Below are 54,890 nucleotides of genomic sequence, written 5' to 3'. Positions count from 1 at the left end.
GTGACCTCGGTGCTGCCGCTGCAGACCAGGAGGCCGGGGGTGCCGTCGGAGCGGAGTTCGTCCACGACTGCGTAGGCGGGGAGGTCGCCGAGGTCGTCGCCGGCGTAGAGGACGGTCTCGGCGCCGGTGGCGCGGACGTGGTCGCGGAAGGCGACGCCCTTGTCCATGCCCGGCGGCCGGAGTTCGAGGACCAGCCGGCCGGGTTCGACGATCAGTCCGTGCCGGGCGGCCAGGCCGGCGAGAGGCTCGCGCAGGGCCTCGAAGGCGGCCTGGGGGTCGTCGGCGCGGCGGGTGTGGACGGCGACGGCGCGGCCCTTCTCCTCGATCCAGGTGCCGTGCAAGGCGCCGACGCGGTCCAGGAGGCCGGGCAGCTCGGCGCGGACCGCGGCCACGCCGGGGTGCGGCGGGGGTGCGGTGACCGTGCCGGTCACGGCGTCCCAGCGCTCGGCGCCGTAGTGGCCGAGTACGACCAGGTGCTCCAGGCCGGACACGCCCGCGAAGCCGCCGTAGCGCACCGCGACCTCGGCGGGCCTGCCGGTGATGACGGCGACGGAGGCCACCTTGGGGGCGAGCGCGGCGAGTGCGGGTACGGCGTCGGGGTGGGCGCGGGCCTGCTCGGGGTCGGCGACGATCGGGGCGAGCGTGCCGTCGAAGTCGAGGCCGATCACCGCGGTGTGCGGCTTCGCGAGCAGCGCCTGGAGTCCGTCCCGCCCTGCCTGGGTCGCCGGGGTCGGCAGAAGGTCCATACACCGACAGTATCCAGCGTGGGTCGCTGTCACTCCTGGGCCCGGGAACGTCTCAGCGCTCGGCCCGGCGCGCCTCCCGCACCCGCCTCAGCCGGTTCACCGTCACCGGATCCAGCGCCAGCGCCCTCTGGTCGTCCAGCAGGGCGTTGAGGAGCTGGTAGTAGCGCACCGGGGCCAGGCCCAGTTCCTCGCGTATCGCCCGCTCCTTCGCGCCGGGGCCGGGAAAACCCCGGCGCTCCAGCGCGAGGATGGCTTTCTCACGGCTGCCCAGTTCCATGCAGGCAACCGTATCGCCGGGCACCGACAACCGGCTCAGTGCACGTCGCTGCTGTCCGCCGCCGTCGCCGTCGCCTGGAGGCGGGTCAGGACGCCGGCGGGGCTGCCGCCGGGGGTGACCGCCTGGCCTATGTCCTTCTTCACGGCCGCGCTGACCGCCGCCCATGAGGTCTTGCCGACGGGATACAGCTCGGAGATCGGCAGCTGGTCGAGGAAGGGGTGCAGGTCCTTGTCCGAGGCCGCGTCCGACTCGGTCATGGTGTTGGACGCGGAGCTGGTGACCGGCAGCAGCCCGTACTCACGGGAGAAGGCGAGGACGTTCTTCTCGTTGTAGGCGAAGTCGAGGAAGTCGCCGATCTGCCGGGCGTGCCCGCTCTGCTTGAAGCCCATCATCCAGTCGGCGACGCCCATCGCGGCCTTGGCCTTGCCGGAGCGGCCCGGCATCGGGACCGTGCCGAACTTCACGCCCTTCTCGGCGGCCTGCTGGATCAGCGTGGGATGCCCGTTGAGCATGCCGACCTGGCCGTCGGCGAAGGCGGCGAAGGCGTCCGCGCGGTTGAGCTTGCCGGGCTCCACGGGTCCGGTCAGCCCCTTGCCGACCAGCTCGTCCTTGAGCCAGGTGAAGGTCTGGACGTTCTGCGCCGAGTCGATCGTGTAGGTGCCGAGGTCGTCGGTGTAGCTGTTTCCGCCGCTCAGCAGCCACTGCATGGTCTCGGCCTGGGCCTCCTCCGGGCCGAGCGGCAGCGCGTAGGGGTACTTCACGCCCTTGGCCTTGAGTGCCTTCGCGTCGGCGGCCAGCTCGCTCCAGGTGGTGGGCGGGGTGATGCCGGCCTGGCTGAAGAGGGCCTTGTTGTAGAAGAGCACCCGGGTGGAGGCGGCGAACGGGATGCCGTACTGCACGTGCTTCCACTGGCCCGCGTCGGAGAGCTGGGAGAGGAAGTCGGCCTGCGTGCGTATGGAGAGCAGGTCGGAGGCCTGGTAGAGCTTGCCCGCGGCCGCGTAGTCGGCGTAGGCGCCGATCTGGGCCATGTCGGGGGCGTGTCCGGCGTCGACCATCTCCTTGACCTTGCGGTCGACGTCGTTCCAGGAGTAGACGCTGACCTCGATCTTCACGCCGGAGTGCTTGGCCTCGTACGCCTTGACCAGCTCGTCCCAGTACTTCTTGGAGCTGTTCTTCGCGGAGTCGCCGTAGTCGGCCGCGACGAGTCTGAGGGTCACGTCGGAGGAGCCCGTACTCCCGCAGCCGCCGAGGACCGCCGTCATGCCCAGTGCGGACACCACCGCGATCGTTCCTGCCGTACGCCGACGCACCGTCAAAGCCCCAACCCTGCTGTCTGACCGTTCAATATGTGGACACATAAGGTCTACACCACGCGAGTGGACTAGACCTCTTGTGGGTCTGCGGGCCACACTGTTCCCGTGAGACATGTCATCGCCCTGGACGTGGGCGGTACCGGGATGAAGGCGGCCCTCGTCGGCGACGACGGCTCGCTGCTGCACCGCGCCCGCCGCGCGACCGGCCGCGAGCGCGGGCCCGAGGCGGTGGTCGGGAGCATCCTCGACTTCGCCACGGACCTGCACGCGTACGGCAGGGAGCACTACGGCGAACCGGCCGCCGCGGCCGGCCTCGCGGTCCCCGGCATCGTCGACGAGGAGCAGGGCATCGCCGTCTACGCGGCCAACCTCGGCTGGCGGGACGTACCCCTGCGCGACCTGCTCGCCGAGCGGCTCGGCGTGCCCGTGGCGCTCGGCCACGACGTGCGCACCGGCGGGCTCGCCGAGGGCCGCATCGGCGCGGGCAAGGGCGCCGACCGGTTCCTGTTCGTGCCGCTGGGCACCGGCATCGCCGGGGCCATCGGCGTGGACGGCCGGGTGGAGGCGGGCGCGCACGGCTTCGCGGGCGAGATCGGCCACATCGTCGTACGACCGTCCGGCACCCCCTGCCCCTGCGGGCAGCGCGGCTGCCTGGAGCGGTACGCCTCCGCGTCCGCCGTCAGCGAGGCGTGGGCGGCGGCCTGCGGGGACCCGGACGCGGACGCGGCCGACTGCGCGAAGGCCGTCGCGTCCGGTGACCCGAACGCCGTCCGGGTGTGGCAGGAGGCGGTGGACGCGCTCGCCGACGGGCTGGTCACCGCGCTCACCCTGCTGGACCCGCGCACGCTGATCATCGGTGGCGGCCTGGCGGAGGCGGGGGAAGTGTTGTTCTCACCGCTGCGGGACGCCGTCCGGCGGCGGGTCACCTTCCAGAAGCTGCCGTCCATCGTCCCCGCCGCCCTCGGCGACACCGCCGGCTGCCTGGGCGCGGGACTTCTCGCCCGGGATCTCCTCGACTCCACCGACCCCACGGAGGTAACCGCCTGATGGCTCCCAGCTTGGTACTCGCAGGTGCTCGGGTGGTGCTGCCCACCGGCGTGGTGGACGACGGGCGGGTGGTCGTGGAGGGCACGAGGATCGCGGCGACCGCACCAGCGGACGCCGAGGTCATCGACGTACGCGACCACTGGCTGGTCCCCGGCTTCGTGGACATCCACAACCACGGCGGCGGCGGAGCCTCCTTCTCCGGCACGGCCGAGGACGTCCTGACCGCCATCCGCACCCACCGCCTGCACGGCACGACCACGCTGGTCGCCTCCACCGTCACCGACGAGATGGACCTGCTGGTGCGGCAGGCCGGGCTGCTGAGCGAGCTGGCCGAGCAGGGCGACATCGCCGGCATCCACTTCGAGGGGCCGTTCATCTCCCCGTGCCGCAAGGGCGCGCACTCCGAGGAGCTGCTGCGCGACCCGGAGCCGGCCGAGGTGCGCAAGCTGATCGACGCGGGGCGCGGCCGGGCGAAGATGGTCACCCTCGCCACCGAGCTGCCGGGCGGCATCGACTCCGTACGACTGCTCGCGGAGCACGGCGTGATCGCCGCCATCGGCCACACGGACGCCACCTACGAGCAGACGGTCGAGGCCATCGACGCGGGCGCCACGGTCGCCACCCACCTCTTCAACGCCATGCCCACCCTCGGCCACCGCTCCCCCGGCCCGATCGCCGCCCTGCTGGAGGACGAGCGGGTGACGGTGGAGCTGATCAACGACGGCACGCATCTGCACCCGGCCGCCCTGGAGCTGGCCTTCCACCACGCGGGAGCGCGCCGGGTCGCATTCATCACCGACGCGATGGACGCGGCCGGCATCGGCGACGGCCGCTACATGCTCGGCCCGCTGGAGGTCGAGGTCAGCGCGGGCGTGGCCCGGCTGGTGCAGGGCGGCTCGATCGCGGGCTCCACGCTGACCCAGGACCGGGCGTTCAAGCGGGCGGTGACCGTCGATCAGCTGCCGGTGGAGGACGCCGTAGCGGCTCTTTCCGCCAACCCGGCCCGCCTCCTGGGCCTCTCCGATCGCATCGGCTCCCTGGAACCCGGCAAGGACGCGGACCTGGTCCTGCTGGACGCGAACTTCGACGTGAAGGGCGTGATGCGCCAGGGCGAATGGGTGGTAGCGCCCCAACTGCCCTGATCCGTCCCCCTCTTCGCCAGCCGGCGGCCGATCCTCGCACTGGGCCGGCCGCCGTCTCTTTGGCATGATCGGGTCCCCGGAAACGATGGCGCGCGTAGGGACTTCGAGGGAGGTCGGCCCCGGTGATCCTCACGGTCACACTGAACACCGCTCTCGACATCACCTATCGCGTACGGTCCCTGCGCCCGCACACCTCGCACCGCGTCTCGGACGTCATGGAACGCCCGGGCGGCAAGGGCGTGAACGTCGCCCGGGTCCTGGCCGCCCTCGGCCACGAGGTGACGGTCACCGGTTTCGCGGGCGGCGCGACCGGGCGCGCGATACGCGACCGGCTCGCGGACACGCCCGGCGTGACGGACGCGCTGGTGCCGGTCGCCGGGGCGACCCGTCGCACGATCGCGGTCGTGGACGAACTATCCGGCGACACGACCCAGTTGAACGAACCGGGCCCGCAGGTCTCGCCGGCCGAGTGGGCCGCCTTCCTGGGCGCATACAGCGAACTCCTGGACGGGGCCTCGGCGGTGGCCCTGTGCGGCAGCCTGCCGCCGGGGGTACCGGTCGGCGCGTACGCGGGCCTGGTCCGCACCGCACGCACTCTCGGCGTCCCGATCCTCCTGGACACCAGCGGCGAGCCCCTGCGGCGCGGAGTCGCCGCCCGCCCCGACATCATCAAGCCCAACGCCGACGAACTGGCCGAACTCACCGGATCCCACGAGCCGTTGCGCGCGACCCAGGACGCGCGGCGGCGCGGGGCCCAGGCGGTGGTGGCCTCGCTGGGCGCGGAAGGCCTGCTCGCCGTGACCCCGGAGGGCCACTGGCACGCCACCCCACCCACCCGCGTCCACGGCAACCCGACCGGTGCGGGGGACTCGGCGGTCGCGGGCCTGCTGTCGGGGCTCGTGGAGCGGCTCCCCTGGCCGGACCGCCTGGCCCGCGCGGTCGCCCTGTCGGCGGCGACGGTGGTGGCTCCGGCGGCCGGTGAGTTCGACCAGTCGGTGTACGAGGAGCTACTGGGGCGGATTTCGGTGACCGGGAAAGCCAGCGCCGCGTGATCTCTTCTTGAGGGTCTTACGATGCGCCAGGACCAACGCGATCAAAGAGTTCACCCGTGAGAGTGCCGAGGAGCCCCTCTTCCACTTCCTCTTCGTCATCGGGAGCCTTCTTGGCCTCACCGTGCGCACTGTCAGGGGCAGGCTCAGGGCGCGCGATTGCTCCCTCGACCGATCCCTCGGTGGTGGACTTTTGCGAAGTAACCGCGGTTGCGCCAGTCATACCGATCGCGGCGAGCAGAACAGGGGTGGCGATCGCAATGGCCAAGGTTCTGAGTGCACGCATGGTTTCCGCCTCCTCTAGAACAACGTCACCGCGAAGCTACCTCGACAATCATTCCGAAAAACTGCTCAACGAACTAACCACTCGTACGGCCGAGCATCTGACGGCGGAACATAGAGAAGTGCCGGCTCCAGAACTGTGCTAGCCCTCTGCAAGACCTCCGTCTTGTGGCGCCTATGACTGGGGAGTGCGACCGGAGGGCGTACGAGGAGCCGTTGGGGCGGGTGGCAGTGACGGGGGAAGTCAGCGCGGCCCAACTCTGAGCCAGCTGCGCCCCGATGCGATGAACGGGCAAGGATGCTCCAGGTAGTGGACGGTGCACAGAAGAAAGGTTTCAGCCAACCTCTGAGGTCCCCCTTCTTCAGGGATATGAAGCGGCTAGCCTGCCAAGGCGCCATCCAGACAGCACACCCAGGAGCGAACGTGAACAAAACGGCGGGACTTGCAATTTCCGGCGCGGCAGCAATTCTTCTCAGTGCCTTCACAACTAGTCCAGCACAGGCTGACGACCCTGCGTTTGCCGGGTGCTCAACCACCGGGGCGTCGGGGGGAGTGAAGATTACCAATTGGTACCAGCCCACCGCGACAGTCGGGTTGGTTTTCAACCTTTACGACACCAGCCCTGATGGTGATCATGTCCGGATACGGCTGGTCAGCAAGCAGTACAACGGTCACGTGGTCTCTTGGCCTTGGCGGAAGAACCTGGATGGATCAGGTACATCCAAGATCTGGAGTAGCTCCGCGTCAGACGATAAAGGGCTCTTCGAAATCGGTGTGCAGGTCGCCAGATTTAAGGGCGACACTCTTCTCAATTCCTGTACCGACTGGGCCTGAAAGCCAGGGCCTGGCACCAGGAGGGGAACCCCGTCGTCTCCACATGGGACGACGGGGCCTGTTTCTCAGCTCGTCAGCTTCCGACTTTGCCTTCCTTCAGCCACAACTGGTCCAGCAGGACGTTGCACTTGTCGCCGTCCTCGCAGGAGATCGAGATCGTGTTGGTCCCCTTGCTAAGGGTCGGCCGCTGCGGGGGCGGGTGGCGGTGGTCAGTGCGGCTTAGCTGTCCCGCGTGACCTTGCCCTTCTTCAGCCAGAGCTGGTCCAGCAGGACATTGCACTTGTCGCCGGGCTGACAGGAGAGCGAAACGGTGTTCGACCCCTTGTTCAGCGTCGGCCAGGCGTAAGTCTCCATCCAGGCCGTAGCCGGGTCGGACTGATGGGCGAAATTGCCGAGGTTGAACTTGCGGCCGAACGGCTTGCCGTTGAAGGTGAGGGTCATCGACTGATCCTCACCAGGGTTGTTGAACCGCGCGAAGAGCGTGTACGCGCCGTCCTCGGGGAGGTTGAACGTCCAGGTCACCGATGCCCCGACCGTGTTCAGACCGCCCACGTAGGTGCCACCCGCTCCCTGGGCGCCCTTGACGTCCGAGACCCTAGCGGCACCACCCGACAGCTGTACGGAGCTGTCCGCGGCGTCGACCTTCGGCAGTTCCCCTGACGCCTCCGAGCTGCTCCCCGAAGGGCTCGGCTCGCTGGTCTGGGACTGGGTCGGGGACCCGCCCGCCTGGTTGCCGGTCTTGTCGTCGTCCGAGTTGCCGTTGATGATCGCGACGCTGATGCCTATGACGACCGCGGCGACCACCGCTATCGCGCCGATCAGCAGACCCTTGGTGTTGGGGCCTCGGCCGCCGCGGCCGGTGGCGGGGGGCATGGGCTGCCGGCTGGTCGGGGCGCCGCCGGGGAGGGTCTCGGGGGCCTGGTAGTGGGCGTTCGGCTGGCCGTGGGCACCCGGCTGCTGCGGGATGCTGGGCTGCTGGCCGTAGCCACCCTGCGGCTGGCCGTACGGGGCCTGCTGGCCGTACTGGCGCTCGCCGACCGTCCGCACCCTGCTGACCGAGTTCGGGTAGCCGTAACCGCCGGACGGCGGCTGGGCTCCTCTGGCCTGGCCGTCGGCGTACAGGTAGCCGAACGGGTCGTCGTCCTCGGGCGTGCTCGGGCCGTTTTCGCCGGGCGTCATCCCTTGGTCTCCTCAGCGGGTGCGGGTGGATGCGATACAGGGGTTTGAAGGGCGAGCCTACCCGCTCTGGCTGGTCCAAACGGGTGACTCGGACCGCATCAGCTCACTGACCTGCGGATCATCCGGCGCGCCGGTGCTGTTTGGGACGAGATCGTTTCTCTACGTACATACGCTCGTCGGCTGACTTCAACACTTCGTCCGCAGTCATGCCGCAGTGTGCCCACCCGATGCCGAAGCTGGCGCCCACCCGGACGGCCCGGCCCTCGGCCCGGATCGGCTGGATGATCTCGTTGCGCAGCCGTACGGCGAGGTCCTGGGCGTCGGCCTTGCCGAGGCCATCGGCGAGGATGACGAACTCGTCGCCGCCGAGGCGGGCCACGGTGTCACCGTCGCGGACGCCCCGGGAGAGCCGGCGGGCGACCTCGATCAGGACCGCGTCGCCCGCGTTGTGGCCGAAGCGGTCGTTGATCGACTTGAAGCCGTCCAGGTCGCAGAAGAGGACCGCGAGGCCCTTGGTGCCGTCGTCGTGGCCGTCCTCGGGGGCGACGGTGTGGACGTGGTGGTCGTAGCCGTCGAGCGCCTCCGCGCCCGGCGCGAAGTCGAAGCCGTGGCCGGTGGGGGTGTCGAACGCGGGGTGGCCGTAGGCCGCGTCCAGGGATTCCAGGGCGCCGGGGTGGGCCTGGCGCTGGCACAGGCGGGCCGACAGGCGCGAGCGCAGCTCGGCGGAGTTCGGCAGGCCGGTGAGGGAGTCGTGGGAGGCGCGATGGGCGAGCTGCAGCTCGCGGCGCTTGCGCTCCTCGATGTCCTCGACGTGGGTGAGCAGGAAGCGGGGGCCGTCGGCCGCGTCGGCGACGACCGAGTTGCGCAGGGACACCCAGACGTAGGTGCCGTCGCGGCGGCCCAGGCGCAGCTCGGCGCGGCCACCCTCCGCGGAGGTCCGCAGCAGCGTGCCGATGTCCTCGGGGTGGACGAGGTCGGAGAAGGAGTAGCGGCGCATCGCGGAGGCGGGGCGGCCCAGCAGACGGCACAGGGCGTCGTTGGTGCGCAGGATCCGGCCGTGCTGGTCGCCGCCCATCTCGGCTATCGCCATGCCGGAGGGGGCGTACTCGAAGGCCTGCCTGAAGCTTTCCTCGCTGGCCCTGAGGGCCTGCTGCTCGCGCTCCAGGCGGACCAGGGCGCGCTGCATGTTCGCACGTAGACGCGCGTTGCTGATCGCGATGGCGGCCTGGAAGGCGTACATCTGGAGGGCCTCGCGGCCCCAGGCGCCGGGGCGGCGGCCGTTGCGCGGCCGGTCGACGGATATGACGCCGAGCAGCTCGCCGGAGGAGCCGCCCTGCACACCGGGCGTGTACATCGGCGCGAAGAGCCGGTCGGAGGGGTGCCACTCGTCCTCGAAGCGCGGCGCGGGCCCGTCGGTGTACCACTGCGGGACGTCGTCGTCGTCCAGCACCCAGCCCTCGGTGTGCGGTATGAACACCAGGTCGCCCCACTGCTCGCCCATGTTCAGCCGTCGCAGCCAGGAGTCACGGGAGCCGACCCGGCCGGTGATCAGGGCCTCGGCCGCGGAGTTGCCGGACAACGCGGCGACCACCAGGTCACCGTCGGGGCGTACGAGGTTGACGCACGCCATCTCGAACCCGAGGGCGTTCACCGCGCCGTCGGCGACGGTCTGCAGTGTGTCGGCCAGGCTGCGTGCCGTGTTCATGTCGGCCATGACCTGGTGCAGCTGCCGCAGGGACGCAAGGCGGACATACGGCTCCGACTCGGTCTCCATGCTCACCCTCCCCCCGAGACCTCGCAGCGAATCAAGGGTGCTCTTACAGCTTCCCCGCCACTGAATCACAGCGCGCTGCCCACTCGGTACACAGGGTCAACAATTCCTGCCTCTTGTGACTCAAGTCACAGAGGAACGTGAACAATTGAGTGGAGTTTCTGCGTTTTCCCCGTGCATTTAACGAACCGGCATTGCGAGTGCGTCCTTCCGTGGTCCTAGGACCCGGTTCGGCCCAGGGCCCGATGCGGTGCGCGCGGAGCGGAGATTAGCGTCTGCGGCGTGCTGAACACTCCCTCACCCACCGCCACAGCAGCTTCCGGGCATGCTGAGGGGGTGAGCAACGACGAGTTCCGGGCCGCGATGTCCAGGCTGGCCGACGGCGTGGTCCTGGTGACCGCGCAGGAACCGCCGCTGGACCCGGACGACCCGACCGCGCCGGGCGGCGAGGACGTCGGCATGACCGCCACCGCCTTCATGTCCGTCTCGCTGGACCCGCCGCTGGTGCTGGTCAGCCTGCGCGCGGGCGCCCGCATGGACGACCTGCTCGACGAGCAGCCGCTGTGGGCCGTCTCGGTCCTCTCCGAGAGTCAGCGCCACATCGCCGGCCGCTTCGCCATGAAGGGCCGCATCAGCGACCGTCTGCTCTTCGAGGATCTCGCCTACGTCCGCGGGGAGGCCACCGGCGCCCCGCTGATGGGCGGCGCGCTCGCCACCCTGGAGTGCCGCACCGAGCAGCGGGTGACGGCCGGCGACCACACCCTCGTCATCGGCCGGGTGCTGACCGCGCGGGTACCGAGCGCGGAGGGCGGACCGCTGCTCTATTTCCGCGGCCGGTACCGGCAGTTGGGGTGATCGGGCGCCCCCGGAATTCCATGGCGGGGCCGTGAACGCCCGGCCTAATGTGCACGGGTGACTGCTCATCTGGAAGAGATATCTCCCCGGAATCTCAAAGCCGCGCTCGCCATTCGCATCCGCCCCGACCAGGAACACGCGGTCGCGCCGGTCGCCCATTCCCTCGCCGAGGCATACGTCCACCGCCCCGGCGTCGCCTGGCCCCGGCTGATCGTGGACGGCGACCGCGCGGTCGGCTTCCTGATGGCCTTCCTCGACATCGACTGGCACGAGGACGGCAGCACGATCCGCTCCGGCCTGTGGCGGCTGAACATCGCCGCCGGGGAACAGGGCAAGGGGTACGGCCGCTTCGCCGTCGACTCCGTCGCCGCGGAACTCCGCCGCCGGGGCGCCAAGGAGATGTACGTCTCCTGGCACCCTGGCCCGGACGGCCCCGAGGAGTTCTACCTCCGGCTCGGCTTCCGCAAGAACGGGGAGACGAGCGGAGACCAGACGGTCGGCGTGCTCGACCTGGCTTAGACGGTCTCGACCGTGAGCGTGGCCAGCCGCGCCGGATCGGACACCACCTCGATGACGGCGATCCGGTCGCGCACGAAGGCGAAGGTCAGGACGCGTTCGGGGCGGCCGTCGGCGCCCTTGGCCAGCAGGCCGGGCACACCGTCGATCAGCGCCGGGTGCGCGACCGGGCCGAAGCGGGCGTAGCTGGTCGCCCCGGCGGCGACCGCCGCCGCGCCGGCGGTCACACCGGCCTCGCTGCGGGCCACGACATCCGGGTCGAGCACGGCCAGCAGCCCCTCGAAGTCGCCGTCCCGCGCGGCGGCCAGGAAGGCGTCCACGACCTCCCGCTGCCGGGCGAGCCGGGCGTCCGGGACCTCGGCGCCCCGCACCCGCCGCCGGGCCCGGCTGGCGAGCTGCCGGGCGGCCTCGGGGCTGCGGCCGAGGATGCCGGCGACCGTCTCGAACGGCACCGCGAACAGGTCGTGCAGCACGAACGCGAGCCGCTCGGCGGGCGTGAGGGTGTCGAGGACGACGAGCAGGGCGACCCCGACCGAGTCGGCGAGCAGGGCGTCCTGCGCGGGATCCGGTTCGGCGGACGGCGCCGGGTGCCAGGTGTCCAGCGGCTGTTCGGCACGCGAGCGGCGGGAGCGGAGCAGGTCCAGGCAGACCCGGCCGACGACCGTGGTCAGCCAGCCCCCGAGGTTCGCCACCTGCCGCTCGTCGGTCCGGCTGAGCCGGACCCACGTCTCCTGCACGGCGTCCTCGGCCTCGGCGGCGGACCCGAGCATGCGGTAGGCGACGGCACGGAGACGGTCCCGGTGCGTCTCGAAGCGCTCGGCAAGGAAGTCGTTGTCACTCGTGGGGTCACTCGTGGGGTCATTCACGGGGTCACTCATGGGGTCACTCATGGGCGGGCCGCCCTCTCCGTCCCGTTCCGTCTGCGGTCAGTGGGGTGACGGATCGGGGGGCGGGGATGTGACATCCGAGCGCGAGCCATGTGCCGCCGACAACAGGTAGGACGGGGCCCGCCGTCGGACAAACGTGCGAGGATCCCCGGGTGAACGATCTCCGCCTCCGCCCGGCCACCGAGGCCGATCTGGCTGTCCTAGTCCGCCTCCGCGACGACGCGGCACGCTGGATGCTGACCCGCGGCATCACCGGGCAGTGGCGGCCGGGGGAGCTGGACGAGGACCACTTCCGCGGGGTCATGGCGCATGGCGAGGTCTGGCTCGCGGAGACCGGCGGGCGTATCGCCGGCGCCTGGGAGCTGTGGTGGGAGGACGAGGCCGCCTGGGGTCCGCAGCCGCCCGTGGCCGGATACGTGCACCGGCTCATGGTGGACCGGAGCACCGCCGCGCCCGGGACGGGACGGCTGCTGCTGAGGGCTGCGGAGCGCCGAGTGGCTGCGGTGGGACGGGCATGTGTGCGCCTGGACTGCTTGGCCGGCAATGCGCAGCTCAACGCCTACTACCGGGGCGCCGGTTACCGCGTCGTGGGCCACAAGGAAGGCAAGCCGCAGCCGGGCGGGGCGCCCAAGTCGTTCACGCTGCTGGAGAAGGATCTACGGCAGGCAGGGGAGAGCGGAGACCAGGGAGTCCCTACCCCCAGTCCCGCCCCGAGCGGCCCCGCTTCGTCTCCGAGCGGGCCTTCTTCTCCCGCAGTCGGCGCTCGTTGATCCCGCGGGGGATGCGGGTCGGTCTGCGGGGCTTGGGCGGGGGTGCGGTGGCCTCGGCGAGGAGGGCGGTGAGGCGTACGGCGGCGGTCTCGCGGTTGCGCCACTGGGAGCGGTGCTCGGAGGACCGTACGACGACGACGCCGTCCACGAGCCGCCCGGCCAGCCGCTGCAGCGCACGCTCCTTCCACACCTGGGGAAGCGCCTCGGTGGCCGCGAGGTCGAAGCGCAGCTCCACCTGCGAGTCGCTGGTGTTCACGTGCTGCCCGCCGGGCCCGGACGACCTGGAGAAACGCCACGTCAGCTCGGCCTCGGGAAGCGAGACCGAGCCACGGATGATGTAAGGCCCGGACATGCGTCCCATGGTCCCGGCTCGGCCCGCCTCACGTCACCCGGTTTTCGCCATGGGTAAAAAAGGTAAAGGCCTCCGGAACCATCGGGACCCCCCTCGACGTTCTTCGGGGTGACGGTAGCTTCGTCGGCACAGAAACCTAAGGGGAAGGACTCCCAATCATGGCTGTAAGCCTGTCCAAGGGTGGCAACGTCTCGCTCACCAAGGAGGCTCCGGGCCTGACCGCCGTCACCGTGGGCCTCGGCTGGGACGTCCGCACCACCACCGGCACGGACTTCGACCTGGACGCCTCGGCGATCGCGGTCAACGGACAGGGCAAGGTCTACTCGGACGGCCACTTCGTCTTCTTCAACAACAAGCAGACCCCGGACAACTCCATCGTCCACACGGGTGACAACCGCACGGGCGAGGGCGCCGGCGACGACGAGGCGATCAACGTCAACCTGGCCGCGCTCCCGGCCGACATCGACAAGGTCGTCTTCCCGGTCTCCATCTACGACGCCGAGAACCGCGGCCAGAACTTCGGCCAGGTCCGCAACGCCTACATCCGCATCGTCAACCAGGCCGGCGGCGCCGAGATCGCCCGCTACGACCTCTCCGAGGACGCCGCCACCGAGACGGCCATGATCTTCGGCGAGCTGTACCGCAACGGCGCGGAGTGGAAGTTCCGCGCGGTCGGCCAGGGCTACGCCTCGGGCCTGGTGGGCATCGCTCAGGACTTCGGCGTGAACGTCTGACGGACGCTGCGCCGTGCGGGAACCCCGGCTTCGGCCGGGGTTCCGGTGTTCGTGGCCGCGGTAGGTTGCCCCGCGTGATCCTCGAACGCCTGCCCGCCGGCCCCGACATCCCGGCCCCGCTGCTCACCGAGCTGACCGCGCTGTACGTCTCCAACCGCGAGTTCCACGCGCTCAGCGGGGACTTCCCCGACCCGGACGACGTACGCCCCGAGCAGGTGGCGGCCGCGCTGGCCGACGAACTGGTCCACCCGGACGCCGAGGTGCTGCTGGCCCGTGCCGCGGGGCGGCTGGTCGCGATCGTGATCACGCTGGCCCACCACCCCGACCCGGCCGATCCGGATCCGTGGATCGGGCTGCTGATGGTCGACGCGGGGGTGCACGGGCAGGGGTACGGGCGGCGGCTCGCGGAACTCGTCGAGGACCGCTTCCGCACGCAGGGTCGTACCGCCGTACGGCTCGCCGTCCTCGACAACAACCCCAAGGGCCTGGCCTTCTGGACCGCCCTGGGCTACGAGGTCGTCGCCCGCCGCCCCGACCGCGCCCTCGGCCGCCCCTGCACCGTGCTGCGCAAGGTGCTGCGCAGACCGCGGCAGGCGGCCCGGGTCGCCGTCGTGGACCCCGCGGGCGCGGTGTTCCTCTTCCGGTACGACAACGACGAGGTCGGCGCCCACTGGGCCCTGCCCGGCGGCGGCCTGGAGCCGGGCGAGAGTCCGCGCGAGGGCGCCCTGCGGGAGCTGGCCGAGGAGACCGGCTGGACCGATCTGGAGCCGGGCCCCCTGCTGTGCACCTGGGAACACGACTTCACGCGCATGGACATCCCCGTCCGCCAGCACGAGCACATCTACGTGACCCACGGCCCGCGCCGCGCACCGACAGGCCCCGGCCTGACCGCCTCGCACGCCGCCGAGGGCATCCTCGCCTGGCGCTGGTGGAGCAGACAGGAGCTGGCCGAGGAAGCAGAGCCGGTGTGGCCGCCGGACCTCGCGCGGCTGCTGGACGAGCGGGAGGGCTGAGCGGGACGCGGCCGCACGGGAGGAGTTCTGTGCATCCAGGGCATCAAGTGCACGCGCCGGAAGGAGAGTTGATGGCAGGTGCCGCGTCCGGATAACGGATTTCGCGACACGTCTTTCGGATACGAACACGTAAAGTCTTGTCACCACCCTGTCAAACAGGCCATGGCTGATGTCACTCTCTCCTCGCCGCCGCAACTCTGTGCATTCCCTGTGTCCTGCCTGTGTCTCCGACCCCACGGAGACCGGCCAGAAGGAGACCGAGTGAGTCAGCAGCCCCACACCTCCCGCAAGACCGCAGTGCGCGCCGCCGCCCTGGTCGGCTCGGCCGCCATGGTCGTCCTCGCGCTGCAGAACGGCGCCGCCACCGCCGCCCCCACGCACACCCCCGGCGCGACGGCCCTCCCGCTCAGCACCACGGCCCGCGCCGCAGCTCTTGCGTCCGCCCAGCACAACGCCGGTGCGGCAGCCCGCGAGCTCGGCCTCGGCGCCCAGGAGAAGCTGGTCGTCCGGGACGTGGTCAAGGACCGCGACGGCACCGTTCACACCCGGTACGAGCGCACGTACGCGGGTCTGCCCGTCCTCGGCGGCGACCTGGTCACGCACGTGGCGAAGAGCGGTGCGCTCAAGGGCGTCAGCAAGGCGGCCAAGGCCCGGATATCCGTGCCGACCACCGCCGCGGCCGTCTCCCCCGCGAGCGCGAAGAAGGCCGCCCTCAAGGCCGCCGACACCGCCAAGGCCACGGCCGCCACCTCCCGCAAGGTCGTCTGGGCCGCCGGCGCCAAGCCGGTCCTCGCCTACGAGTCCGTCGTCAAGGGCCTCCAGCACGACGGCACCCCGAGCGAGCTGCACGTCATCACCGATGCCCAGACCGGCAAGAAGATCTACTCCTACGAGGCGGTCGACACCGGTACGGGCACCAGCCGGTACAGCGGCACGGTCACGCTCGGCACGACCCCCTCGGCCTCCGGCGGCTTCGACCTGATCGACGGCGGCCGCGGCGGCCACAAGACGTACGACCTCAACGGCGGTACGTCCGGCACCGGCACCCTCTTCCACGACGCCGACGACGCCTGGGGCGACGGCACCGTGACCAACCGCCAGACCGCCGCCGTCGACGCCGCCTACGGCGCCGCCGTCACCTGGGACTTCTACAAGTCCGCGTTCAACCGCAACGGCATCGCGGGCGACGGCAAGGCCGCCTACTCCCGCGTCCACTACGGCAACGCCTACGTCAACGCCTTCTGGGACGACAGCTGCTTCTGCATGACGTACGGCGACGGCGCGAACAACGCCGACCCGCTCACCTCGCTCGACGTGGCCGGCCACGAGATGAGCCACGGGCTGACCGCGGCCACGGCGAAGCTCAACTACAGCCGTGAGTCCGGCGGTCTGAACGAGGCCACCTCGGACATCTTCGGCACCTCGGTGGAGTTCTTCGCGAACAACTCCTCCGACGTCGGTGACTACCTCATCGGCGAGAAGATCGACATCAACGGCAACGGCACCCCGCTGCGCTACATGGACAAGCCCAGCAAGGACGGCAGCTCGGCCGACTACTGGTCGAAGACGGTCGGCCGCCTCAACGTGCACTACTCGTCGGGCGTCGCCAACCACTTCTTCTACCTGCTGAGCGAGGGCAGCGGCGCGAAGACGATCAACGGGGTCTCCTACGACTCCCCGACCATCGACGGCTCCACGGTCACCGGGATCGGCCGGGCCAAGGCCGACCAGATCTGGTACAAGGCCCTGACCACGTACTTCACGTCGACGACCACCTACGCGGGCGCCCGCACCGGCACCCTGCAGGCCGCGGCCGACCTGTACGGCTCGGGCAGCGCGGAGTACAACGCGGTGGCGGCGGCCTGGAAGGCGGTCAACGTCAAGTAGCCGCGGGCATACGGCAGTACGGCGGCCGGGCCACTCGGATCACGGGCGGTCCGGCCTGCCGTCCCCGTACAGCCAGTCCTTCCAGATCCCGGAGAAGTCCTTGTCCGGGGCCTTCTTCTCGACGTACGCGGTGAAGTCGGCGGTGCTCGCGTTGCCGTGGCGGCGGGCTGCGGCCCAGCCCTGGATGATGTCGTAGAAGGTGTCGTCGCCGACCTTCTGGCGGATCTTCTGCAGGACCATCGCGCCGCGCTCGTAGACGGGACTGTCGGAGACGTGCGCGGCGCTGGAGGGCTTCGCCGGCGGGAAGGCCCACACGGCCTCGTCGTCGTCCTCGTACAGCTCGTCGAAGGTCTCCTGGGCGCTCTTGCCGCCGTGGTCCTCCGCGTACAGCCACTCCGCGTACTCCGCGAAGCCCTCGTTGAGCCACATGTCCTGCCAGCTCTTCGGGGTGACCGAGTTGCCGTACCACTGGTGGGCGAGTTCGTGCACGAGGGTGCTGGTGTCGGTGGCGCCGGGGAAGACGGGCCGGGTCTGGGTCTCCAGGGCGTAGTCGAAGTCGTCGGGCCCGGCGATGATCGCGCCGGCGGAGGAGAACGGGTAGGGGCCGAAGTTGGTCTCCTCCCAGTCGAGGATCTCGGGGATCTTCGCGAGCACCTTGGCGCTCGCCTTGACCTGGCCGGGTATGACGGCCGTGAGGACGGGCAGGCCGTGCGGGCCCGTGGTGCGGGTGATCGTGTAGTGGCCGATGGCGACGGTGGCCAGGTAGCTCGCCATGGGCTGGGCGGTGTGCCAGGCGAAGGTGGTGCGGCCGCCCTTGGTGCTCTGGCCGGTCGACTCGCCGTTGGAGACGGCCTGGAGGCCCTTCGGGACGGTGACCGTGATGTCGTACGTCGCCTTGTCCGAGGGGTGGTGGTTGCCGGGGAACCAGGCCATGGAGCCGATCGGCTCGCCGAGCGCGAGCGCGCCGTCGTCCGTGCTCAGCCAGCCCTCCTCGGAGCCGTCGGGGTCGGTGACGGTCTTCGGGGTGCCCGAGTAGCGGACGGTGGTGGTGAACGTCTCGCCCTTGCCGAGGTCGTCGTGGGGGCGGACGGTGAGTTCCTGGCCGGTGCGGTTCCAGCGGGCACGCCTGCCCTCGACGGTGACCGACTCGACGTCCAGTCCGGTGAGGTCGAGGTCGAAGGCGGACAGCCCCTTGGTGGCGCGGGCGGTGATGACCGCCTTGCCGGTGAGGTACTCGGAGTCCGGGGCGTAGTCGAGGGTCAGGGCGTAGTGGGTGACGTCGTAGCCGCCGTTGCCCGCCTTCGGGAAGTACGGGTCGCGCACGCCGGAGCCGCCCGGGGTGCCGTGGACGCCTCCGTCGCACGCGGTGCCGGTGAGGGCGAGGGCGAGGACGGCTGCGGCGGACGGGACAAGACGTGCGGATCTGGACATGTCAGTGATCCTATGCGGGCGGGGCGCACCGGGGCAGGGCCGGGGTGGCGGGCGTGACACCATCTCCTGCGTGCTCGACATCGGCTACGCCCTCTCCAACCGCTTCCCGGACCCGCCGCAGACCGACTACCGGCGTGCGGACGTCCACGCGCTGCGGCACGACCTGTTCTGCGGGGACGTCTACCTCGCGGACACCGAGACGGACCGGGAGCTGTCCACAGCCTGGGGATGGGTGCCGGTGCTGGACTTCGCGTGGGCGCTGTGCGACATCGCGGAGCAGCTGGACCGGGACCCCATGGGCTCCCGCGCCTCCCGGCCGCAGCACGCGGAGCTGGACTTCACCGAGTCCACCGACCGGATGCTGTTCGAGCGCCGCTTCGGCTGGGTGGACGTCGAGGCCGACTGGATGCCGGCCGAGGAGGCACCGCTCACCTTCTCCCACACCGCACTGCGCCGCGAGGCCCGCGACTTCCTGCACGACCTGATCGCCGACCTGACCGACCTCCACGAGGACCTGGCGGAGAACCCCGCGATCTGGACCCTTCAGGCCCGGTTTCCCCGGGTGCCGTGAGCAAGCGGCTCGGCCGCGCATCCCGGCGGGGGTCTTCAGGGCGGTAGAAACTGTTCCTCGCCGCGCACGGCGTGAGGGATTTCGAGAACCGCACGCACACCCTGCTGGCCTGCATCGACGGGCTGGTCTTAGAACGGCTGGTGAGCGGCGGCGACGTGCCGCGCGAGGCCCTCGAAGGCCTGGTCGCCGCCGCCCTGCGTCCGGACCCGGCCGTCCACGTCCCGGACTGGACGACGTGTGCCCGGCCATGAGAAACGATCAATAAAACTATCGACGAGCCGACGCGGCGGGATGTCACATCACCCGAATCCCCAACTCCCCCGCCAGCGCAGGCGCCAGATCCAGCAGTTGCCCCGTACTGATCACCGCCCCCGACAGCCGGTCCAGCCCCCGCACGATCTCCAGCGGACCGGCCCCGCGCAGGTCCACGTCCTTCAGGGTCGCGCTGCTGAAGTCGGCCTCCTTCAGGGCGCAGTCGACGAACTCGACCCGCTCCAGGTGGGCGCCGGCGAAGTCCGGTTCGAGCAGGACGCAGGAGTCGAAGACGACGTCCTTGAGGCGGGCCTCGCGCAGGTTCAGAAAGTCGATCTTGCCGCCTCGGACCACGACCCGTTCCAGGACCGCGCCGTGGAGCTGGGTGCCGCCGAGGCGGGGGTCGCGCAGTTCGACGTCGCGGAACGTGGACTCGGCGAGATACGTGCCGACACCCCGCAGGCCGGTGAGGACCGAGTCCAGGAACCGGGCCCGCCCCAGTGCCGCGTCGTCCACCGCGCAGTCCGTCAGCGCACAGTCCATGAAGCGGGCGCCCGCCCCGTCCTGCCGGGCCAGGTCCGCCTCCCGGAACTCCAGCCCGTCATAGTCGCCGTCCGGCGCCAACTCCCCGTCCGTCCAGGGCTCCAAGGCCGGCAGCCGCACCTCCGGCCGCCGTGCGCCCTTGACCCCTGCCCGCTGCGTGCCCGTCGCTCTCCTCGCCATACCCCCATGCTGCACCCCGCCACTGACAATCCGTCCGACCTGCGGAAACCGGATCCGCGGCCGGCTGATGTCACATTTCCGGGGCCTGTGCGGTCGTACTCATGGACAAGGTGAACCGATCCGAGGGGGACCGCATCCCATGCACCGCATCACCGTCGTCGGCGGCGGCTTCGCCGGACTCACCGCCGCCATCACCGCCGCCGAGGCAGGCGCCGAGGTCACCGTGTACGAGGCCCACCACACCCTGGGCGGCCGGGCCCGCACCGCCGAGGGACCGTACCGGACGAACGAGGGCCCGCACGCCCTCTACAACGGCGGCCCGCACTGGACCTGGCTCAAGCAGCGCGACCTGATCGGACCGCTCGCCCCGCTCCCCCTGGAGGCGGCCCGGCTGCGGCTGCGTCACCACGGCGTCCTGCGCCGCACCCCGCCCTTCGCCATGCTCAAGCTGCTGCGCCCCGGCGTCCGCCAGGCCCCCGTCGACACCGACTTCCTCAGCTGGGCGACCGACATCGCCGGCGAGGAGGGCGCCCGCGCGGCCGCCCACTACGCGGCCGTCGCCCTCTTCCACCACGACCCGGGCGCCCTGTCCGCCGCCTTCGTGCAGGAGCGCCTGCGCCGGGCCACCAAGCTGCCCCCGGAGGCGCACTACCCGCGCGGCGGCTGGGCGAGCGTCATCGACCGGATGGCCGCACGGGCCTGGAACCTCGGCGTGCGGATCGAGACGCTGTCGCGGGTCGACGCCCTGCCGACCGACACCCCCGTGGTCGTCGCCACCTCCCTCCCCGCCGCCCGGCGGCTGCTCCGCGACGACTCCCTGACCTGGCCCAGCGGCCGTACCGTCCTGCTCGACCTCGCCCTGCGAACCCGGCGCGGGGACCCCTTCATCGTCTCCGACCTGGACGCGCCCGGGTGGCTCGAGCGGTTCACGGTGCCGGACCGCGCCCTCGCCCCGGCCGGCGAGCAGCTGATCCAGGGTCAGTTCCCGATCCGGCCGGGCGAGGGGCGCGCCGACGGTCTGGCGCGGGCCGAGGAGCTGCTCGACCTCGCCTACGAGGGGTGGCGGGAGCGGGTCACCTGGCGGCGGGAGGCCGTGGCGCAGGGCCGTACGGGGGCCGTGGACCTGCCGGGCAGCAGCTGGCGGGACCGGCCCGCCGTGGACCGTGGCGACGGCGTCTACCTCGCCGGCGACCAGGTGGCGGCGCCGGGCGTGCTGGCGGAGGTGTCCTTCAACAGCGCTGTCACCGCGGTCGCGCTGATCATCGGCCGGCCCGCCCTTGACCTCAAGCATGCTTGAGGTTGAAGAGTGGGCCTCCGGAGACAGAGACACGATCACTGGGGGTCCCATGCACGCCGTGCGCCTGTACGCCTTCGGGCCGGCCGAGAACCTCACCTATGAGAAGGCCGCGGACCCGGTCCCGGGGCCGGGCGAGGTGCGGATCGCCGTGGCGGCGGCCGGGGTGCATCTGCTCGACACGGCCCTGCGCGAAGGACACCAGGGGCCTCTGCCCGAGCCGCCCGCCCTGCCGACCGTCCCCGGCCGCGAGGTCGCGGGGGTCGTGGACGCCCTGGGCGAGGGGGTGGACGGGGCGTGGCTCGGCAGGCGGGTGGTCGCCCACCTGGGGTTCGCACTGGGGGTCCCCCCAGGCTCTTCAAGCACTGGGGGAGGCTACGCCGAACTCGCCGTCACCGGTGTCGAACGCCTCCACGTGATCCCGGAGGGACTGGGCTTCGCCGAGGCCGTCGCCATGATCGGCACGGGGCGTACGGCCCTGGGGATCGCGCAGTTCGCCGAGCCGGGGCCGGACGACGTGGTCGTCGTACCGGCGGCCGCGGGCGGCATCGGCACGCTGCTCGTGCAGTACGCGAAGAACGCCGGAGCCATGGTCATCGGCCTGGCGGGCGGACCGGAGAAGACCGCCCGGGTGGACGCGGCCGGCGCCGACCTCGCCGTCGATTACACCGACTCCACCTGGCCCGCCAAGGTCCGCGCCCACCTCGGGCACGGAGAAGGGCACGGTGAACGGCACGCCACGATCGTCTACGACGGCGTCGGCGGCGAAGTCGCCAGGCAGGCCGTGGCCCTGCTCGGGCCCGGCGGCCGGCATCTCGTCTTCGGCTGGTCGGCGGAGGGGATCGGCGAAGGCGCGAAGGGCTACTTCGCCGAGGGCGTCTCGGAGTCGGTCCTCGGCCCGGCGATGCTCCAGAAGGCGGGCGGCCTGCGCGCCCTCGAACTGCGCGCCCTCACCGAAGCGGCCGAGGGTCGGCTGCGCCCGGCCGTCACCCACTTCCCGCTCGCCGAGGCGGCCGCAGCACACCGGGCGCTCGAGACGCGCGGCACGATCGGGAAGGTGGTGCTGGAGCCATGACCTCTTGAACCGGGGGCACGTGCGCGGTGCCGGCATTCCGCGAGCCGGCGGGTGACGCGGCCGACGCCGTGGCCGCGCGCAGGTAACGTCAACGCCCGTTCGGCAGCTGGTCAGTTCGGGCCGGTCAGCTTGATGGAGGCCTCCAAGACATGAACACATCCGGGATGACCTCGAATCCGAGTCCTTCGTACAGTCCCTGTCCTTCGGAGGAGGCGCGCAGGGTGACGTGTGAGACGTCGTGCGCGGTGAGCCAGGCCAGGACGGCGGCGGTACAGGCGCGGGCGTAGCCGTTGCGGCGGTGGTCGGGGTCGGTGACGACGGAGACGATTTCCCCGAAGTTGGCCGCTGCCGTGGGGTGCTGGGCAGGAGACGGGGGTCACGCATCCGATGGCGGCTGAGAGGAGTCGGCCGGTGCCGTTGTCGATGAGGTAGGCGGCGATGGACGCTTCGACCTCCAGGAGTTGGGCGATGTCGTCGGCGCAGCGCTCGGTCCATGCGGGGTCCGGGGCGGGGCCGAGCGCGTTGAACATGACGCCGCGCAGGCGCGCGAGTTCGGGCGCGTCGGCGGCGGTGGCGCGGCGGGGCTTCACCCTGTCACTTCCCGGGCGAGTTCGGCCGCGGTCGGCCGGTCGGCGGGGTCCGCGGACAGGCACGCGGTGATGAGCCGTTCAAGGCCGGGGAAGGGCCAGGGCATCGTCCCGCCGATCGACGCGGGGGTCTTGGTGGCGATAATGCGCAGTTTCTCGGACCGGTCGGCATCGTCCGCATAGGTGAAGGGGCGGCGTCCGGTCCAGCACCACAACAGGGTCGCGCCGAGCGCCCACACGTCAGCCTGGGGGTGGCCTGAATGTGGGTGGTCTCATCGGTTCCGAGGAGCGCGGCGGCGATCTCGGGGGCGGTGGTGTGGGTCAGCGCACCGCGGTAGGGGGTGCGGCCCTTCTCCCCCTCGGGGCCGCAGGCCAGGGCATAGTCGATCAGGTACCCGGTGCCGTCGGCCGGGTCTACGAGGATGTTGGTGGGCTGCACGTCGGCGTGCGCCCAGCCGTGCGCGTGCATGGCGGCCAGACGGACGGCCAGATTGCGGGCCGCAGTGAGCATCCACGGCCGCACCGAGGGCCGGTCGCCTTCGGGGCCGCGGGCGAGTGCCCAAGTGCGCCACAGGGGGCGGCCGGTGAGCCACTGGACAGCAAAAATCCGCGCCGTGGAGGCTAGAGGTGTTCGGGTATGAGCGAGATCGCCCCGGGGTCAACGCCCCTGATGCCGACGTGCATCGAAGCGGAGCAGCACCCGCGCCACACGCCACGCCGCAGCAAAGACAGCTAGCACGACCCCCACCACGAGCAGGCCTTTCCCTGCAGGCTTGGAGACGCCCGCGACCAGCGCTGGGACCAATAGCACGCCGAACACGGCTGCGGCTAGGACAGCAGCCGTCACCAGGGCGAACATGATCTCCACCGTCATCGCGTCCTTCTCCGACCGCGACTCCCGCCCCATATCCATGCTGCAAGTTTCACACGGACCGTCAGGCCCTCGTAGCCGAAATCCCGCGCGGTTCATTCCTCGCCGGTCTCGTCCTCGTCCAGCTCGGGCGCGTCCCGGGTCGCGCAGCGGGCGCAAGGCGCCGGCGGCCGGGGTGGAAGCAGTGAAGCTGTAGCGGCCGAGCACGTTGAGGTTGCGGTGCTTGAGCGGGGAGAGCCGGGCGACGTCCTCGTCGTGGATCTCATGGCCCTCGGCCCGGAGTCGCTCGACGGCGGCGTCGATGTACCGCGTGGTCTACAGCACCACCACGTTGAGGGCCAGGCCGAGCGCGCCGGGCTGGTCCTCCATGACGTCCCGGTACGCCTGGCGGATGGTCCCGCGCTTGCCGTGGCAGACGTCGCGGGCGAGCTTGTGGCGGGGACTCCTGCACGGTGAACTGTCGGTTGCCGCCGGTAGGTGCCGTCCGCCCGGTCGATGACCTGCAGCAGGTGCTCGGTCTCTGCGATCCGCCCGTACTCCGTCCCAGCGGCAGGTACGGCACTAACTCTGGCAGTTTTTACAATTGGCGGATTGATAATCTTGCTGCGCCCGCACCACGCGACTCGGTGCGGCTAATCTAGTGAGTGGCAGCATAACCCTGCCTGATCTGCCTGGATTGCGACGGATGCAGGCCCGACGGGGAGTCGCGAAGGAATTTAGGAAGTGACCTTCAAGCAGTCTGCCACTTCGTTGTTTGCCGATAAATGCAGTCAGAGATTCAACCGTTCCTGATGGTGATGACAACACTGGCAATGAAGGCGATCAAAAATGCGAGCCCGGCGATCCTCAAGCTCCTCCTGTCTATCCATGATGCGCCGATAGGCCTTCGGAGCCGACGGGTCCTCAGCTAAGGCCGGCGGACTCCCCTCAACCCGACGAGACCACCCAGCCTCGCACCCCGGAGCCCACGTACGGGTGCTATCGCCCCGTTCCGAGCCTGGTCAGCGCCTCGTCCGTCAGGCGGTGTGCAAACGCCGCAGGCCGCTCCCCGAACAGCGCCTCGCGCAACTGCTCCTCGCTCGCCCGGGCCTCCTGCGGGGCCTTCTCGTACTCGGCCAGCTCGCGGATCAGGGTGTGGATGACGGGTATGTCGGCGGGGGGCCGCGGTGCAAATCATGAGGGGGAGGGCAGCCAGCGGCCGCCCTCCCCCGTCACCCGGTTTCGGTCCCCGGACAGGTCAGCCGGCGACCGGCTTGGTCGGCGCGCTCGTTGACGTGCCGTCCTTGTGGCCGGTGCGGTGGGCGGTCACCTTCACGGTGATCTTCTTGCCCTTCTGGGCCGCCTTCAGCACCAGCGAGGACTTGGTCGCCCCGCTGATCGCCTTGCCGTTCGCGTACCACTGGTACGAGTACGACGTCGCCGCCGGGCTCCAGGTGCCGTTCGACGTCTTCAGCGTCCTGCCGGTTTTCGCCGTGCCGCTGATCACCGGTGGCTTGGTCGCCTTGGGTGCATCCCCCTGGGCGACGGTCACGGCCGGCGAGGTCGCCGTACCGCTCACCCAGCCGCTCTTGGCAGCGGTGACCGTCACGGTGAGCTGCTTGCCGAGCAGGGAGGCCGGGATGGTGTACGCCGAAGAGGTCGCCCCGGAGATCACCTTGCCGTCGGCCTTCCACTGGTAGGTGTACGACGAGGGGGTGTTCGACCAACTACCCGGCGAGGCCGTGACCTTGGCGCCGATCTTGGCGGTGCCGGTCACCTTGGGCGGGGCCGTGTTCCGCAGTTGGGGCTGCTCGGTCACGGTGAACGTGCCACGCGGGTACTCCCAGCCTCGCGTGAGCACGCTGACGTCCCAGGTGCCGACAGCGGCGCCGGTCAGGTCCAGGGTGGCCATGACCGAGCGGTTGTCGGCGGCGACCGAGTCCGCCTTCGCCGTGCGGGTCTGGCCCGCCCGGCTCAGCCGGACCTCCACGTCCGGGCCGAGCGCGGTGCCGGTGACCGTGAGCTTCACCTTGCTGCCGCTCACGCCCGTGTCGGGGCCGACCGCGGTGACGGACGTCTTGTCCGTGCCGCACAGCGAGGAGGAGCAGTTCAGCTTGAGGCTGTAGGAGGTACTGGACGCCTTCTCGGGCAGGCCGAGGACGAGCACTGTCGGGGTGGCCGCCGACGACGAGCCGAGCGCGTCGCAGTCGTAGCCCTCCGGGATGTAGTGCGTGCAGCCGTTGTCCCAGGTGGACGTGTTGTACAGCGCGGGCACCGCTGTGGCGGTGGCGCCGGTGGTGTCCTTGACGTCGACGCCGAAGCGGTCGAAGCCGGTGGTCGGCAGCGCCGCACACACGGCGGTGTGCGACTCGTCGAGCGTGCCGGTGACCGGCCCGTACCCGAACGCGACAGACAGCACCTTGGCGCACTCGGGCGCGGGGCCGTCGGCGGTGGCGATGCGCAGGGCGTCCAGGTGGTACTCGGGAGAGGCCTTCAGGTTCGCCGGGGTCTGGACGAGGACCTGGTGGGTGGTGGAGCCGGTGACCGCGCAGGAGCGGTTGCGGAAGGAGCACTCGGTGTTCCCGTCACCACCGAGGACGGCGATGTTGGCCGTGCCCAGCGGATCACGGACATCGACGTGGAGGACGTCGGTGGCCGCGTCGGTGGTGACCTGTGTGCAGTTCAGCGTGCCGGGAGCGTCGTACGTGCCCTTCACCGACGGTCCGCCCACCTTGGCCGCAGCCGTCCTGGTGCAGCCCGCAGAGGCGGCGCTCGCGGTGACATCCCTGCGGGTGAGGGTGTAGGCGGCGGCCTGGTCGCGGCCGGTGACCAGCACGGTGTGGGCCTTGCCCGGGGTGAGCGGGCAGAGGGTCCAGCCGTTGGTGGTGGCCCAGCGGTCGCAGACCTTCTTTCCGGTGGAGTCCAGCACCGAGAACTTCGCGGATACGTTGCCGGAGGTCGCGGTCAGCTGGAAGACCTCGGCATTCGTGTGGGCGTCGGCCGGGATGCTCAGGCAGTGGGCGAAGACACCGTCACCCGTGGTGAACGTGGCCTTCGCGCCGTCGCTGGTGAAGCTGCCAGCAGGCAGGACGGGACAGTCGTTCGCGGTGTCCGTGCGGTACAGGGCGAGCGCGTACGGGCCGGTCGCGTCCTCGCCGCTGTCCTCGGTGTGGACCACCGCGCGGAAGGGCGCCGTACCGGTGAGCGCGCAGTCGCCGTCGGACAGGCGCTCGGTGTCGCACTGGACATTGCCGTCCCGGTCCAGTACCTCCACGTCGGCTTCGACGCCGGAGGAGGCAAGCGGGGTGAGCGCGGCGATCCGGGCGCCCTGCGGGGCGGACAGAGCCAGGCAGTCGTACTGGCCGACCGTGCTCAACTCGCCCTTGTGCGGGCCCGTCCCAGCGGTCTCGCACCCGGCGCCGGAGGCGCGGTCGAGGACGACGAGGCCCTTGCGAGGAGGAGCGGGGAACGGGTAGAAGCCGCCGGGGATCGCGGTGTACGTGCCGGCGGAAGGCACCCGGCACGGGTCCCACCCCGACCGGCACACCGTCTTCCCGTCGGCGTCGTACACCCAGGCCGCGCCGGTGGAGCGTTCGTCGCTGACGTAGTGGACGGTGTACGGGCCCGCCTTGTCGGTGGTGAAGGTGAAGCAGGGGTTGGCGGTAAGGTCCGGTCCGTCCAGGGCGCCGTACGGTCGTACGGGCGCCGGGGTGCAGCCCCGCGGGTCGTTCAGGCGGCGGACGTCGACCGCGTACTCGGCCGGGAAGCCCTGCTCCGCGCGCATCACCCGGGAGATCACCCGGTAGGGGCCCGTGCCATCGGCGGGCAGGACACAGCTGTCCTCGCCGTCCTCCGGGAAGTGCGGGCAGATGCGGGCGCCGGTCGCATCCGTGATCCACGCGGTCTCGCTGCTGTCCGTCCTGACACTGTGGTCGAGGCGGATCCGCTCGCCCGGCTTCGCATCGAACGGCTGGCAGTCGACCTCGACGGGGCTCACCGTCGTCCGGCTGACGACCGGCTGGTCCCAGGCGGTGCCCGCGGGGTCCGCGCAGCCCTTCGTACCGGCGAGCGGAACGACGGTCACCGTCGTGTCCGCCGCCTGCCAGCCCTGGTTGTGGACGCTGAGCGTGTAGGTGCCGGCCGCGGGCAGGTCGCACCAGCCTTTGTCCGCGTACTCGGTGTCGTAGCAGTCGAGTTGGGTGCCGTCGGCGGCAGTGACGTGCGGGTACAGGTCGCTGCTGGTGTCGTCCAGAGACACCAGGTGCAGCCCCGGCGCATCGGCCGTGACGGTGAAGCAGACCGACCCGTCGGCCGGGACGCTCGCCTTGGCGGCGGCGGTCCCGGGGTCGCCGAACCACGCGAGGGCGAGCGGCGCGCACGCGGGGCCGTCGGCGCGGGCCGCGCCCGCCCCGGTGAGGGTCAGAAGTGAGGCGAGCAGCGAGACGAGGACGGCGACGGCGGTCAGCCGCCCGGGTCTCGCCGACGAAGCGGAGTCGTCGGACAACGGATCCCCCCTGGATCACTGGATGGTGGGGCGATGGTCGCACACAGCATCAGCGATCTGACCCGCCACCCAGCACGACAGGCATGCCATCGGTGAGCCGGTACTCGGGGCGCCGGGGTCGCCGGGCACGTGGCGTCGTCGGCCGGGAGCTGCCCGGTGAGCAGATAGCGACTGCCGTGACGGTCCATGCAGGTGTTCCCGGCGAACAGGTACTGGCCGTGGTTGCCGCCGCCGGCGACGACGAGGCGGGAGCCGGCCAGCACCTGGTGCATGCGCCGTGCGCCCTCGACCGGGGTCGCCGGGTCGTCCTTCGCCTGGAGAAGCAGGACCGGCGGCACGTGCGCCGACCCGATCTTCGCCGGCCGGGCCGTCGGAGCCTTCCAGAACGCGCACGGCGCGCTGTACCAGGTGTTCAGCCAGGCGAACAGCGGAGACTTGGGGGCTGCCGCCGTCGTGTCCTTGTGCCAGGTCGCCCAGTCGCGGAGCCATGCGTCGTCCACGCAGTTGCAGGCGAGCTGGGCCGGGTTCACGCCGCCGAAGGCAAGCTGGTCGGTGTCGCCGAGCAAGGCACTCGCATCCCCGCGCCGGTAGTCGGAGACGGCACGGGCCACGTCCACCCAGAGGACGTCCGTGTACATGGAGGAGGCGAGCAGGTCGTCCAGTGTGGATCGGTTGACTGAGCCGGTGGCAGGCCCCCTTGGCGTACACGGAGAAGACCGTCCGCCCAGCCCTTCTCTGTGGTCGGGGACAAAGAAGGGGTGCCCGGCCCATGTGGTCGGGCACCCCTTCGGGGCGTGCAACTGTCAGACGGGCTGCGCGGTGGGCGTTGGGGCGGTGGTTTTGTGAGTCTTGTTCGTCTCGCGGAGGACGAGTAGCCCGGTGATCGCGATCAGTGCCGAGGTCATGCCGTGGATGCCGAACGCGGCGGCGTTGGAGCCGTGGTGGGCCAGGACGTTGATCATGTCGCCGAACGGGGCGACGGCCTCCATCAGCAGGGCCCAGGCCAGGGCGCGGCGGTGGCCCGTCATCAGCAGGATGCCGAGGACCAAGCCCATCGCGCATTCGCGGGTGCCTTTCATGATGAGGAAGCCGTCGCCGTTGCCGGCGGGCCATTCCGGCAGGCCAACGCCATGAGTGGACGCCTCCGGGGCCAGGATGAAGGACAGCCCGAGGTAGAGGACGAACAGGGCGCAGGCGGTGACCAGGACAGTATTGACGTTCTTCAGCGACATGGTGGTTCTCCTTCGATGGTCGGGCTGGAAGTGGGACCGCGGTCAGCAGCGGGTGTGACGGGGGCGGTCGATGAACTGCCGGACGGCGCGGCCCGCTGTGGGTGGGGCGGACAAGATCGTGCGCCTCGGGGCGTCTTTGACCGTGCTGCCTGTCGGCACCAGCGAAGCTGTGATCCGCTTGGTCGCCATCGGCCTCACGCCCCGGCATCGCCCGGGGTGAGGATCTCCATGAGATGGCCGTCGGGATCGCGGAAGTAGGTACCCCTGCGGCCCTGAGTGCTCTTACTGCGATAGACCTGCCCAGTCTCCTGGCACGCGGGATCGCCGTAGTGGGGGATTCCGCGGTGCTGGATGCGGGCGAGGGCGGCGCCGAACTCCTGCTCGCTGACCATGAACGCGTAGTGGTGCGGCTCGAAGTCGTCGAGCTGGTCGTAGTCCAGACTGACCTGGTTGGCGAGCGTGACCGGCGTGAAGTGCGCCACTGGCGGATCGACACTCAGGCCGAGGATGTCGGCCAGGAACTGCGCCGAGGCTTGCGGGTCACGGGCGGGGACGATGGTGTGATTCAGTTCCACGGCCATAGTGACTCCTCGTCAGGGATGTGCTATGCACGGTGGGTTGATCGGTGGCATTGGCGGCTCGCGGCGTGACGGAGAGGCGTGATCGCCCAGGAGAGGGGGCAGGGCTTCAGCCGCTGCCCTCTCCTGGCCGCAGCCGCCGCGTCACACGTCGATCTGCTCGAAGATGTGCGGGTACGACACGATGTCGTCGGGGAAGTCGGCGGCCATGCGCTGGAACTCGGGGCTGCCGAGCGCGGCGGCGAGGACCTCGGTCGATTCCCAGACCGCGACGTTCATCAGTAGCTGACTGCCCGCCGTCCCCTGGTGCATCTGCAAGGAGACGAATCCCGGCTGCGCCTTCATGAACTCGGCCTGTCGTCGGAAGAGGGCCAGGAACGCCTCGGACCTTTCCTTCGGTACGACGAAGGTGTTGGCCAGGACGATGGGCCCTGTCTTCTCCTGGAACTGCGCGAACATCGGCGTGTGCGGGTCGAGACTCTGGAGCGTGGCCATTTCGGTAGGTCCTCTCGCTATCGGTTGTCCGCTCAGGGGCGCCGCGATCCAGCCAACGCTCGTTGGCAACGCTCGTTGGCAACGCTCGTTGGCAAACGTAGGGGCGTCACCCTGGACTGTCAACAGCCGTTGGCCTACATTCGTAGGCATGACCGGCACCACGGAGAACCAACAGGCCGTACGGCGTTCCGACGCAACCCGCGCCACGATCCTCGCCGCGGCCCGCGAGCGGTTCGCGTCGGACGGCTACGAGAAGGCGACCATCCGGGCCATCGCGCGCGACGCGAAGATCGACCCGTCGATGGTGATGCGCTACTACGACAGCAAGGCGGGCCTGTTCGCAGCTGCCGTCGCGATCGACCCCGGACTGCCCGACCTGCCCGTCGAACCGCTCGAGGCGATCGGCCGCACGCTGGTGAGCCACTTCCTCACCCTGTGGGAGGAGAACGGGGAGCTCACCGCACTGATGCGGGTCGGCGCCACCGACCCGGCCGCCGCCGAACGCATGCAGAGCGTGCTGCGCGAGCAGTTGATCCCGTTGGCCCGCCAGGTGGGCCCCGAACCGGAGCAGGCACAGACACGGGCGGCACTGTGCGCCGCGACCGTGCTGGGACTCGCGCTGACACGCTACGTCCTGCGGTTCCCGGCGAGCGTGGCGCTCAGCCGCGAGGAGATCGTGGACTGGCTCGGCCCCACAATCCAGCGGTATCTCACCGCACCCACACCCTGAAGAACGTGTCGCGGCTTGCGGAACTTGTTGCCGAGCAGCATGAGGCCGACGGGTATGTAGCCGGAAACCCACACGGTGCCCCCGCAGATCGCCAGGCCATCATGCGCAGTTGACAGAATCCGCCAGGCTCGGTGAGACGGAGGAGCGATTTCGGAGTCGGCGGTTGGCAGGCTCGCTCCCAGCGGTGTCGCGGACGATGTCGGGGAAATGGCGTCGGAAGGTGGTGTTGCTGAGTCGGAACTCACAAATCTTCACCGGGCCCACGGGGTGACCGCGCTGCTCGGAGACGGCGGATTCGTACCGCACATCCCCAAGCAGGGCGACGTGGATATCCATCCGTGGGACGCGGGGCTCGCCGCGCTGCCTGCGTAGAGGACCTAACACCGCGAAGCCCGGACCGGGCCAAGCGCGGTTTCGCCGACTGTACGGTGGTGGCGCCGACCGCCCGCGTCAGGGCTCCCTACTGGCCTGTACCGAGCCTGGTCAGCGCCTCGTCCGTCAGGCGATAGACCGTCCACTCGTCCTGCGGCCGCGCGCCCAGAGCCTCGTAGAAGCCGATCGCGGGCTGGTTCCAGTTCAGCACCGACCACTCCAGGCGCCCGTAGCCGCGCTGCACGCAGATGCGCGCCAGTTCGGTCAGCAGCGCCCGGCCGTGGCCCCCGCCGCGGGCGGACGGGCGGACGTACAGGTCCTCCAGGTAGATGCCGTGCACCCCGCGCCAGGTGGAGAAGTTGAGGAACCACAGCGCGAACCCGACCGGTTCGCCGCTCTCCTCGTCCACGGCCATGTGCGCGAAGGCCGCCGGCCGCTCCCCGAACAGCGCCTCCCGCAGCTGCTCCTCGCTCGCCCGCGCCTCCTGCGGGACCTTCTCGTACTCGGCCAGCTCGCGGACCAGGGCGTGGATCACGGGTATGTCGGCGGGGGTCGCGGTGCGAATCATGAGGGGGAGGGTAACCGGAGGAACCGTGCTGCCTCAGTGCCGTCCCGCCACCCGGTCCGCGATCCGGGCCAGGCGGGAGGACTCCGCGGCCGGGTGGAGGCGTTCGCGCCGGTCGGCGGCGCGGTAGGTGGCGTACATGCCCTGGACGCCCAGCCAGCGGAAGGGTTCCGGCTCCCACTTGCGCACCTTGTGGTCGACCCACGGCAGGTCCGTCAGCTCGGTGCGGCCGGCCTGGCCGGAGTCCTGCTGGACGAGGTCGCGCAGGGTGCGGGCGGCCAGGTTGGTGGTCGCGACGCCCGAACCGACGTAACCGCCCGCCCAGCCGAGTCCGGTGGCGCGGTCGAGGGTGACCGTGGCGCACCAGTCGCGCGGCACGCCGAGGACACCGGACCAGGCGTACTCGACGCCTACGCCCGCGAGGGCGGGGAAGAAGCGGGTCAGGATCTCCCGCAGGGCCTCGATCGTCTCCGGCTGGGTGCGGCCGTCGTTGTCGGTGCGCGAGCCGAAGCGGTACGGCACCCCGCGCCCGCCGAGCGCGATCCGCCCGTCGGCCGTGCGCTGTGCGTACATGTAGGCGTGCGCCATGTCGCCCAGGGTTTCGCGACCGTCCCAGCCGATGGCCGCCCACTGCCCCTCGGTGAGCGGCTCGGTGGCGATCATCGAGGAGTTCATGGGCAGCCAGGTGCGCCGCTGGCCCTTCAGGGAGGCGGTGAAGCCCTCCGTGCAGCGCAGGATGTAGGGGGCGCGGACCGTGCCGTAGGGCGTCACCGCGTGCTTGGGGCGGATCTCGGTCACCGGTGTCGACTCGTGGATGGTCACGCCGAGCGCCTCGACGGCCGCCGCGAGGCCCTTGACCAGCTTCACCGGGTGCAGCCGGGCGCCGTGCGGGGTCCAGGTGGAGCCCACCGCGTCGGCGACCCGGATCCGCTCCTGGGTCTCCCGGGCACCGTACAGCTCGCGGTCCTTCTCGCCGTACGACAGCTCATGCTCGTGGAAGGCCTTCAGCCGGGCCAACTGGGCGGGCGTGGTCGCCACTTCCAGCACCCCGCCCCGGTGCACGTCGGCGTCGATGCCCTCCGTGTCGGCGACCGCGACGACCTCGGCCACGGTGTCGTTCATGGCCTTCTGCAGGTGTACGGCGGCCTCGTGGCCGTGCAGCTTCGCGTACCGGTCGCGGCCCGCGATGCCGTTGTACAGCCAGCCGCCGTTGCGGCCGGAGGCGCCGTAGCCGCAGAACTTCTGCTCCAGGACGGTGATGCGGAGGAACGGGGCGGCCTTCTTCAGGTAGTAGGCCGTCCACAGGCCCGTGTACCCGCCGCCGACGATCACCACGTCGGCCGTCGCGTCCCCGGGCAGCGGCTCCCGTACCGCCGGGAGACCGTCGTCCGCGTACCAGAAGGAGATGCCGCCGTTGACGACACTGCTTGCCGAGCTGCTCATGCGCGGACGTTAACCCACAGCGCAGCCAGTGTCTCCTTCGGATTCCATGCTTTTCCGCGGCCTCTGACCAGCGGATAACAGCCGAGACCGATCAGTACGGACAGGAAGTGCCCGAAGTCGGTGAAGGTGCGGCTGGTGGCGAGCGGGACCGCGTAGATCACGAGCAGGACCGCCAGGTACGGGTACCGCCAGGGCGCCGCTATCCGGTAGGTGAGCACCGCCATCACGCCGGCCAGCGCGTAACTGACGCCGATGTCCAGGGTGTTGACCGCGGACTGCGGGGCGTGGCCGTCGTGGATCGCCATCAGCAGGGCCAGCTCGCTGATCAGCGTGGCGCCCACGTGCGCGGCCGCGCACACCACGAGCCAGCGCACGGTGCCGAGCCAGCGTTCGGCCTGGGCGTGGAAGACGGTGTAGAGCGCGGCGTACGGCAGCCAGTGCCCGCTGTCGATCCACATCGCGCTGGTGATCAGCACCCGTACGGGGTTCTGCGACAGCTCGTGGATGTTGGTCGACCGCCGCCGCAGGAAGTGCTCCTCGAACTCGGGCGACATGTGGTGCAGGGCGACCGTGGTGACGAACAGGATCAGCAGCCAGACATAGGTGCCCGGGGCGCTGCGGACGTAGGCCGCGACCGCCCGGAGCCCGCGCCGATATCGGATGATCCGGTTCACAGGCGTCAGTATGGTCGGCAAGGTGATCGAGGTGCCCGACGGGCCGGGGAGTTCCTCGCCCGGCCGGCGTCCGTGCCGGCCCCGGCGGGGCTACGCCGTCCGGGTGGCATCGTGCAGGCGATGCCGGAGCAGGTTCCCTCGGCGCTCGGTCTGGACCGGGAGTGGGCGTGGACGCCGGGGCGGGTGCTGCAGAACTGTCTGTGGGAGTTCGAGGACAACGCGGCCGGGGCCTGACACGCCGCCGGACGGCCTATCCCGCCGACAAGGGATGAAGCGGTCATACCGTACGCGATATGAAGAGATGTCACATTGCCTACCTCGCGTGCACCGCCACCCTCGCCGGCGCCGGACTGGCCGCGGCCCCCGCACCGGCCGCCCCCACGATCCTGAGGGTTCACCCCGGCGAGTCGATCCAGAAGGCGGTCGACGCCGCGAAGGCCGGGGACACCGTCCTTGTGCTCGCCGGCACCTACCACGAGAGCGTCAAGATCAGCACGCCCTGGGTGACGCTGCGGGGCGTGGGCGCCCGGACGGTGATCGCGCCGGGCGACACGAAGGCCAACTCCTGCGCCGAGAGCGGCAACGGCATCTGCGTGATCGGCACCAAGACCAAGAACGTCGAGGGCGTCACCGTCGCCGACCTGACGGTGACCGGCTTCAGCCGGGCCGGCGTGTTCGGCATGGCGACGGACACCATGACCGTGCGCGGGGTGCACGCCGACAAGAACGCCGTGTGGGGCATCGCCCAGGAGCGGTCCGTGCACGGGATCCTCCGGAGCAACCGCGCACACGACAACGGCGACGCGGGCCTGTTCCTCGCCAACACCATCAAGGAGGAGGCGGGCGCCTACGACGCCGGGCAGACGCTGGTCCAGAACAACCGCCTGGAGGGCAACCGGATCGGCATCACCGTGCGCAGGCTGCGCAACGTCACCGTCACGGCGAACCGCGTCACCGGCAACTGCGCCGGGGTGTTCGTCGTCGGCGACGAGAACCGGCCCAAGACCGGCGACGTGACCGTGACCATGAACCGGGTCACCAGCAACAACAAGTCCTGCCCGAAGACCGAGCGGCTGCCCATGCTGCAGGGCTCCGGCATCGTCCTGACCGGCACCGAGAAGACCCGGGTGACCGCGAACCAGGTCACCGGCAACACGGGCACGTCCCCGCTGTCCGGCGGCATCGTGCTCTTCAAGAGCTTCGTCGGCGTGACCAGCGACCAGAACCGGATCGACGCGAACGCGCTGCGGAACAACTCCCCGGCCGACCTCGTGAACACGGACACGGGCAAGGGCAACACCTTCGAACGCAACTCCTGCCGGGCCTCCAGGCCCGCGGGCCTGTGCTGACCGCCCGGCCACTGCCCCTGCTGGACCGACGCAGACCGAAGAAAGAGAGAGGGCGGCAGATGACGTCCGCTGAAACAGCCCCACCGCCACCCATGCGGCTGCGTGAACTCGTGTTCGGCGCGGCCTGTGCCGCCGCCGTCCGGGCCGCCGCCCGGCTGGGCGTCGCCGACGCCCTGGAGAACGAGCCGATGGCCGTCGAGGACCTCGCGGCCGCGGTGAAGACCGAACCGAAGCCGCTGCGCCGGCTGCTGCGGGCCCTGTCCTGCTACGGCGTCTTCGCCGAGCAGCCGGACGGGACGTTCGCGCACACCGGCATGTCCCGGCTGCTGCGCGAGGACGATCCGGGCAGCCTGCGCGCCATCGCCCTGTGGTGCACCGAACCGTGGACCTGGGACGCCTGGCCCAAGCTGGACGAGGCCGTGCGCACCGGCCGGAACGTCGTGGAGGACCTCTACGGCAAGGAGTTCTTCACCTACCTCAACGAGGACGCCCCGGAGTCCGCGGACGTCTTCAACCGCGCGATGACCCGCTCCAGCGAGCAGTCGGCGCGGGAGGTGGCGGCCCTGCTGGACCTGTCCGGGAGCACGTCCGTCGCGGACGTCGGCGGCGGCCAGGGACACGTGGTGGCATGCCTGCTGGACAAGTACCCGGCGATGCACGGCAGCCTGCTCGACCTGCCCCGGGTGGTCGAGAACGCCCTGCCGCGGCTGCGCGAGGGCGGCGATCTCGCCGGCCGCGCGCGGATCGTGCCCGGCGACGTCCGCGAGGCGATCCCGGTCAAGGCCGACGTCTACATCATCAAGAACATCCTGGAGTGGGACGACGAGAGCACGGCCCGGTTGCTGCGCAACGTCGTCGAGGCAGGCGGACCCGGCACCCGGGTGGTCGTCATCGAGAACCTGGTGGACGACACCCCCTCGATGCGCTTCAGCACCGCCATGGACCTGCTGCTTCTCCTCAACGTCGGCGGGGCCAAGCACACCACCGGCTCCATGGTGAGCAGGCTGACCGCGGCGGGCCTGAAGGTCGACGACATCCGGCCGGTCAACCCGTACCTGCACGCGTTCGAGTGCCACGTGCCGGGGTGACGGGGCACCCGGGCACGCCACACCGGCCGCCGGACCCGCGACGCTGCGGGTCCGGCGGCCGGTGGCCGTTCGGCAGGGCCGTACGGCTCAGTCGCGCTCCCAGACGTAGAAGCGGTGTGCCATCGCGTCCTTGGGGGACCTCCAGGTCTCCGGGTCGTACGCGCTGACGTACGCCTGCAGGCGCTCGCTGACGTCACGGAACTCGGGGTGGTTCGTCACCTTGGCGATGGCCGGTCCCGGCTCGCGCTCGGACTCGATGAGGTGCAGGTACACATCGCCGAACTGGAAGAGGCTGCGCCGCACGACACCGACGAGGTGGGGCAGCTCTCCGCGGTCGGACTCCTCGAACACCTTGGCGATGCCGGGGGCGGAGCCCGGGGCCATCCGGGCGACGATCAGGGCCTGGTGCATGGACGTGCTCCTTGGTCGGTTCAGTCGGCCAGGGCCGGTGCGGGCCGGTGTCCGGTGGCGGCCTTCTCGATCTTGTCCCGGATGAGGGCCAGCTGGATCTTGGAGTTCCGGTTGATGTTGTCGGTCATCCACTCGTCGTCGACCGGGGCCTCCGGCTTCATCGCGAAGTCCTGCGTCCACACCATCCGGGTGCCGGCGGGCACCTCCTCGTACCGCCAGTGGATGTCCATGTGGGCGAAGGGGCCGGTCTCGACGCGGCGGGCCTTCACGGTGAGGGTGTCGCGGTCGGGCTCGCGCTCGGAGACCCAGCTCCAGACGGTGCCGTTGTCGTCCGGGTGCATGGTCAGCCGGAACGTCGTCTTCTTCCCCTCCCGGGAGAGGATCTCGACGGACGCGTACTCGCTGAACAGCTGGGGCCAGCGCTCCAGGTCGTTGGTCATGTCCCAGACCAGGTCCAGCGGTGCGGCGATCGTGATCTCGTTCTTGGTGTGTCCTGCCATCTCAGGCTCCTGCCATCAGGGTGCTGTTGACGAGGTCGAGGAACTGCCGGGGCGTCTTGCAGCGCTCCGCGTCGGGCGGCATCGCGGTGCCGTGCCGGTTCTCCAGCTCACCGACGATGCCGAGCAGGCCGAGCGAGTCGACACCGAGGGCGTCGAAGCCGGACTCGCCCAGCTCCAGCAGCGATTCCGCGGGGACGGTGACCCCGGCGGCCTTCTTCATCAGCGCGGCCAGTTCTTCCACGGTGATCTGTGCGGTCATGCGATTACCTCCTGTACTGCTGGGCGTGGTCGGCGCCGTGCCGGAGCACCAGCGCCGAGTTCGACCCCATGAGTCCGCGGCTGAGCACCAGCGCCGTGCGCAGCTCGGCGACGCGGGCGCGGCCGGTCACGAGGTCGAGGTCGTGGCAGACGTCGACGACGTTCGGGGTCGGCGGGACCAGTCCGTGCTCCATCGCGAGCACGGCCGCGGCGGTGTCCAGCACGGGCGCCGCGCAGTAGCCCCGCCCGATACCGGTCTTCGGCGCCGTGACCGGCACCCGGCTGCCGTGCGCGCCGAGGGCGTCGGCGAGCGCGAGCGCCTCGGCCCGGTCCGCCTCCGGGACCCCGAGGGCGTCGGCGAAGACGACGTCGATCTCCTCGGGTGCGCAGCCGGCCTCGTCCAGGGCCTGCCGGACGGCGTGGGCGAGGCCCTCCCTGGACTCGGCCCAGCGGGAGGCGCCGGTGAAGGTGGCCCCATGGCCGGCGACGAAGGCCCGGACGTCCGCGCCGCGCTCGCGGGCGGACGCCTCCGCCTCGACGACGAGCATGGCGCCACCCTCGGACGGCACGAACCCGCAGGCGCCCTCCGTGAACGGCCGGTAGGCGCGGGCCGGGTCCGCCTCGGTGCTCAGCTCCCGGTAGCCGAGCTGGCAGACCGCCGAGTACGGCGCCAGCGGCGCCTCGGTGGAGCCGGCCACGATCACGTCGGTGCCGCGCCGCACCGCCCGCGCCGCGTGCGCGAGGGCATCCAGACCGCCGGCCTCGTCGGAGGCGACCACCGAGCAGGGCCCCTTGAACCCGCGGCGGATGGAGATCTGGCCGGTGCTCGCGGCGTAGAACCAGGCGATGGACTGGTACGGGCCGACGAACCGGCTGCCCTTGCCCCACAGCCGCTGCAGCTCGCGCTGGCCGAACTCGCCGCCCCCGGACCCGGCGGCGGTGACCACGCCGATGGAGTAGGGCTCCCCGGAGGTGTCGGCCTGCCCGAGCCGGGCGTCCTCCAGCGCGAAGTCGGCCGCGGCCATGGCGAAGTGCGTGAACCGGTCGGTCTGGACGAGGAACCGCTCCTCGATCGTCACCGCCGGATCGAAGGCGCGGACCTCGCCGGCCACCTTCAGCGGAAGGTGCTCACAGCCCTCGCGGGTGACCCGGTCGAGGACGCTGAGGCCTTCCTGGGTCGCCTTCCAGAAGGTGTCGGTGCTGGTGCCGTTGGGCGCGACCACCCCGATGCCGGTGACGGCCGCGCGTCGGTCATGCGGTTCGCTCATCGTGTCCTCTCCCTCGTCCGGTCCCTCGTTCGGGTCAGGACCACCGCGGACTGGAAGCCCCCGAACCCGCTGCCCACGGACAGGACGCTGGTCAGCTTCCGTTCGCGGGCGACGCGCGGGACGTAGTCCAGGTCGCACTCGGGGTCGGGGGTCTCGTAGTTCGCGGTCGGGGGTATGACCTGCTTGGCCAGCGCCAGCACACAGGCGACCACCTCGATCGCCCCGATCGCCCCGAGGGAGTGCCCCACCATCGACTTGATGGAGCTCATGGGGGTGTCGTAGGCGTGGTGGCCGAGCGCCCGCTTCACGGCCGCCGTCTCGTGGCGGTCGTTCTGCCGGGTGCCGGAGCCGTGCGCGTTGACGTAGTCGATCGCCGTGGGGTCGAGCCGGGCGTGGTCGAGCGCGGTGTCGATCGCCCGGGCCATCTCCAGGCCTTCGCTGGTCAGGCCGGTCATGTGGTAGGCGTTGCCGAAGGTGGCGTAGCCGCCGAGCTCGCAGTACACGTGCGCGCCGCGGGCCCGGGCGTGCTCCAGCTCCTCCAGGACGAGCACCGCACCGCCCTCGCCCATGACGAACCCGTCACGGTTGTTGTCGAAGGGCCGGGAGGCGTGTGCGGGGTCGTCGTTGTTCGGGGACGTTGCCTTGATCGCGTCGAAGCACGCCATGGTGATCGGGGAGATCGGCGAGTCCGACGCGCCGGCTATGCAGATGTCGGCGCGGCCCTCCTCGACCGTGTGGAAGGCGTACCCGACCGCATCCAGGCCCGAGGTGCAGCCGGTGGAGACGGTCTGCACCGGACCCTGCGCGCCGAAACGTTCCGCCACCGCGGAGGCGACCGTGCTGGGCGAGAACGCCCGGTGCAGATGCGGCTCCGCCTCGCGGTGGTCGACGTCCCAGCGCTGCCCGCGGTGGCTGACCAGGACGTAGTCGTGCTCCAGGCGGGTGGTGCCACCGACCGCGGTGCCCACCGAGACCCCGATCCGCCAGGGATCCTCCCGGGCCAGGTCGAGGCCCGAGTCCCGGACCGCCTCCGCCCCGGCGACCAGGGCGAACTGGATGTACCGGTCCGCCCGGGCGACCTGGTCCGCGTCCAGGCCGTGGCCCGCCGGGTCGAAGTCGCACTCGGCGGCGATCCGCGACCTGAGCCCCGAGGGGTCGAAGAAGGTTATGCCCCGCGTCGCGGTCCGGCCGTCGGCAAGAAGATCCCAGAATGCCGGTACGCCGATGCCGCCCGGAGCAACGATGCCTATGCCAGTGACCGCCACGCGCCGGGTCATGAGCGAACCCGACCCCGGTCGGCCGCCTGCGCGGCACCCGTCGGCACGGGCTCGGTGACCACTGCGGCGGCCCCGATGACCTCCGTCTCCTCGGTGTCGACATGGCCCAGCTGCGGCCGCGGGGCCAGCGGCCCCAGGTGGAAGACGATGCGCGCCTCCACCTTGCCGACGTTGCGGAAACGGTGCCGCATGTAGGCCGGGATCATCAGACCCTGCTCGGGCCTGAGCGAGTGCGGCTCGCCGTCCAGGTCCACCTCCAGCTGCCCGCAGACGACGTAGACGAACTCCTCGGAGTACGGGTGGTAGTGCTCGCCGATGCGGTCACCGGGCTGCACGATGGCCACGCCCATGAAGCCGCTGGTGGAGCCGACCGTGGCCGGGGTGAGCATGGCGCGCAGGTCGCCACCTCGCCGGACGTTGGGCTCGACCTCACTGAGGTCCACGATTTTCGGACGGGGTTTGATGGACAACGTTTCCTCCGTTGGATGTCTGCGTCGGCGCTTGGCGTGGGAGACCCGGACGTCGGATCAGGCGTCCGGCGAACGGCGGTCGGTGATCAGGTCCATGCGGGCGGCCTCGGCGTCGAGCAGCTCGCGCACCTCGGCGGCCGCCCGGGAGTCCCGCGGCAGCGCCTCGACGTCCCGGTCGCCGCGCATGTCGACCAGCCGGACGACGACGTCGTCACGCTGGAAGACCGTGCTGCGCAGGACCGGGCTCGCCGGATCGTCAGCGGCCGCCGAGTCGGCCCGGGCGAGCAGCTCGGCCAGCCGGATCCCGCGGCCGGGCCGGGCCGGGTAGTACAGGGCCTGCCGCATCCCCTCCGGCTGGTCGTCCGCGCTGACGTGGTGCACGGCCGGCAGCGCCGCCCGGGTGAAGAAGACCCTGGCCGACTCCGGGTCGTCGAGGTCGCGGTCCTGTTCCAGATACGGGTTGATCGCCTCCTCCACGGCCCGCACCTCCGGCTGCCGGGCCACGTGCCGCAAAGCCGCGAGCAGGTCGCCCCGCACCTCGATGGCCCGCACCACCCGGTTGCCGTGCATGAACAGCGAGGTCCGGCACAGCCGTGTGCTGTCGTCCACCCGGGCCTCGGGCGAGGCGTAGTCCGCGAGGATCTTCGCGACCTTCTCCTCGCTGCCGGGCTTGACCGTGAAGGTCAGCGCGTGCCGGATCACCCCGTCGCCGATCCGCGGGTGGGCCTGCAGCCGGCGCTCTCCCGACTCGGCGTGCTGCGCCACCCCGCCGGTCTCGCGCACGATGTGGAACCGCAGCGACCGGGTGTCCCGGACACAGCTGTGCAGCGGCTGCACCATCTGCACGTGCTCCTCGCTGTTCACCCAGGTGAGGAACGGCGGGGCACTCTCCCACTCACTCGTGATGAGCCATTGGGATGGATTCTCGATGGACTGGCAGAGTTGATCGCTGACATGCCCGGGCACGGACGCAACCTGGTTGCACAGCTGCTCGTACGCCTCGAGGAACTGCTGCTGTGCACCGTCGTAGACGTCGACCAGGAGGACGACCCGAAGCCGGGAGCCGTCGAACACGGACTGGGAGACACGCTTCGACACCTCGCGGGTCGGCGTTTCTGAAAGACGTTCAGACGTCGTGGTCACCTGTACACATCTCCTTCGCGGGCAGAGGCGACGTCCGCCGCTCAGGACGCGACGGCAGCGTTCCTTGATCCTGTGCCGGTCCCCACGGGCCCGCGACTCGTATGAACCACGCGGGTGATTGGGCACGCGGAGCGGGCGCCACCGGGCAAGAGAACTCACAGGCGCCCCACACGCTCACCCCTGCCTCTGGAGGCTTCGATGCATCAAAAAGCCGACCACCGGGTCCCCGTCCTCATCGTGGGCGGCTCTCTGGTGGGCCTGTCCATGTCCGTGTTCCTGGGCCGTCTCGGTGTGCGGCACATGCTCGTCGAGCGGCACTCCGGGACCTCGATCCACCCGCGCGGACGCGGCAACAACGTGCGGACGATGGAGCTGTTCCGGGTGGCCGGCATCGAGCCGGACATCAAGGCGGCGGCCTCACTCCTGGCGGACAACCACGGCATCCTGCAGACACCCACCCTTGTGGGTGATGCGGGCGAATGGCTCTTCAAGCACATCGACCCGGGCGGCGGACTCGCGAGGTTCAGCCCCACCAGCTGGTGCCTGTGCAGCCAGAACGACCTCGAACCCGTCCTCGTGGACAGCGCCCGCGAACTCGGCGGCGACCTGCGCTACTTCCACCAGATGGAGTCCTTCGACCAGGACGCCGACGGAGTGACGGCGACCGTCCTGGACCGTGCCACCGAGAAGCGGTACACCGTCCGCGCGGACTACCTGGTCGCGGCCGACGGCCCCCGCAGCCCCGTCCGGCACGCGCTCGGCATCGGCCAGACGGGCCCCGGCGACCTCTTCGCGAACGTCAGCGTGACGTTCAGGTCGACGAGGCTGGCCGAAGTGGTCGGCGACCGGCGCTTCATCTGCTGCTACCTCACCCACCCGGACGCCGACGGCGCCCTGCTGCCCGTCGACAACAAGGAACGCTGGGTCTTCCACGTCCCCTGGCACCCCGAGCGCGGCGAAACCCTGGAGGAGTTCACCCAGGAACGCCTCCGCAGCCACATCAGCCGGGCCGTGGGCGTACCCGGCCTCGACGTGGAAATCACCGGAAAGGCGTCCTGGCGCGCGGCCGAACGGGTCGCCGACCGGTACGCGTCCGGCAGGGTCTTCCTCGCCGGCGACTCCGCGCACGAGATGTCCCCGACCGGCGCCTTCGGCTCCAACACCGGCATCCAGGACGCCCACAACCTGGCGTGGAAGCTGGCCGCCGTCCTCGACGGCTGGGCGGGCCCCGGCCTGCTGTCGAGCTACGACACCGAGCGCCGCCCGGTCGCCCGCGCCACCAGCGCCCGCGCCTCCGCCCGCTCCGTCGAACACAGCCACCCCGGCTTCGCCCCCGCCCCCGGCGTCGGTGGCGGCAAGCGCGGCGGCGTCCTCAACGTCGTCCTCGGCTACCGCTACCCCCAGGGCGCCGCGCTCGGCACCGACCCGGACCAGCCGGTCGTCCCCGACGGCCTGGACCTGACCGGACAGCCCGGCACCCGCGCCCCCCACCTCTGGCTGCGCCGCGCCGGACAGCGCCTGTCCACCCTCGACCTGTACGAGCGCTCGCTGGTCCTGCTCACCGACGCCCCGGACGACGCGGGCTGGCACGGGGCGGCCCGCAGCATCGCCGACACGGACGGCGTACGCCTGGACGCATACCGCATCGGCCCGGGCGCCGACGCGGACCTGACGTACGACACCGAAAACGCCGGGAGCCCCGGGAACCCCGGGAACGCCGAGAACGCCGAGAGCACGGACTGGGCACGGGCCCACGGCACCAGCGCGGACGGCGCGGTCCTTGTCCGCCCGGACGGCTTCGTGGCCTGGCGGGCCCCCGGCGCCGTACCCGACCCGCAGACCGTCCTGCGCAAGGCGCTGAGGGCGCTGCTCCACACCGCCTGACCTGCACGCCTGACCTGCACAGACGGAGAGGGCCACCCGCACTGTGCGTGCGGGTGGCCCTCGTCCTGCCGAGCCCCCTGTCGGATTCGAACCGACGACCTTCGCTTTACAAGAGCGGCGCTCTGACCAGCTGAGCTAAGGAGGCGTGCGCATGTGCGCCCGTGCAGTGTACCCAGGTCCGCGGCGCCCCTTGTCGAAAATTTCCGCGAAGTTCAGAGTCGCCCGAGTACTGACAGACGAGTGAACGGCAGGTACCGTCCTGAACCAGTTCGCTCATGTGGACTACACAACCACCTTCCTACAACGGATCGTCCGGCACGTTCCTGCCGGTAGAAGGGGGCCCATCACCATGGCCACTGTCACGTTCGACAAGGCGACCCGGATCTACCCGGGTTCCACCAAACCCGCCGTCGACCAGCTCGACATCGCGATCGAGGACGGCGAGTTCCTCGTCCTGGTCGGCCCGTCCGGTTGCGGAAAGTCCACCTCCCTGCGGATGCTCGCGGGCCTGGAGGACGTCAACGCCGGCGCCATCCGCATCGGTGACCGCGATGTCACCCACCTGCCGCCCAAGGACCGGGACATCGCCATGGTGTTCCAGAACTACGCGCTCTACCCGCACATGACGGTCGCCGACAACATGGGCTTCGCCCTCAAGATCGCCGGCGTCAACAAGGCGGAGATCCGGCAGAAGGTCGAGGAGGCCGCGAAGATCCTCGACCTCACCGAGTACCTGGACCGCAAGCCGAAGGCGCTCTCCGGCGGTCAGCGCCAGCGGGTCGCCATGGGCCGCGCGATCGTCCGCGAGCCCCAGGTCTTCCTCATGGACGAGCCGCTGTCCAACCTGGACGCCAAGCTCCGCGTCTCCACCCGTACGCAGATCGCGTCCCTCCAGCGCCGCCTGGGCATCACCACCGTCTACGTCACCCACGACCAGGTCGAGGCCATGACGATGGGCGACCGGGTCGCCGTGCTCAAGGACGGCCTCCTCCAGCAGGTCGACTCGCCGCGCAACATGTACGACAAGCCCGCGAACCTCTTCGTCGCCGGCTTCATCGGCTCCCCCGCCATGAACCTGGTCGAGGTCCCGATCACCGACGGCGGCGTGAAGTTCGGCAACAGCGTCGTCCCCGTCAACCGGGACGCCCTGACGGCCGCCGCCGACCGGGGTGACCGCACGGTGACGGTCGGTGTCCGGCCCGAGCACTTCGACGTGGTCGAGCTGGGCGGGGGTGCCGCCACCTCCCTGGCCAAGGACAGCGCGGACGCCCCGGCCGGTCTCGCCGTCTCCGTGAACGTCGTCGAGGAGCTGGGCGCCGACGGCTACGTCTACGGCACCGCCGAGGTCGGCGGCGAGCTCAAGGACCTGGTCGTCCGCGTCAACGGCCGCCAGGTGCCGGAGAAGGGCTCCACCCTGCACGTGGTGCCGCGTCCGGGCGAGACCCACGTGTTCTCGACCTCCACGGGCGAGCGCCTCTCCGACTGACCGGCCTGACCCGCCTGAGCGGCGCAGTTGCGCCGAGGTTGACGAAAGGGGCCCCGCGAACCGCCGCGGGGCCCCTTTCGCTGCGTGAGATATCCCGGCAGAGCGATCATTTCGGGCGCCGCGCGTCAACCCCCTACCCAGAAAGAAGCGAATCTTCATCGCCCATAAGGGTGACCAAATGTCGCCAAATCATTACTGCGCGCTACCCTCACACGCGTGAAGCACTCCACCAACCCTCAGACGCGACGCGGCCACCGAGGCGGCCCTGCCCGCCGGATCGGCCGCACTCTCGCCCTCGTCCTGCCCGTCGTCCTGGTGCTCTCGGGAACCCTCGCGGTCACCCGGGTCAACTGGACGGGCAGCCCGTCCAGCCCGCTGCTCACCGCCTCGGACGTCTCCTCGGGAGAGGTCTCCGACAAGGCGGTCTCCAGCGCCCCGCAGGACGTGCTCCGCGACAAGCTGATGACCGAGCTGCAGCACGAGGACCCGGGCGTCGTCCTCACCCACCTCCAGCAGGCGGTCAACGGCCACCCCTCGCTCGCGCAGCACTGCTCCTCCATCGCCCGCTCCCTGGGCAGGGCCGCCGTGCGCATCTACGGCGCCTCGCGCGCACAGTCGTACGCCCGCCCGGTCTGCGACACCTCCTTCGCCAGCGGCATCCTGGCCGCGCAGGGCTGAACAGCAGTTGGGAAGTCGGTAACGGCTCCTTAAGGAGCTTGTTGCGGTCGGAATCCCGGCCGGGGCGCCACGTACAGTTCGGGGCATGACCCATCCGAACGCCGCGTCGCGCCCCACTCAAGCCGTCGTCCTGGCCGGTGGCCAGGGCTCACGGCTGCGTCCCTACACCGACGACCGGCCCAAGCCGATGGTCGAGATCCCCGGCACGGGGACTCCGATCATCGGCCACCAGCTGGCCTGGCTCGCCGAAGAGGGCGTGACGGACGTGGTGGTCTCCTGTGGCCACCTCGCCGAGGTCCTGCAGAAGTGGCTGGACTCGGCCGACCTGCCGCTGTCCGTCACCACCGTCGTGGAGACGGAGCCCCTCGGCCGCGGCGGCGGACTCAAGTACGCCGCCGCGCATCTCCCCCACCCCGACCGGCCCTGGTACGCCACCAACGGCGACATCTGGACCCGCTTCTCCCTGCGGGACATGGCCGACTTCCACACCGAGCGGGATGCTGTCGCGACGTTGGCGTTGGCCCGGCCCCGGATTCCCTGGGGTGCGGTGAAGACCGACGGCTTCGGGCACATCACCGACTTCATCGAGGCGCCGCCGTCCACGTTCGAGATCAACGCGGGTGTGTATGTGTTCTCGCCCGAGTTCCGTGCGCTGCTGCCGGAGCGCGGGGATCATGAGCGGACCACGTTTCCTCGGCTTGCCCGGGAGCGGAAGCTGGCGGGGTTCCCCATTCCGCAGGGTGCCTATTGGCGGGCTATCGACACGGCGAAGGATCTGACCGAGGCGGCCAAGGAATTGGCGGCGCTGGGTCGCTGACAGTTCCGTCCGTGCGTGAAAAGGCCCCGTACCTCGGGAGGTACGGGGCCCTTTGTGTTCCTGATTCCGCTAGCCCAGCAGGCCGCCCACCAGGCCCTGGTCGCCGGAGGACGAGTTGCCGTTGCCGCCCGAGGACGGGCTGCCGCCCGTCGACGTGCCGCCGGTGCTGGTCGGGCCCGCCGTCGTGCTCGGGGCGCCGCCCGTGGGGGAGGACTGGTGGGGCGGGGCCTGGCCCGAGGTGCCCTGGGTCTGGCTGGGTGTCGTGGTGGTGGCGCCGGCGCTGCGGTGCGCGCCCGGGGTCGCCGCCGCCCCGGAGGGGCTCGCGCCGGCCGTGGCGCCCCCGCTGGGCGAGCTGGAGGCCGACGGGGTGGTCCGGTGCCGCTTGCCGGGCTCCTGGGGCAGCGAGGAACCGGGCAGGTTGTTGCGGGGGGCCTCGCCGGGGCCGGGGACGACCACGCGGCTGGAGTCGCGCACGGCGCCGCCCAGCAGGGAGCCGACGAGCAGGGTGAGGCCGACCGTGACGGCTGTGACGAGGGCGCCGCGGCGCAGGACGTAGCGGCGCAGCTCCCAGATGTCGGAGCGGGGCCCGAGCCGGCGCCAGGCACTGCCGGCGAGGCGGCCGTCGACGGAGTAGACGGGGGCGCCGGCGATGATCAGCGGGGACCAGGCGGCGAGGTAGATGATGTCGGGGGCGTCGTAGGCCGGGACCGTCTTCCAGCTGACGGTGACGATCAGGGCGGCGGAGAGCAGGGCGCCGACCACGGCGGCCACGCGCTGCCAGCAGCCGAGGACGGTCAGGACGCCCACGACCACCTGGAGGAAGGCGATCACCAGGCCGGAGCCGACCGGGTGGTGCAGGGCGAACTGGCGCAGCGGCTCGGCGACTTCCCAGGGGTGCAGGGTGTTGAGCCACTTGACCATGGAGCCGCGCTTGCCGCCGTCGAAGAAGACGGGGTCGCACAGCTTGCCCATGCCGGCGTAGATGGAGATGAAGCCGAGGAAGATGCGCAGGGGGAGCAGGACCACGCCGAGGTTCATCCGGCGGCCGGGGTAGTAGGCGTGCCGGGCCGGGTCGTCGCCGTGGCGCTGGGCGGGGCGTTCCCCCGCGGCCTCGGCGGACTCCTCGTAGTCGTCGAACTCGTCGTCGTAGTCCGGGTCGTCGTAGTCGGGTTCGTCGTAGGCCGGTTCGTCGTAGGCGCTGCCCAGTCTGTGCAGGGGGGGCAGGAGTCGGGTGCCGTCGTCGGGGGAGGTGCGCTGGTGGCCGACGACAGGGGTCTCGACGGTCTGGTCGAGGTCGTCGTAGACGTCGGCGTACCCGGTCCCGACACGCGGGATGACCTGGGTGGCGCCGGCCTCGGCGGGCTCGTCGGCGTGGCGGACGCTGCTGCCCCGCACGGCCTGGAGCAGCCGGTGGGCGCCGGTGTCGTCGGGGGCGGACTTGCCGCTCCACACGACGGGGCGGCGGCGGCCGGCCGCGCCGGCGCCGGACCGGGCCGCCGTGCCCACGACCGGCACGCGGGCGGTGTCCTGGGTGGCGCTCAGGTGCCGGGCGATCCGCGGGGACCGACTGCGTTTCGCCGACGCGCCCAGCTGCACGCGGAAGCTGACGTGATTGACGATGACCTGCGCCGGATCGCTCGGCACCTTCACCATGCTCAGCGCGGGAGCGTCGTCGTATCCCGACGAGCGGTCCCCCGTGGGTGTGCGGGGTGTTCTGGTGTCCACACGCATCTAACCGAGTGACGTGGAGTTAGGACACTGCTTTGACCGGGCGGATGTGTCCGGACCGCGTCAAAGCGGCCCGGAACGCCATACGGGCGCCGAAATTACCCCTGCCGGGTGAGATTCCGGACGCGTGTTCAGCTCCGCCTGCGCGCCGCCTCATACAGCACGATGCCCGCCGCCACACCGGCGTTGAGGGACTCCGCGCCACCCGGCATCGGGATCCGCACGCGGAAGTCGCAGGTCTCGCCGACCAGGCGGGACAGGCCCTTGCCCTCGCTGCCGACCACGATGACGACCGGGCCGCCGAGGGCCTCCAGCTCGCCGAGTTCGACCTCGCCGTCGGCGGCCAGACCGACGACCGCGATACCGGCCTTCTTGTAGGCCTCCAGGGCCCGGGTGAGGTTGGTGGCGCGGGCGACCGGCGTGCGGGCGGCCGTACCGGCGGAGGTCTTCCAGGCACCGGCGGTCATGCCGGCCGAGCGGCGCTCGGGGACGACCACGCCGTGGCCGCCGAAGGCGGAGACGGAGCGGACGACGGCGCCGAGGTTGCGCGGGTCGGTGACGCCGTCCAGCGCGACGATCAGCGGGTCGGCGCCCTCGTCGTAGGCCGCGTCGGCGAGGTCCTCGGGGTGCGCGTACTCGTACGGCGGGACCTGCAGGACCAGGCCCTGGTGGTTGAGGCCGTTCGTCATGCGGTCCAGCTCGGGGCGCGGGGCCTCCATCAGGTTGATGCCACCGCGCTCGGCGGCGAGCTGGAGGGCCTCGCGGACGCGCTCGTCGTTGTCGATGAACTGCTGGACGTAGAGGGTGGAGGCGGGTACGCCCTCGCGGAGCGCCTCGACCACCGGGTTACGGCCGACGACCATCTCGGACGTCGACCTGCCGGCGCCCCGGCGCTGCTGCGGGCGACCCTGCGCACGGCGGACCTTCGCGGCCGCGGCGCGCTGCTTGGCGTGGCCCTTGCGCATCTCGGCGGGCGGGGTCGGACCCTTGCCCTCCAGGCCTCGGCGCCGCTGGCCGCCGCTGCCGACCTGCGCGCCCTTCTTGCCGGACATGCGACGGTTGTTCGCGGCCATGAGTTATCTGCTCCGTGAGAGATTTCGTACGTACGTCTTATGCAGTGTGCCGCCCGGAGGGCCGGGCGGCACAGTCGATCAAGCGGGCTAGCGCTGGCCGAGGCTCCAGCGCGGGCCCTGCGGGCTGTCCTCGATGACCAGTCCGGCCTGGCCCAGCTGGTCGCGGATGGCGTCGGCGGTGGCCCAGTCCTTGCGGGCGCGGGCGGACTCGCGCTGGTCGAGGACGAGCCGTACGAGGCTGTCGACCACGCCGTGCAGGTCCTGGCCCCGGTCGGACTCCCCCGCCCAGTGCTCGTCGAGCGGATCGAGGCCGAGGACGCCGAGCATGGCCCGCACCTCGGCGAGCCGGGCGACGGCGGCCTCCTTGTCGTCGGCGGCCAGCGCGCTGTTGCCCTGCCGGACGGCCGTGTGCACGACAGCCAGTGCCTGCGGGACGCCGAAGTCGTCGTCCATCGCCTCGGCGAACGCGGGCGGGACCTCGGCGGACGGCTCGACGGTCTTCCCGGCCAGCTCGGTGACCCGCTGCACGAAGCCCTCGATCCGCGCGAACGCGGACTCGGCCTCGCGCAGCGACTCCTCGCTGTACTCGATCATCGAGCGGTAGTGCGGGCTGCCGAGGTAGTAGCGCAGGACGATGGGGCGCCACTGCTTGACCATCTCGGAGACCAGGACGCTGTTGCCGAGCGACTTGGACATCTTGTCGCCGGCCATGGTCACCCAGGCGTTGTGCGCCCAGTACTGGGCGAAGTCGTCGCCGTAGGCCTTGGCCTGGGCGATCTCGTTCTCGTGGTGCGGGAAGATCAGGTCGAGGCCGCCGCCGTGGATGTCGAAGGCGGTGCCGAGGTACTTGTGCGCCATCGCCGAGCACTCCAGGTGCCAGCCCGGGCGGCCCGGTCCCCACGGGGTCGGCCAGGTCGGCTCCCCCGGCTTGGCGGACTTCCACATGGCGAAGTCGCGCGGGTCCCGCTTGCCGGTCTCGCCCTCGCCGGACGGCTGCAGCAGGTTGTCCAGCTCCTGCCGGGACAGCTCCAGGTACTGCGGGAAGGACCGTACGTCGAAGTAGACGTTGCCGTCGGCCTCGTAGGCGTGCCCGCGCTCGATCAGGCCCTGCATCATCTCGACCATCTCGGTGATGTGGCCGGTGGCGCGCGGTTCGTAGGTCGGCGGCAGGCAGCCGAGGGCGTCGTAGCCCTCGTTGAACGCACGCTCGTTCTCGTACCCGATCGACCACCACGGGCGGCCCTGCTCATGGGCCTTGGCGATGATCTTGTCGTCGATGTCCGTGACGTTCCGGACGAACGTCACGTCATAGCCGCGGTACTGGAACCAGCGGCGCATGATGTCGAAGTTGAGGTAGGACCGGACGTGCCCGATGTGGGGTGCGGCCTGCACGGTGGCGCCACACAGGTAGATCGAGACACAACCCGGCTTGATCGGGGTGAAGTCACGGATCTGCCGGGCACCGGTGTCGTACAGGCGAATAGTCACCACTCCAGGGTAGTGGGCGCGGAGTGGTGCCTCGTGCCGCTTGCCTCAGAACATTCCCACGACCTTCTCCGGCGTGATCCTGACGATCACACGGTCGGCGTCCTGGGCGGAGGCCGGGTTGAAATCCGCGTACTTCTTGCCGGTGTACTTCATCGACAGTTCGTCGATCAGGCCCTCGGCGCCCTCCGTGCTCAGCTCCGCGGTGCCCCGGATCTCGCCGTAGACGTACGGCATCTGGGGGTCCTGGACGACGACGCTCACCCGGGGGTCGCGGTCGATGTTCTTCTTCTTGCGGCGGTCGACGGTCGTGGAGAACAGGATCTGGTCTCCGTCCCGCTTCACCCACACCGGGGACAACTGCGGGCTGCCGTCGGGCTGGATCGTGCCGACCACGATGAAGACGGGACCGTCGAGCAGGGACTTGAGCCGGTCGGTCAGGACGGCGGGCATGGGGGTACCTCCTCGGTCACAGGTGACTCTGCAGGCACCCTCGCACGCCCTCAGCTCACCCGCACCACGAGCGCCGTGGCCACCGCCATGAGTCCCTCCTCGCGGCCGGGGAAGCCGAGGCCGTCGGTCGTCGCGCCGGACACCGACACGGGTGCGCCCGCCGCCTCCGAGAGGATCTTCTGTGCCTCGTCGCGACGCTTGCCGATCTTCGGGCGGGGGCCGACCACCTGGACGGCGACGTTGCCGATGACGAACCCGGCCTCGCGCACGATCCGGGCGGCCTCGGTGAGCAGGGTCACCCCGGAGGCGCCGGACCACTCGGGGCGCCCGGTGCCGAAGTGCTGCCCGAGGTCGCCGAGCCCGGCGGCGGAGAAGAGCGCGTTGCAGGCGGCGTGCGCGACCACGTCGGCGTCGGAGTGCCCGGCCAGGCCCGGCCCCTCGCCCTCCCACTTCAGGCCGGCGCACCACAGCTCGCGGCCGTCCTCGAAGGCGTGGATGTCGGTGCCGATGCCGACCCGGGGCAGCGGGAAGGGGGCGTCAGAAGCCATCGTTGAGCCTCCTGCGGGCCAGGACCGCCTCGGCGAGGACCAGGTCGAGGGGCCGGGTGACCTTGAAGGCCTCCTCGTGGCCGGGGACGGTGACGACAGCGAGGCCGAGCTGCTCGACCATGCTCGCGTCGTCGGTGACGTCCTCGGTGACGGTCTCGTGGGCGCGGACCAGGGTCGCGCGGTCGAAGCCCTGCGGAGTCTGCACGGCACGCAGCCGGGCCCGGACGGGCGTGGCCACGACCGGCTCGGGGTCGCCCGGGACGGCCGCGGGCTCGACCTCCTTGACGGTGTCGGCGAGCGGCAGCGCGGGGACCACGGCGGGGGCGCCCTCGCGTACGGCCTCGATGACCGCGTCGACGGTGTCGACGGGGACGAGCGGGCGGGCTGCGTCGTGGACGAGGACGATGCCGTACTCGGGCGGCAGGGCGTCCAGGCCGAGCCGCACCGACTCCTGGCGGCTGTCCCCGCCGGGGACGACGAGGAAGTCCGTGCGCTCGGGCAGCGCGTGCGCGTCGAGCAGGGACTTGACCTCGGCCGCGCCGTCGGGCGGGGCGACCACGATCACCAGGGAGACATGGCGGGACGCGGCGAGGGCGCGGACCGCATGGATCAGCATGGGCGTGCCGTTCAGCGCGCGGAGCGCCTTGGGGGCGCCCGGGCCGAGCCGTACGCCCCGGCCGGCGGCGGGAATCACGGCGGCGACGGGGATCTGCGCGGGCGAAGGGCGCGAATCGTCAGACATCGGTTCCTGTCAGGTTTGTGTGCTCGACCTAGGTGGGTATGGCCTGGAGGAGTGCCGGGCGCGACGCCTTGACCGGACCCTTCCGTGACCCTGGTCGAGCCATCTGCCCGGGCCCGGCACATCAAGTATCGGGGGGTTTCCTTCGAGGTGAACGGCAGGCGTTACGGCGTCCTCATGCCGGCCGGACTATTTCCGGGGACGAACATGCCGCAGCGCCCGGCGACAGGTTCAGTGTCATCGGGCACCGCGGCATTTTCACTGTGCTGAACGTGCTGAGGGCAGCGCAGGCCACCGGCGCGTCAGGAGGCGAGCACCTCGTCGAGCAGGGCCTCGGCCTTGTCCTCGTTCGTGTTCTCCGCGAGAGCGAGCTCGCTCACCAGGATCTGGCGGGCCTTGGCGAGCATGCGCTTCTCACCGGCGGACAGTCCGCGCTCGCGCTCACGACGCCACAGGTCACGCACGACTTCCGCGACCTTGATGACATCGCCGGAGGCGAGCTTCTCCAGGTTTGCCTTGTAGCGACGCGACCAGTTCGTGGGCTCTTCGGCATACGGCGCGCGCAGCACCTCGAAGACCCGGTCCAGTCCGTCCTGACCGACCACATCACGCACGCCCACGAACTCAGCATTGTCCGCCGGCACACGCACCGTCAGATCACCCTGGGCGACCTTCAGCACCAAGTAGGTCTTGTCCACGCCTTTGATCTGGCGAGTTTCGATGGCCTCGATCAGCGCGGCCCCGTGATGGGGATAGACCACGGTGTCGCCAACCTTGAACGTCATGTGACAGGTACCCCTTCCGTGGCTATCCAGGGTAACACGGATACGGCGTCTTCTGAATGGCGTTTTCGCAGGTCAGGGCATATCTCAGGGCTTGACAACAGCGACAGGAACGTGCTGCGAGGGCGCCCGCCGGGCCGAGCGCAACCAGGTATGCGCAGGTCGGAGCGGCTCTTCGAACGAAGAGAAACGCGTACGTTACACACGCACGGAGCCGCTTCCAAGAGGATGAAAGTCCCGATTTGTCCGCTTCCAAGCGTACGACTTCCGCTACTCCGTTCGGCGGCAGGAGCCCGGAGCGAGACGAATCCGGAATTGATCACAGGAGCCCGGATGAGCAGTGGATGATCAATATCCGGGGTGGTCGTGCATTCCTTCACGGAAAATTTGCCGGCCCTGTTGCGGTGATGCGGACTGCGCTGTCCGGCACGCGTTATGTGAATGGCGGACGAGTGCCTTGTCAAAGTGACCCACGGGTCACTTGTGAGGGGGGCTGTACCCCCACCCGGAGGGAAGCCAGGTGCTTGGGGGAGGGTCGGGTGCGGAGGGGCAGGAACGGCTCGGTAACCTAAGGCCGCTGACAGACACTTAGGGTGGCTTTACAGGGAGCCGCCCCTGCGTTCAAGGAGTTGCCGCCGCCGTGAGCAGCAGCCTTCGACGCGGCGCCCTCGCCGCCTCCGCCATCGTCTTCTCGATCGCCTCGCTCGCCGCCTGCGGCGCCGGCAACAACTCCCAGACCCTGGAGATCAAGCCGGACAACGCGGCGACCAGCGTCGGCGACCTCAAGGTCCAGAACGTCTCGATCATCACGCAGCCCGATCTGAAGGCGTCCGGTCCGGCCGTCATCGCCGCGACCGTCTTCAACACGGGCAAGACGGAGCAGACCCTGCAGTCGATCGCCGTCGCCGGCAGCAGCCAGCCGGTCAAGCTGTCCCCGGCCAAGGGTCAGAGCCTGACCATCCCGGCGCACGGCTCGCTGGTCCTCGGCGGCAAGGACAACGCCTCCGCAGTGATCGCCAGCGGTCGTGAGGCGGTCCAGGACGGCAACGCCCAGAAGGTCACCTTCACCTTCAGCCAGACCGGCCCGGTGGACCTGCGCGCCTTCGTGGTCCCGGCCACCAGCTACTTCACCGGCTGGGGCCCGAGCGAGATCCCGACCCCCTCGGCCACCACCTCCGCGGCTCCGGGCGCCACCGCGTCCGGCAACAACAAGCCGGGCAAGGGCGGCAAGACCTCCCCGTCGGCGACCGCCACCGCCACCGACACCGCGACCACCGGCGCCACCCCGAGCGACTCGGCGTCGCAGTCGTCCGCGGGCCACTGAGCAGTCGTACACACGAGGGCGGCATCCCGGCTCGGGGTGCCGCCCTTCGTCTGTGCGCCGTGTGCGTCGTACGGCTTACGGGTTCGGCTTACGGCTCG

At 70.7% G+C, this 54,890-nt stretch carries 55 protein-coding genes, 1 tRNA gene and 4 pseudogenes (1 of these 60 cut by a window edge); 22 read left to right on the top strand and 38 right to left on the bottom strand.

Annotated features, from left to right (window positions below; all coding sequences use genetic code 11):
* The 3 genes in view from otsB to ACZ5DS_RS23390 are tightly spaced (at most 52 nt apart) and all read right to left on the bottom strand, a layout consistent with a single transcriptional unit that may run on beyond the window.
* On the bottom strand, positions 1–746 hold the 5' portion of the coding sequence (gene otsB / locus ACZ5DS_RS23400) for a trehalose-phosphatase (protein ID WP_468241689.1). 88 nt of this gene lie to the left of the window's left edge; 746 of the gene's 834 nt are visible here — the first part of the coding sequence; it begins with the start codon at positions 744–746; its stop codon lies off the left edge, out of view.
* A 52-nt stretch (positions 747–798) separates the two neighbouring features.
* Positions 799–1,023 (bottom strand): DUF3263 domain-containing protein, encoded by a 225-nt coding sequence (locus tag ACZ5DS_RS23395; protein ID WP_468241685.1) that lies wholly within the window; start codon positions 1,021–1,023, stop codon positions 799–801.
* A 35-nt stretch (positions 1,024–1,058) separates the two neighbouring features.
* Positions 1,059–2,333 (bottom strand): extracellular solute-binding protein, encoded by a 1,275-nt coding sequence (locus ACZ5DS_RS23390; RefSeq protein WP_468242172.1) that lies wholly within the window; start codon positions 2,331–2,333, stop codon positions 1,059–1,061.
* A 108-nt stretch (positions 2,334–2,441) separates the two neighbouring features.
* Here ACZ5DS_RS23390 and ACZ5DS_RS23385 point away from each other — a divergent pair, with 108 nt between their 5' ends.
* The 3 genes from ACZ5DS_RS23385 to ACZ5DS_RS23375 all read left to right on the top strand — a co-directional run bounded on the left by ACZ5DS_RS23385 (position 2,442) and on the right by ACZ5DS_RS23375 (position 5,577).
* A complete protein-coding gene (locus ACZ5DS_RS23385) occupies positions 2,442–3,383 on the top strand; it encodes an ROK family protein (RefSeq protein WP_468241683.1) in 942 nt (313 codons plus the stop codon).
* Positions 3,383–4,525, top strand: a complete 1,143-nt coding sequence (gene nagA / locus ACZ5DS_RS23380; protein ID WP_468241681.1) for an N-acetylglucosamine-6-phosphate deacetylase — start codon at positions 3,383–3,385, stop codon at positions 4,523–4,525. The genes ACZ5DS_RS23385 and nagA overlap by 1 nt, the downstream gene beginning before the upstream one ends.
* 122 nt (positions 4,526–4,647) lie before the next feature.
* Positions 4,648–5,577, top strand: coding sequence for a 1-phosphofructokinase family hexose kinase (locus tag ACZ5DS_RS23375; RefSeq protein WP_468241679.1), 930 nt, complete (start codon positions 4,648–4,650; stop codon positions 5,575–5,577).
* Positions 5,578–5,593: 16 nt separating this feature from the next.
* Here the strand turns inward: ACZ5DS_RS23375 and ACZ5DS_RS23370 are convergent, their stop codons facing one another.
* Positions 5,594–5,860, bottom strand: a complete 267-nt coding sequence (locus ACZ5DS_RS23370; RefSeq protein ID WP_468241676.1) for a hypothetical protein — start codon at positions 5,858–5,860, stop codon at positions 5,594–5,596.
* Positions 5,861–6,280: 420 nt separating this feature from the next.
* On the opposite strand from ACZ5DS_RS23370, the gene ACZ5DS_RS23365 reads away from it, so the two are divergent.
* Positions 6,281–6,691 carry a hypothetical protein gene (locus tag ACZ5DS_RS23365; RefSeq protein ID WP_468241674.1) on the top strand — a complete coding sequence of 137 codons (411 nt, stop codon included), beginning with the start codon at positions 6,281–6,283 and terminating at the stop codon, positions 6,689–6,691.
* A 219-nt stretch (positions 6,692–6,910) separates the two neighbouring features.
* On the opposite strand, the gene ACZ5DS_RS23360 is transcribed toward ACZ5DS_RS23365, so the two are convergent.
* Positions 6,911–7,870, bottom strand: a complete 960-nt coding sequence (locus ACZ5DS_RS23360) for a carbohydrate-binding protein (RefSeq protein ID WP_468241672.1) — start codon at positions 7,868–7,870, stop codon at positions 6,911–6,913.
* Between the two features lie 118 nt (positions 7,871–7,988).
* Positions 7,989–9,644 (bottom strand): diguanylate cyclase CdgB, encoded by a 1,656-nt coding sequence (cdgB, locus tag ACZ5DS_RS23355; protein WP_468241669.1) that lies wholly within the window; start codon positions 9,642–9,644, stop codon positions 7,989–7,991.
* 279 nt (positions 9,645–9,923) lie between these two features.
* On the opposite strand from cdgB, the gene ACZ5DS_RS23350 reads away from it, so the two are divergent.
* Positions 9,924–10,496: a flavin reductase family protein gene (locus ACZ5DS_RS23350; RefSeq protein WP_468241667.1), complete on the top strand. Its 573-nt coding sequence runs from the start codon at positions 9,924–9,926 to the stop codon at positions 10,494–10,496.
* Between the two features lie 57 nt (positions 10,497–10,553).
* Complete coding sequence (locus ACZ5DS_RS23345; protein ID WP_468241665.1) at positions 10,554–11,015, top strand: GNAT family N-acetyltransferase; 462 nt, start codon at positions 10,554–10,556, stop codon at positions 11,013–11,015.
* Here the strand turns inward: ACZ5DS_RS23345 and ACZ5DS_RS23340 are convergent.
* Positions 11,012–11,890: a sigma-70 family RNA polymerase sigma factor gene (locus ACZ5DS_RS23340; protein ID WP_468241663.1), complete on the bottom strand. Its 879-nt coding sequence runs from the start codon at positions 11,888–11,890 to the stop codon at positions 11,012–11,014. The genes ACZ5DS_RS23345 and ACZ5DS_RS23340 overlap by 4 nt on opposite strands.
* Before the next feature lie 161 nt (positions 11,891–12,051).
* Here ACZ5DS_RS23340 and ACZ5DS_RS23335 point away from each other — a divergent pair, with 161 nt between their 5' ends.
* Positions 12,052–12,669 (top strand): GNAT family N-acetyltransferase, encoded by a 618-nt coding sequence (locus tag ACZ5DS_RS23335; RefSeq protein WP_468241661.1) that lies wholly within the window; start codon positions 12,052–12,054, stop codon positions 12,667–12,669.
* On the opposite strand, the gene arfB is transcribed toward ACZ5DS_RS23335, so the two are convergent.
* Entirely contained in the window at positions 12,593–13,030 is a 438-nt protein-coding gene (gene arfB, locus ACZ5DS_RS23330) for an alternative ribosome rescue aminoacyl-tRNA hydrolase ArfB (RefSeq protein ID WP_468241659.1), read from the bottom strand. The two genes, ACZ5DS_RS23335 and arfB, sit on opposite strands and share 77 nt — an antisense overlap.
* 149 nt (positions 13,031–13,179) lie before the next feature.
* Between arfB and ACZ5DS_RS23325 the strand changes: the two genes are divergently transcribed.
* The 3 genes from ACZ5DS_RS23325 (at position 13,180) to ACZ5DS_RS23315 (ending at position 16,655) form a co-directional block, all read left to right on the top strand.
* On the top strand, positions 13,180–13,755 hold the full coding sequence (locus tag ACZ5DS_RS23325) for a TerD family protein (RefSeq protein WP_468241657.1): 576 nt from the start codon (positions 13,180–13,182) through the stop codon (positions 13,753–13,755).
* Between the two features lie 74 nt (positions 13,756–13,829).
* A complete protein-coding gene (locus ACZ5DS_RS23320; protein WP_468241655.1) occupies positions 13,830–14,768 on the top strand; it encodes a bifunctional GNAT family N-acetyltransferase/NUDIX hydrolase in 939 nt (312 codons plus the stop codon).
* A 330-nt stretch (positions 14,769–15,098) separates the two neighbouring features.
* On the top strand, positions 15,099–16,655 hold the full coding sequence (locus ACZ5DS_RS23315; protein ID WP_468242170.1) for a M4 family metallopeptidase: 1,557 nt from the start codon (positions 15,099–15,101) through the stop codon (positions 16,653–16,655).
* Between the two features lie 39 nt (positions 16,656–16,694).
* On the opposite strand, the gene ACZ5DS_RS23310 is transcribed toward ACZ5DS_RS23315, so the two are convergent.
* Positions 16,695–18,086: a M1 family metallopeptidase gene (locus ACZ5DS_RS23310; RefSeq protein WP_468241652.1), complete on the bottom strand. Its 1,392-nt coding sequence runs from the start codon at positions 18,084–18,086 to the stop codon at positions 16,695–16,697.
* A gap of 70 nt (positions 18,087–18,156) precedes the next feature.
* Between ACZ5DS_RS23310 and ACZ5DS_RS23305 the strand changes: the two genes are divergently transcribed.
* Together ACZ5DS_RS23305 and ACZ5DS_RS23300 are read left to right on the top strand one after the other, a co-directional pair.
* Complete coding sequence (locus ACZ5DS_RS23305; protein ID WP_468241650.1) at positions 18,157–18,657, top strand: hypothetical protein; 501 nt, start codon at positions 18,157–18,159, stop codon at positions 18,655–18,657.
* Between the two features lie 53 nt (positions 18,658–18,710).
* Positions 18,711–18,908, top strand: a pseudogene (locus ACZ5DS_RS23300) (hypothetical protein); the annotation flags it as partial.
* Positions 18,909–18,951: 43 nt separating this feature from the next.
* Here ACZ5DS_RS23300 and ACZ5DS_RS23295 read toward each other — a convergent pair.
* Positions 18,952–19,632: a pentapeptide repeat-containing protein gene (locus tag ACZ5DS_RS23295; RefSeq protein ID WP_468241648.1), complete on the bottom strand. Its 681-nt coding sequence runs from the start codon at positions 19,630–19,632 to the stop codon at positions 18,952–18,954.
* Between the two features lie 139 nt (positions 19,633–19,771).
* Here ACZ5DS_RS23295 and ACZ5DS_RS23290 point away from each other — a divergent pair, with 139 nt between their 5' ends.
* Positions 19,772–20,929 (top strand): FAD-dependent oxidoreductase, encoded by a 1,158-nt coding sequence (locus tag ACZ5DS_RS23290; protein WP_468241646.1) that lies wholly within the window; start codon positions 19,772–19,774, stop codon positions 20,927–20,929.
* Between the two features lie 49 nt (positions 20,930–20,978).
* Positions 20,979–22,001 (top strand): zinc-binding dehydrogenase, encoded by a 1,023-nt coding sequence (locus ACZ5DS_RS23285; protein ID WP_468241644.1) that lies wholly within the window; start codon positions 20,979–20,981, stop codon positions 21,999–22,001.
* Between the two features lie 124 nt (positions 22,002–22,125).
* Here the strand turns inward: ACZ5DS_RS23285 and ACZ5DS_RS23280 are convergent.
* The 10 genes and pseudogenes from ACZ5DS_RS23280 to ACZ5DS_RS23235 all read right to left on the bottom strand — a co-directional run.
* Positions 22,126–22,335: pseudogene (locus ACZ5DS_RS23280) on the bottom strand (GNAT family N-acetyltransferase); the annotation flags it as partial.
* A gap of 252 nt (positions 22,336–22,587) precedes the next feature.
* On the bottom strand, positions 22,588–22,827 hold the full coding sequence (locus ACZ5DS_RS23275) for a hypothetical protein (protein WP_468241641.1): 240 nt from the start codon (positions 22,825–22,827) through the stop codon (positions 22,588–22,590).
* A gap of 419 nt (positions 22,828–23,246) precedes the next feature.
* Positions 23,247–23,501: a DUF6332 family protein gene (locus tag ACZ5DS_RS23270; protein WP_468241639.1), complete on the bottom strand. Its 255-nt coding sequence runs from the start codon at positions 23,499–23,501 to the stop codon at positions 23,247–23,249.
* A gap of 53 nt (positions 23,502–23,554) precedes the next feature.
* Positions 23,555–24,010: pseudogene (locus tag ACZ5DS_RS23265) on the bottom strand (Tn3 family transposase); the annotation flags it as partial.
* A 457-nt stretch (positions 24,011–24,467) separates the two neighbouring features.
* Positions 24,468–24,608: pseudogene (locus ACZ5DS_RS23260) on the bottom strand (GNAT family N-acetyltransferase); the annotation flags it as partial.
* Between the two features lie 88 nt (positions 24,609–24,696).
* Positions 24,697–27,942, bottom strand: a complete 3,246-nt coding sequence (locus ACZ5DS_RS23255) for a Tat pathway signal protein (protein ID WP_468241637.1) — start codon at positions 27,940–27,942, stop codon at positions 24,697–24,699.
* A complete protein-coding gene (locus ACZ5DS_RS23250; protein ID WP_468241635.1) occupies positions 27,900–28,580 on the bottom strand; it encodes an alpha/beta hydrolase in 681 nt (226 codons plus the stop codon). Before ACZ5DS_RS23250 ends, ACZ5DS_RS23255 begins: the two co-directional genes overlap by 43 nt.
* Positions 28,581–28,745: 165 nt before the next feature.
* Positions 28,746–29,174, bottom strand: coding sequence for a DUF4267 domain-containing protein (locus ACZ5DS_RS23245; protein ID WP_468241633.1), 429 nt, complete (start codon positions 29,172–29,174; stop codon positions 28,746–28,748).
* 194 nt (positions 29,175–29,368) lie between these two features.
* Entirely contained in the window at positions 29,369–29,755 is a 387-nt protein-coding gene (locus tag ACZ5DS_RS23240) for a VOC family protein (protein ID WP_468241631.1), read from the bottom strand.
* A gap of 141 nt (positions 29,756–29,896) precedes the next feature.
* Positions 29,897–30,247, bottom strand: coding sequence for an antibiotic biosynthesis monooxygenase family protein (locus ACZ5DS_RS23235; RefSeq protein WP_468241628.1), 351 nt, complete (start codon positions 30,245–30,247; stop codon positions 29,897–29,899).
* A gap of 148 nt (positions 30,248–30,395) precedes the next feature.
* Here ACZ5DS_RS23235 and ACZ5DS_RS23230 point away from each other — a divergent pair, with 148 nt between their 5' ends.
* Complete coding sequence (locus ACZ5DS_RS23230) at positions 30,396–30,977, top strand: TetR/AcrR family transcriptional regulator (RefSeq protein ID WP_468241626.1); 582 nt, start codon at positions 30,396–30,398, stop codon at positions 30,975–30,977.
* Between the two features lie 460 nt (positions 30,978–31,437).
* On the opposite strand, the gene ACZ5DS_RS23225 is transcribed toward ACZ5DS_RS23230, so the two are convergent.
* From ACZ5DS_RS23225 to ACZ5DS_RS23215, 3 genes are read right to left on the bottom strand one after another with little or no spacing between them, the layout of a single operon-like run.
* A complete protein-coding gene (locus tag ACZ5DS_RS23225; RefSeq protein ID WP_468241624.1) occupies positions 31,438–31,917 on the bottom strand; it encodes a GNAT family N-acetyltransferase in 480 nt (159 codons plus the stop codon).
* Between the two features lie 33 nt (positions 31,918–31,950).
* Positions 31,951–33,357 carry an NAD(P)/FAD-dependent oxidoreductase gene (locus tag ACZ5DS_RS23220; protein ID WP_468241622.1) on the bottom strand — a complete coding sequence of 469 codons (1,407 nt, stop codon included), beginning with the start codon at positions 33,355–33,357 and terminating at the stop codon, positions 31,951–31,953.
* Positions 33,354–34,022: a rhomboid-like protein gene (locus ACZ5DS_RS23215; RefSeq protein ID WP_468242168.1), complete on the bottom strand. Its 669-nt coding sequence runs from the start codon at positions 34,020–34,022 to the stop codon at positions 33,354–33,356. The genes ACZ5DS_RS23220 and ACZ5DS_RS23215 overlap by 4 nt, the downstream gene beginning before the upstream one ends.
* Before the next feature lie 302 nt (positions 34,023–34,324).
* Between ACZ5DS_RS23215 and ACZ5DS_RS23210 the strand changes: the two genes are divergently transcribed.
* Both ACZ5DS_RS23210 and ACZ5DS_RS23205 read left to right on the top strand, forming a co-directional pair.
* Entirely contained in the window at positions 34,325–35,380 is a 1,056-nt protein-coding gene (locus ACZ5DS_RS23210; protein ID WP_468241620.1) for a right-handed parallel beta-helix repeat-containing protein, read from the top strand.
* Between the two features lie 59 nt (positions 35,381–35,439).
* A complete protein-coding gene (locus ACZ5DS_RS23205) occupies positions 35,440–36,468 on the top strand; it encodes a methyltransferase (RefSeq protein ID WP_468241618.1) in 1,029 nt (342 codons plus the stop codon).
* Positions 36,469–36,555: 87 nt separating this feature from the next.
* On the opposite strand, the gene ACZ5DS_RS23200 is transcribed toward ACZ5DS_RS23205, so the two are convergent.
* The 7 genes from ACZ5DS_RS23200 to ACZ5DS_RS23170 form a co-directional block, all read right to left on the bottom strand.
* Positions 36,556–36,879, bottom strand: coding sequence for a TcmI family type II polyketide cyclase (locus tag ACZ5DS_RS23200; protein WP_468241616.1), 324 nt, complete (start codon positions 36,877–36,879; stop codon positions 36,556–36,558).
* A 20-nt stretch (positions 36,880–36,899) separates the two neighbouring features.
* Positions 36,900–37,379 (bottom strand): SRPBCC family protein, encoded by a 480-nt coding sequence (locus ACZ5DS_RS23195; RefSeq protein ID WP_468241614.1) that lies wholly within the window; start codon positions 37,377–37,379, stop codon positions 36,900–36,902.
* Between the two features lies 1 nt (position 37,380).
* On the bottom strand, positions 37,381–37,638 hold the full coding sequence (locus ACZ5DS_RS23190; RefSeq protein WP_468241611.1) for an acyl carrier protein: 258 nt from the start codon (positions 37,636–37,638) through the stop codon (positions 37,381–37,383).
* A gap of 4 nt (positions 37,639–37,642) precedes the next feature.
* Positions 37,643–38,905 carry a ketosynthase chain-length factor gene (locus tag ACZ5DS_RS23185; protein WP_468241609.1) on the bottom strand — a complete coding sequence of 421 codons (1,263 nt, stop codon included), beginning with the start codon at positions 38,903–38,905 and terminating at the stop codon, positions 37,643–37,645.
* Positions 38,902–40,182, bottom strand: coding sequence for a beta-ketoacyl-[acyl-carrier-protein] synthase family protein (locus ACZ5DS_RS23180; RefSeq protein WP_468241607.1), 1,281 nt, complete (start codon positions 40,180–40,182; stop codon positions 38,902–38,904). The genes ACZ5DS_RS23185 and ACZ5DS_RS23180 overlap by 4 nt, the downstream gene beginning before the upstream one ends.
* Positions 40,179–40,625 carry a cupin domain-containing protein gene (locus ACZ5DS_RS23175; protein ID WP_468242165.1) on the bottom strand — a complete coding sequence of 149 codons (447 nt, stop codon included), beginning with the start codon at positions 40,623–40,625 and terminating at the stop codon, positions 40,179–40,181. The genes ACZ5DS_RS23180 and ACZ5DS_RS23175 overlap by 4 nt, the downstream gene beginning before the upstream one ends.
* 84 nt (positions 40,626–40,709) lie before the next feature.
* Positions 40,710–41,795, bottom strand: a complete 1,086-nt coding sequence (locus ACZ5DS_RS23170; protein ID WP_468241604.1) for a SchA/CurD-like domain-containing protein — start codon at positions 41,793–41,795, stop codon at positions 40,710–40,712.
* A gap of 198 nt (positions 41,796–41,993) precedes the next feature.
* Between ACZ5DS_RS23170 and ACZ5DS_RS23165 the strand changes: the two genes are divergently transcribed.
* A complete protein-coding gene (locus ACZ5DS_RS23165; RefSeq protein ID WP_468241602.1) occupies positions 41,994–43,679 on the top strand; it encodes an FAD-dependent oxidoreductase in 1,686 nt (561 codons plus the stop codon).
* 71 nt (positions 43,680–43,750) lie between these two features.
* Here ACZ5DS_RS23165 and ACZ5DS_RS23160 read toward each other — a convergent pair.
* Positions 43,751–43,824: transfer RNA gene (locus tag ACZ5DS_RS23160), tRNA-Thr, on the bottom strand.
* A 204-nt stretch (positions 43,825–44,028) separates the two neighbouring features.
* On the opposite strand from ACZ5DS_RS23160, the gene ACZ5DS_RS23155 reads away from it, so the two are divergent.
* The 3 genes from ACZ5DS_RS23155 (at position 44,029) to ACZ5DS_RS23145 (ending at position 46,660) form a co-directional block, all read left to right on the top strand.
* Entirely contained in the window at positions 44,029–45,165 is a 1,137-nt protein-coding gene (locus ACZ5DS_RS23155; RefSeq protein ID WP_468241600.1) for an ABC transporter ATP-binding protein, read from the top strand.
* A gap of 216 nt (positions 45,166–45,381) precedes the next feature.
* Entirely contained in the window at positions 45,382–45,843 is a 462-nt protein-coding gene (locus ACZ5DS_RS23150) for a hypothetical protein (protein ID WP_468241598.1), read from the top strand.
* Positions 45,844–45,928: 85 nt separating this feature from the next.
* Positions 45,929–46,660, top strand: a complete 732-nt coding sequence (locus ACZ5DS_RS23145; protein WP_468241596.1) for a nucleotidyltransferase family protein — start codon at positions 45,929–45,931, stop codon at positions 46,658–46,660.
* A 69-nt stretch (positions 46,661–46,729) separates the two neighbouring features.
* Here the strand turns inward: ACZ5DS_RS23145 and ACZ5DS_RS23140 are convergent, their stop codons facing one another.
* The 7 genes from ACZ5DS_RS23140 to ACZ5DS_RS23110 all read right to left on the bottom strand — a co-directional run bounded on the left by ACZ5DS_RS23140 (position 46,730) and on the right by ACZ5DS_RS23110 (position 53,471).
* Entirely contained in the window at positions 46,730–48,391 is a 1,662-nt protein-coding gene (locus ACZ5DS_RS23140; protein WP_468241594.1) for a DoxX family membrane protein, read from the bottom strand.
* Between the two features lie 128 nt (positions 48,392–48,519).
* Positions 48,520–49,461, bottom strand: a complete 942-nt coding sequence (rlmB, locus tag ACZ5DS_RS23135; RefSeq protein ID WP_468241592.1) for a 23S rRNA (guanosine(2251)-2'-O)-methyltransferase RlmB — start codon at positions 49,459–49,461, stop codon at positions 48,520–48,522.
* Between the two features lie 87 nt (positions 49,462–49,548).
* Positions 49,549–50,949, bottom strand: a complete 1,401-nt coding sequence (gene cysS, locus ACZ5DS_RS23130; RefSeq protein WP_468241589.1) for a cysteine--tRNA ligase — start codon at positions 50,947–50,949, stop codon at positions 49,549–49,551.
* Between the two features lie 45 nt (positions 50,950–50,994).
* The gene (locus ACZ5DS_RS23125; RefSeq protein ID WP_468241587.1) at positions 50,995–51,399 is read right to left on the bottom strand and encodes a PPOX class F420-dependent oxidoreductase; all 405 of its coding nucleotides are present in this window, start codon (positions 51,397–51,399) and stop codon (positions 50,995–50,997) included.
* A gap of 50 nt (positions 51,400–51,449) precedes the next feature.
* Positions 51,450–51,947 carry a 2-C-methyl-D-erythritol 2,4-cyclodiphosphate synthase gene (gene ispF, locus ACZ5DS_RS23120; RefSeq protein WP_468241585.1) on the bottom strand — a complete coding sequence of 166 codons (498 nt, stop codon included), beginning with the start codon at positions 51,945–51,947 and terminating at the stop codon, positions 51,450–51,452.
* Positions 51,937–52,689, bottom strand: a complete 753-nt coding sequence (gene ispD / locus ACZ5DS_RS23115) for a 2-C-methyl-D-erythritol 4-phosphate cytidylyltransferase (RefSeq protein ID WP_468241582.1) — start codon at positions 52,687–52,689, stop codon at positions 51,937–51,939. The genes ispF and ispD overlap by 11 nt, the downstream gene beginning before the upstream one ends.
* A 299-nt stretch (positions 52,690–52,988) precedes the next feature.
* Entirely contained in the window at positions 52,989–53,471 is a 483-nt protein-coding gene (locus ACZ5DS_RS23110; RefSeq protein ID WP_003953493.1) for a CarD family transcriptional regulator, read from the bottom strand.
* Between the two features lie 637 nt (positions 53,472–54,108).
* Between ACZ5DS_RS23110 and ACZ5DS_RS23105 the strand changes: the two genes are divergently transcribed.
* Entirely contained in the window at positions 54,109–54,792 is a 684-nt protein-coding gene (locus ACZ5DS_RS23105) for a copper chaperone PCu(A)C (RefSeq protein ID WP_468241580.1), read from the top strand.
* Positions 54,793–54,890: the final 98 nt, after the last annotated feature.

It is taken from the genome of Streptomyces sp. NPDC031100, assembly GCF_055570785.1.
The sequence above is the reverse complement of the archived record's forward strand: the minus strand, read 5'-3'. Positions and strand labels throughout refer to the sequence as shown.

Excerpts from the sequence above, each read along its gene's own strand:
- cdgB (WP_468241669.1), bottom strand. The coding sequence starts at position 9,644 with ATGGAGACCGAGTCGGAGCCGTATGTCCGCCTTGCGTCCCTGCGGCAG.
- ACZ5DS_RS23245 (WP_468241633.1), bottom strand. The coding sequence starts at position 29,174 with ATGTCGCTGAAGAACGTCAATACTGTCCTGGTCACCGCCTGCGCCCTG.
- ACZ5DS_RS23395 (WP_468241685.1), bottom strand. The coding sequence starts at position 1,023 with ATGGAACTGGGCAGCCGTGAGAAAGCCATCCTCGCGCTGGAGCGCCGG.
- ispD (WP_468241582.1), bottom strand. The coding sequence starts at position 52,689 with ATGTCTGACGATTCGCGCCCTTCGCCCGCGCAGATCCCCGTCGCCGCC.
- ACZ5DS_RS23270 (WP_468241639.1), bottom strand. The coding sequence starts at position 23,501 with ATGGATATGGGGCGGGAGTCGCGGTCGGAGAAGGACGCGATGACGGTG.
- ACZ5DS_RS23250 (WP_468241635.1), bottom strand. The coding sequence starts at position 28,580 with ATGTACACGGACGTCCTCTGGGTGGACGTGGCCCGTGCCGTCTCCGAC.
- ACZ5DS_RS23145 (WP_468241596.1), top strand. The coding sequence starts at position 45,929 with ATGACCCATCCGAACGCCGCGTCGCGCCCCACTCAAGCCGTCGTCCTG.
- nagA (WP_468241681.1), top strand. The coding sequence starts at position 3,383 with ATGGCTCCCAGCTTGGTACTCGCAGGTGCTCGGGTGGTGCTGCCCACC.
- ACZ5DS_RS23200 (WP_468241616.1), bottom strand. The coding sequence starts at position 36,879 with ATGCACCAGGCCCTGATCGTCGCCCGGATGGCCCCGGGCTCCGCCCCC.
- ACZ5DS_RS23240 (WP_468241631.1), bottom strand. The coding sequence starts at position 29,755 with ATGGCCGTGGAACTGAATCACACCATCGTCCCCGCCCGTGACCCGCAA.
- ACZ5DS_RS23315 (WP_468242170.1), top strand. The coding sequence starts at position 15,099 with ATGGTCGTCCTCGCGCTGCAGAACGGCGCCGCCACCGCCGCCCCCACG.
- ACZ5DS_RS23110 (WP_003953493.1), bottom strand. The coding sequence starts at position 53,471 with ATGACGTTCAAGGTTGGCGACACCGTGGTCTATCCCCATCACGGGGCC.
- ACZ5DS_RS23210 (WP_468241620.1), top strand. The coding sequence starts at position 34,325 with ATGAAGAGATGTCACATTGCCTACCTCGCGTGCACCGCCACCCTCGCC.
- ACZ5DS_RS23190 (WP_468241611.1), bottom strand. The coding sequence starts at position 37,638 with ATGACCGCACAGATCACCGTGGAAGAACTGGCCGCGCTGATGAAGAAG.
- ACZ5DS_RS23220 (WP_468241622.1), bottom strand. The coding sequence starts at position 33,357 with ATGAGCAGCTCGGCAAGCAGTGTCGTCAACGGCGGCATCTCCTTCTGG.
- ACZ5DS_RS23155 (WP_468241600.1), top strand. The coding sequence starts at position 44,029 with ATGGCCACTGTCACGTTCGACAAGGCGACCCGGATCTACCCGGGTTCC.
- ACZ5DS_RS23295 (WP_468241648.1), bottom strand. The coding sequence starts at position 19,632 with ATGGCGAGGAGAGCGACGGGCACGCAGCGGGCAGGGGTCAAGGGCGCA.
- ACZ5DS_RS23185 (WP_468241609.1), bottom strand. The coding sequence starts at position 38,905 with ATGAGCGAACCGCATGACCGACGCGCGGCCGTCACCGGCATCGGGGTG.
- ACZ5DS_RS23360 (WP_468241672.1), bottom strand. The coding sequence starts at position 7,870 with ATGACGCCCGGCGAAAACGGCCCGAGCACGCCCGAGGACGACGACCCG.
- ACZ5DS_RS23285 (WP_468241644.1), top strand. The coding sequence starts at position 20,979 with ATGCACGCCGTGCGCCTGTACGCCTTCGGGCCGGCCGAGAACCTCACC.
- ACZ5DS_RS23235 (WP_468241628.1), bottom strand. The coding sequence starts at position 30,247 with ATGGCCACGCTCCAGAGTCTCGACCCGCACACGCCGATGTTCGCGCAG.
- ACZ5DS_RS23195 (WP_468241614.1), bottom strand. The coding sequence starts at position 37,379 with ATGGCAGGACACACCAAGAACGAGATCACGATCGCCGCACCGCTGGAC.
- ACZ5DS_RS23165 (WP_468241602.1), top strand. The coding sequence starts at position 41,994 with ATGCATCAAAAAGCCGACCACCGGGTCCCCGTCCTCATCGTGGGCGGC.
- rlmB (WP_468241592.1), bottom strand. The coding sequence starts at position 49,461 with ATGGCCGCGAACAACCGTCGCATGTCCGGCAAGAAGGGCGCGCAGGTC.
- ACZ5DS_RS23225 (WP_468241624.1), bottom strand. The coding sequence starts at position 31,917 with ATGATTCGCACCGCGACCCCCGCCGACATACCCGTGATCCACGCCCTG.
- ACZ5DS_RS23230 (WP_468241626.1), top strand. The coding sequence starts at position 30,396 with ATGACCGGCACCACGGAGAACCAACAGGCCGTACGGCGTTCCGACGCA.
- ACZ5DS_RS23370 (WP_468241676.1), bottom strand. The coding sequence starts at position 5,860 with ATGCGTGCACTCAGAACCTTGGCCATTGCGATCGCCACCCCTGTTCTG.
- arfB (WP_468241659.1), bottom strand. The coding sequence starts at position 13,030 with ATGGGACGCATGTCCGGGCCTTACATCATCCGTGGCTCGGTCTCGCTT.
- ispF (WP_468241585.1), bottom strand. The coding sequence starts at position 51,947 with ATGGCTTCTGACGCCCCCTTCCCGCTGCCCCGGGTCGGCATCGGCACC.
- ACZ5DS_RS23310 (WP_468241652.1), bottom strand. The coding sequence starts at position 18,086 with ATGTCCAGATCCGCACGTCTTGTCCCGTCCGCCGCAGCCGTCCTCGCC.
- ACZ5DS_RS23205 (WP_468241618.1), top strand. The coding sequence starts at position 35,440 with ATGACGTCCGCTGAAACAGCCCCACCGCCACCCATGCGGCTGCGTGAA.
- ACZ5DS_RS23340 (WP_468241663.1), bottom strand. The coding sequence starts at position 11,890 with ATGAGTGACCCCGTGAATGACCCCACGAGTGACCCCACGAGTGACAAC.
- ACZ5DS_RS23325 (WP_468241657.1), top strand. The coding sequence starts at position 13,180 with ATGGCTGTAAGCCTGTCCAAGGGTGGCAACGTCTCGCTCACCAAGGAG.
- ACZ5DS_RS23290 (WP_468241646.1), top strand. The coding sequence starts at position 19,772 with ATGCACCGCATCACCGTCGTCGGCGGCGGCTTCGCCGGACTCACCGCC.
- ACZ5DS_RS23140 (WP_468241594.1), bottom strand. The coding sequence starts at position 48,391 with ATGCGTGTGGACACCAGAACACCCCGCACACCCACGGGGGACCGCTCG.
- ACZ5DS_RS23180 (WP_468241607.1), bottom strand. The coding sequence starts at position 40,182 with ATGACCCGGCGCGTGGCGGTCACTGGCATAGGCATCGTTGCTCCGGGC.
- ACZ5DS_RS23125 (WP_468241587.1), bottom strand. The coding sequence starts at position 51,399 with ATGCCCGCCGTCCTGACCGACCGGCTCAAGTCCCTGCTCGACGGTCCC.